This window comes from Ciceribacter ferrooxidans, assembly GCF_004137355.1.
GTDB classification, from domain to species: domain Bacteria; phylum Pseudomonadota; class Alphaproteobacteria; order Rhizobiales; family Rhizobiaceae; genus Allorhizobium; species Allorhizobium ferrooxidans.
This window is the reverse complement of record NZ_SDVB01000106.1, coordinates 110,609-164,219: the sequence shown is the minus strand read 5'-3', so window position 1 is coordinate 164,219 and position 53,611 is coordinate 110,609. Positions and strand designations below refer to the sequence as shown.

The 53,611-nt window shown below is 61.2% G+C and carries 43 protein-coding genes and 3 pseudogenes (1 of these 46 only partly in view); 27 read left to right on the top strand and 19 right to left on the bottom strand.

Annotation, left to right across the window (positions count from 1 at the left end):
• From EUU22_RS03990 to istB, 3 genes and pseudogenes are all read left to right on the top strand, one after another.
• A pseudogene (locus EUU22_RS03990) lies at positions 1-100 on the top strand (AAA family ATPase); the annotation flags it as partial.
• Between the two features lie 234 nt (positions 101-334).
• Positions 335-1,381, top strand: a complete 1,047-nt coding sequence (gene istA, locus EUU22_RS03985) for an IS21 family transposase (RefSeq protein ID WP_245484901.1) — start codon at positions 335-337, stop codon at positions 1,379-1,381.
• A 14-nt stretch (positions 1,382-1,395) separates the two neighbouring features.
• Positions 1,396-2,151 (top strand): IS21-like element helper ATPase IstB, encoded by a 756-nt coding sequence (istB, locus tag EUU22_RS03980; protein WP_129330782.1) that lies wholly within the window; start codon positions 1,396-1,398, stop codon positions 2,149-2,151.
• A 249-nt stretch (positions 2,152-2,400) separates the two neighbouring features.
• Here the strand turns inward: istB and EUU22_RS03975 are convergent.
• Together EUU22_RS03975 and EUU22_RS03970 are read right to left on the bottom strand one after the other, a co-directional pair.
• Positions 2,401-2,670 (bottom strand): annotated as a pseudogene (locus EUU22_RS03975) (helix-turn-helix domain-containing protein); the annotation flags it as partial.
• Between the two features lie 194 nt (positions 2,671-2,864).
• Entirely contained in the window at positions 2,865-3,725 is an 861-nt protein-coding gene (locus tag EUU22_RS03970) for a LysR family transcriptional regulator (protein WP_129330781.1), read from the bottom strand.
• 89 nt (positions 3,726-3,814) lie between these two features.
• On the opposite strand from EUU22_RS03970, the gene EUU22_RS03965 reads away from it, so the two are divergent.
• A complete protein-coding gene (locus EUU22_RS03965) occupies positions 3,815-4,771 on the top strand; it encodes a bile acid:sodium symporter family protein (RefSeq protein WP_129330780.1) in 957 nt (318 codons plus the stop codon).
• A gap of 531 nt (positions 4,772-5,302) precedes the next feature.
• Here the strand turns inward: EUU22_RS03965 and EUU22_RS03960 are convergent.
• On the bottom strand, positions 5,303-6,424 hold the full coding sequence (locus EUU22_RS03960) for a branched-chain amino acid ABC transporter substrate-binding protein (protein WP_112691320.1): 1,122 nt from the start codon (positions 6,422-6,424) through the stop codon (positions 5,303-5,305).
• Between the two features lie 312 nt (positions 6,425-6,736).
• Positions 6,737-8,248 (bottom strand): class I adenylate-forming enzyme family protein, encoded by a 1,512-nt coding sequence (locus EUU22_RS03955; protein WP_129330779.1) that lies wholly within the window; start codon positions 8,246-8,248, stop codon positions 6,737-6,739.
• Positions 8,249-8,365: 117 nt separating this feature from the next.
• Between EUU22_RS03955 and EUU22_RS03950 the strand changes: the two genes are divergently transcribed.
• The gene (locus EUU22_RS03950; RefSeq protein ID WP_245484904.1) at positions 8,366-9,178 is read left to right on the top strand and encodes an alpha/beta fold hydrolase; all 813 of its coding nucleotides are present in this window, start codon (positions 8,366-8,368) and stop codon (positions 9,176-9,178) included.
• A gap of 194 nt (positions 9,179-9,372) precedes the next feature.
• Complete coding sequence (locus EUU22_RS03945; RefSeq protein ID WP_112691317.1) at positions 9,373-10,524, top strand: amidohydrolase; 1,152 nt, start codon at positions 9,373-9,375, stop codon at positions 10,522-10,524.
• Between the two features lie 406 nt (positions 10,525-10,930).
• Here EUU22_RS03945 and EUU22_RS03940 read toward each other — a convergent pair whose 3' ends face one another.
• Together EUU22_RS03940 and EUU22_RS03935 are read right to left on the bottom strand one after the other, a co-directional pair.
• Entirely contained in the window at positions 10,931-12,508 is a 1,578-nt protein-coding gene (locus tag EUU22_RS03940; RefSeq protein WP_112691316.1) for a gamma-glutamyltransferase family protein, read from the bottom strand.
• Positions 12,505-14,133 (bottom strand): class I adenylate-forming enzyme family protein, encoded by a 1,629-nt coding sequence (locus tag EUU22_RS03935; protein ID WP_165351071.1) that lies wholly within the window; start codon positions 14,131-14,133, stop codon positions 12,505-12,507. Before EUU22_RS03935 ends, EUU22_RS03940 begins: the two co-directional genes overlap by 4 nt.
• A gap of 168 nt (positions 14,134-14,301) precedes the next feature.
• On the opposite strand from EUU22_RS03935, the gene EUU22_RS03930 reads away from it, so the two are divergent.
• From EUU22_RS03930 to EUU22_RS03870, 13 genes are all read left to right on the top strand, one after another.
• Positions 14,302-14,964, top strand: a complete 663-nt coding sequence (locus tag EUU22_RS03930) for a TetR/AcrR family transcriptional regulator (RefSeq protein WP_129330776.1) — start codon at positions 14,302-14,304, stop codon at positions 14,962-14,964.
• Positions 14,965-15,032: 68 nt separating this feature from the next.
• Positions 15,033-16,076 carry a TRAP transporter substrate-binding protein gene (locus tag EUU22_RS03925; protein ID WP_112691313.1) on the top strand — a complete coding sequence of 348 codons (1,044 nt, stop codon included), beginning with the start codon at positions 15,033-15,035 and terminating at the stop codon, positions 16,074-16,076.
• A 46-nt stretch (positions 16,077-16,122) separates the two neighbouring features.
• On the top strand, positions 16,123-16,746 hold the full coding sequence (locus EUU22_RS03920; RefSeq protein WP_112691312.1) for a TRAP transporter small permease subunit: 624 nt from the start codon (positions 16,123-16,125) through the stop codon (positions 16,744-16,746).
• Positions 16,743-18,032, top strand: a complete 1,290-nt coding sequence (locus EUU22_RS03915) for a TRAP transporter large permease (RefSeq protein WP_112691311.1) — start codon at positions 16,743-16,745, stop codon at positions 18,030-18,032. The genes EUU22_RS03920 and EUU22_RS03915 overlap by 4 nt, the downstream gene beginning before the upstream one ends.
• Positions 18,033-18,041: 9 nt before the next feature.
• Positions 18,042-18,551: a MaoC/PaaZ C-terminal domain-containing protein gene (locus EUU22_RS03910; RefSeq protein WP_112691310.1), complete on the top strand. Its 510-nt coding sequence runs from the start codon at positions 18,042-18,044 to the stop codon at positions 18,549-18,551.
• The gene (locus EUU22_RS03905; RefSeq protein ID WP_129330775.1) at positions 18,548-19,174 is read left to right on the top strand and encodes a DJ-1/PfpI family protein; all 627 of its coding nucleotides are present in this window, start codon (positions 18,548-18,550) and stop codon (positions 19,172-19,174) included. The genes EUU22_RS03910 and EUU22_RS03905 overlap by 4 nt, the downstream gene beginning before the upstream one ends.
• A gap of 7 nt (positions 19,175-19,181) precedes the next feature.
• Entirely contained in the window at positions 19,182-21,374 is a 2,193-nt protein-coding gene (locus EUU22_RS03900; protein ID WP_129330774.1) for a N,N-dimethylformamidase beta subunit family domain-containing protein, read from the top strand.
• A 74-nt stretch (positions 21,375-21,448) separates the two neighbouring features.
• A complete protein-coding gene (locus EUU22_RS03895; RefSeq protein ID WP_129330773.1) occupies positions 21,449-22,999 on the top strand; it encodes an ABC transporter substrate-binding protein in 1,551 nt (516 codons plus the stop codon).
• Positions 23,000-23,060: 61 nt separating this feature from the next.
• Positions 23,061-24,029: an ABC transporter permease gene (locus tag EUU22_RS03890; protein WP_129330772.1), complete on the top strand. Its 969-nt coding sequence runs from the start codon at positions 23,061-23,063 to the stop codon at positions 24,027-24,029.
• Between the two features lie 11 nt (positions 24,030-24,040).
• Positions 24,041-24,880 (top strand): ABC transporter permease, encoded by an 840-nt coding sequence (locus tag EUU22_RS03885; protein ID WP_129330771.1) that lies wholly within the window; start codon positions 24,041-24,043, stop codon positions 24,878-24,880.
• Positions 24,877-26,496: a dipeptide ABC transporter ATP-binding protein gene (locus EUU22_RS03880; protein WP_112691304.1), complete on the top strand. Its 1,620-nt coding sequence runs from the start codon at positions 24,877-24,879 to the stop codon at positions 26,494-26,496. Before EUU22_RS03885 ends, EUU22_RS03880 begins: the two co-directional genes overlap by 4 nt.
• Before the next feature lie 147 nt (positions 26,497-26,643).
• Positions 26,644-27,831: a M20 aminoacylase family protein gene (locus tag EUU22_RS03875; protein ID WP_112691303.1), complete on the top strand. Its 1,188-nt coding sequence runs from the start codon at positions 26,644-26,646 to the stop codon at positions 27,829-27,831.
• A gap of 249 nt (positions 27,832-28,080) precedes the next feature.
• A complete protein-coding gene (locus tag EUU22_RS03870) occupies positions 28,081-29,301 on the top strand; it encodes an META domain-containing protein (protein ID WP_112691302.1) in 1,221 nt (406 codons plus the stop codon).
• Between the two features lie 166 nt (positions 29,302-29,467).
• Here EUU22_RS03870 and EUU22_RS03865 read toward each other — a convergent pair whose 3' ends face one another.
• The 8 genes from EUU22_RS03865 to lysA all read right to left on the bottom strand — a co-directional run bounded on the left by EUU22_RS03865 (position 29,468) and on the right by lysA (position 38,629).
• The gene (locus EUU22_RS03865; protein WP_129330770.1) at positions 29,468-31,033 is read right to left on the bottom strand and encodes a D-aminopeptidase; all 1,566 of its coding nucleotides are present in this window, start codon (positions 31,031-31,033) and stop codon (positions 29,468-29,470) included.
• A 59-nt stretch (positions 31,034-31,092) separates the two neighbouring features.
• Positions 31,093-31,608: a L,D-transpeptidase family protein gene (locus EUU22_RS03860; RefSeq protein WP_205687842.1), complete on the bottom strand. Its 516-nt coding sequence runs from the start codon at positions 31,606-31,608 to the stop codon at positions 31,093-31,095.
• Positions 31,609-31,645: 37 nt separating this feature from the next.
• The gene (locus EUU22_RS03855; protein ID WP_112691299.1) at positions 31,646-32,620 is read right to left on the bottom strand and encodes an ABC transporter ATP-binding protein; all 975 of its coding nucleotides are present in this window, start codon (positions 32,618-32,620) and stop codon (positions 31,646-31,648) included.
• On the bottom strand, positions 32,617-33,615 hold the full coding sequence (locus EUU22_RS03850) for an ABC transporter ATP-binding protein (protein WP_129330798.1): 999 nt from the start codon (positions 33,613-33,615) through the stop codon (positions 32,617-32,619). The genes EUU22_RS03855 and EUU22_RS03850 overlap by 4 nt, the downstream gene beginning before the upstream one ends.
• 10 nt (positions 33,616-33,625) lie before the next feature.
• Positions 33,626-34,516, bottom strand: coding sequence for an ABC transporter permease (locus tag EUU22_RS03845; protein ID WP_129330769.1), 891 nt, complete (start codon positions 34,514-34,516; stop codon positions 33,626-33,628).
• Positions 34,513-35,451: an ABC transporter permease gene (locus EUU22_RS03840; protein WP_112691297.1), complete on the bottom strand. Its 939-nt coding sequence runs from the start codon at positions 35,449-35,451 to the stop codon at positions 34,513-34,515. The genes EUU22_RS03845 and EUU22_RS03840 overlap by 4 nt, the downstream gene beginning before the upstream one ends.
• A gap of 130 nt (positions 35,452-35,581) precedes the next feature.
• Complete coding sequence (locus EUU22_RS03835) at positions 35,582-37,168, bottom strand: ABC transporter substrate-binding protein (RefSeq protein ID WP_112691296.1); 1,587 nt, start codon at positions 37,166-37,168, stop codon at positions 35,582-35,584.
• A 129-nt stretch (positions 37,169-37,297) separates the two neighbouring features.
• Positions 37,298-38,629 carry a diaminopimelate decarboxylase gene (gene lysA, locus EUU22_RS03830; protein WP_129330768.1) on the bottom strand — a complete coding sequence of 444 codons (1,332 nt, stop codon included), beginning with the start codon at positions 38,627-38,629 and terminating at the stop codon, positions 37,298-37,300.
• A 161-nt stretch (positions 38,630-38,790) separates the two neighbouring features.
• Between lysA and EUU22_RS03825 the strand changes: the two genes are divergently transcribed.
• The 3 genes and pseudogenes from EUU22_RS03825 to EUU22_RS03815 all read left to right on the top strand — a co-directional run bounded on the left by EUU22_RS03825 (position 38,791) and on the right by EUU22_RS03815 (position 41,776).
• The gene (locus EUU22_RS03825; RefSeq protein WP_245484900.1) at positions 38,791-39,765 is read left to right on the top strand and encodes a LysR family transcriptional regulator; all 975 of its coding nucleotides are present in this window, start codon (positions 38,791-38,793) and stop codon (positions 39,763-39,765) included.
• Between the two features lie 57 nt (positions 39,766-39,822).
• Positions 39,823-40,853 (top strand): annotated as a pseudogene (locus tag EUU22_RS03820) (IS481 family transposase).
• A gap of 160 nt (positions 40,854-41,013) precedes the next feature.
• Positions 41,014-41,776 (top strand): IS5 family transposase gene (locus tag EUU22_RS03815; protein WP_129330767.1). Its coding sequence is split into 2 segments (ribosomal slippage): positions 41,014-41,336 and positions 41,335-41,776, totalling 765 coding nucleotides; the frame shifts between segments, so codons are not numbered across the junction.
• A 192-nt stretch (positions 41,777-41,968) separates the two neighbouring features.
• Here EUU22_RS03815 and EUU22_RS03810 read toward each other — a convergent pair.
• Both EUU22_RS03810 and EUU22_RS03800 read right to left on the bottom strand, forming a co-directional pair.
• Complete coding sequence (locus tag EUU22_RS03810) at positions 41,969-43,138, bottom strand: polysaccharide biosynthesis/export family protein (RefSeq protein WP_112691293.1); 1,170 nt, start codon at positions 43,136-43,138, stop codon at positions 41,969-41,971.
• Positions 43,139-43,892: 754 nt separating this feature from the next.
• Complete coding sequence (locus EUU22_RS03800; protein ID WP_129330766.1) at positions 43,893-44,555, bottom strand: GntR family transcriptional regulator; 663 nt, start codon at positions 44,553-44,555, stop codon at positions 43,893-43,895.
• Between the two features lie 371 nt (positions 44,556-44,926).
• Here EUU22_RS03800 and EUU22_RS03795 point away from each other — a divergent pair, with 371 nt between their 5' ends.
• The 5 genes from EUU22_RS03795 to EUU22_RS03775 are packed head-to-tail and all read left to right on the top strand — an operon-like array spanning position 44,927 to position 51,192.
• The gene (locus EUU22_RS03795) at positions 44,927-46,213 is read left to right on the top strand and encodes an NRAMP family divalent metal transporter (RefSeq protein ID WP_129330765.1); all 1,287 of its coding nucleotides are present in this window, start codon (positions 44,927-44,929) and stop codon (positions 46,211-46,213) included.
• Positions 46,214-46,224: 11 nt separating this feature from the next.
• Positions 46,225-46,989 (top strand): LamB/YcsF family protein, encoded by a 765-nt coding sequence (locus tag EUU22_RS03790; RefSeq protein ID WP_129330764.1) that lies wholly within the window; start codon positions 46,225-46,227, stop codon positions 46,987-46,989.
• 15 nt (positions 46,990-47,004) lie between these two features.
• A complete protein-coding gene (locus EUU22_RS03785) occupies positions 47,005-47,811 on the top strand; it encodes a putative hydro-lyase (RefSeq protein WP_129330763.1) in 807 nt (268 codons plus the stop codon).
• A 7-nt stretch (positions 47,812-47,818) separates the two neighbouring features.
• The gene (locus EUU22_RS03780; protein ID WP_129330762.1) at positions 47,819-49,453 is read left to right on the top strand and encodes a 5-oxoprolinase subunit B/C family protein; all 1,635 of its coding nucleotides are present in this window, start codon (positions 47,819-47,821) and stop codon (positions 49,451-49,453) included.
• A gap of 11 nt (positions 49,454-49,464) precedes the next feature.
• Positions 49,465-51,192, top strand: coding sequence for an acetyl/propionyl/methylcrotonyl-CoA carboxylase subunit alpha (locus EUU22_RS03775; protein ID WP_129330761.1), 1,728 nt, complete (start codon positions 49,465-49,467; stop codon positions 51,190-51,192).
• A 340-nt stretch (positions 51,193-51,532) separates the two neighbouring features.
• Here EUU22_RS03775 and EUU22_RS03770 read toward each other — a convergent pair whose 3' ends face one another.
• From EUU22_RS03770 to EUU22_RS03760, 3 genes are all read right to left on the bottom strand, one after another.
• Positions 51,533-52,792: a type II toxin-antitoxin system HipA family toxin gene (locus tag EUU22_RS03770; protein WP_129330760.1), complete on the bottom strand. Its 1,260-nt coding sequence runs from the start codon at positions 52,790-52,792 to the stop codon at positions 51,533-51,535.
• Positions 52,789-53,019 carry a helix-turn-helix transcriptional regulator gene (locus tag EUU22_RS03765; protein WP_129330796.1) on the bottom strand — a complete coding sequence of 77 codons (231 nt, stop codon included), beginning with the start codon at positions 53,017-53,019 and terminating at the stop codon, positions 52,789-52,791. Before EUU22_RS03765 ends, EUU22_RS03770 begins: the two co-directional genes overlap by 4 nt.
• A gap of 496 nt (positions 53,020-53,515) precedes the next feature.
• A protein-coding gene (locus tag EUU22_RS03760) for a fascin domain-containing protein (protein WP_129330759.1) crosses the window boundary here: on the bottom strand, positions 53,516-53,611 show its 3' end. It continues 993 nt past the right edge of the window; only the last 96 of its 1,089 coding nucleotides appear in the window; the start codon falls outside the window, past its right edge; the stop codon is at positions 53,516-53,518.

Genomic DNA, 53,611 nt, shown 5'->3' with positions numbered 1-53,611 from the left:
GTTGAGGCAGCATGCCGAACTCATGCCGGAGCATGTTCGCTCCAAAGCCCTCATCACTCCCCCGGCGTTCGCCCCACCACAAAAGCCGCGCGGGCGGCCTGTAGATTCCGATGATTTACCGGACGGCGTTCCGATCAAGAACCGGACACGATTCCGAGAATTAACCGGACGCGCTTCCGATTTGATACCGGACAGTTTTTCAACGTAAGCAGTGCCCCTGGGTCAGCAACCTTGGCATGCATTTCCTTTTGAACGTGAGGAGATGGCATGTCGAAGAGACGAAGGCTGACCATGAGACAAACTACGACATTTGCTTCGACTGCGATCAGACGGCGTGAGCGTTCGCGATATTGCCGATCTGCTCGGGATTGCCCGCAGCACGGTGCAGGACGGGATTGGGCGAGCTGCGGCGGCAGGGCTGTCCTGGCCTTTGCCTGCCGATCTGACTGACGACGTCCTGGAAGGCAAACTTTTCGCCAGACAAGGCACCAAACAAGGGGTGCGGCGACTACCAGAGCCGGATTGGAGCGTCATTGCGGTTGAGCTGAAGAAGCCCGGCGTGACCCTGACGATCCTGTGGGAGGAATATCGGGCCGTCTATCCTGATGGCTACGGGTTCAGCCGGTTCTGCGACCTGTTCCGCGGCTTTGAGCGGCGTCTGACGCCAACGATGCGGCAGTTCCATATTGCTGGCGACAAGGTGTTCGTCGACTATTCCGGAAAGAAGCTGCCGATCGTCGATCGCAAGACCGGCGAGATCCGCGAGGCGGAGATCTTTGTCGGCGTGCTCGGCGCATCGAGCTATGCCTTTGCCGAAGCCACCTGGACCCAGACCCTACCGGATTGGATCGGCTCGCACGTGCGCATGTTCGCCTTCTTCGGCGGCGTGCCGCGCCTTATCGTTCCGGATAATCTGAAGTCCGGCGTCAACAAGGCGAGCTTCTACGATCCAGAGATCAACCGCAGCTTCGGCAGGATGGCTGCCCATTACGGCGTCGGCGTGCTTCCGGCGCGACCGAAGCGGCCGAAAGACAAGCCAAAAGTCGAGGCCGGCGTACGTTTCGCCCAGAGCTGCATCCTCGGCCGACTGCGCAACCAGACCTTCTTCTCACTGGAGGAAGCTAACGCTGCCATCCGGGATGCCGTCGAGCGGATCAACACACACGTCATGAAGCGGTTGGGCCAAACCCGCCAGGAGATGTTCGAGACCATGGAACGCCCGGCGCTCGCGGCTCTTCCGGCAGAGGACTACGAGTACGCCGAGTGGAAGCTGGCGCGGGTCACCGCGCTCATCAGCACCTACAAGGCGCCACGACATTCCGCCGAACCTGCCGCCGTCGGCGAGCATGCCAATCTTCGCGGCAAAGCCTACTTTCATTAAGGAGACAATCAAGAATGCTGACCAATCCCACTGTAGATACGCTGCGCCAACTCGGCCTTTCCGGCATGGCTTCCGCCTTCCAGGAACTGGAGATGCAACCGGAGGCGAGAAGCCTCCAGCACGGCGAATGGCTCGCGATCCTGCTCGAACGGGAACAGACCTCGCGTCGCCAGAAGCGCTTCGAAGCCAGAGCCCGTGCCGCCAGGCTGCGCCATGACGCCCAGATCGAGAATACCGATTTCCGCGCAGCGCGTGGTCTCGATCGCAACCTCTTCCTCAAGCTTTCCAACTGCGACTGGATCAGACAGCGGCACTCCTTGCTACTGATCGGGCCGGCCGGCGTCGGCAAAAGTTGGTTGGCCTGCGCTCTCGGTCACAAGGCGTGCCGGGAGGATCTTGCCGTCGCCTATCACCGCGTGCCACGGCTCTTTGCCGCGCTCGCCCTGGCACGAGGCGACGGTCGTTACGCAAAGATGCTCAAGAGCCTGGCCAAATCCGATCTCCTCATCCTGGACGATTGGGGGCCGGAGAAGCTCACCGACGAGCAACGACGCGATCTCCTGGAAATTGTCGAGGATCGCTACGAGAAGCGCTCGACCATCGTTACCAGTCAAATCCCCGTGGACCACTGGTACGATATGATTGGAAATCCCACGATCGCCGACGCCGTGCTGGATCGCCTCGTCCACAACGCCTACCGCATCGAACTTTCCGGTGAGAGCCTGCGCAAACATCGAAACCTGTCAGCCGAGGATGCAACTCAGGCTTGACCAGCCCGATATTCGCCGACAATGATCAACTCAGACCCAGAGACGCTCTACATCGTCCGGCTTCACCTCGGAATCGCGTCCGGTAAAACGCTGGAATAAGCGTCCGGTTAAAGATCGGAATTCCTGTCCGGTTTCATTGGAATACACAGGCGGCCGCCGAAAAATCCTCAATTCGCCATGTCGTCGACGTCGGCATAACTGGGGAATTTTACTTCGGAACTTCTGAGGAAAATTCACGCGGCATTGACAAAGCGCATCACGCAGTTCGAACAAGGTTCCATCACGGTGCTCGGCGAGCCATGCCATGATCGCCTCGCCATGGACCTCTGTCTTACGGGAATTTCGATCTCCGCCAAGAGGACCGGGGCGCACGTCGCCCTGGCGAAGTTGCAGATTTCGCCAGCGGCTGACGCTTGCAGCACTCACGCCAAACCGTTCGGCGGCTTCGCGATGGGTAGCACCACCAGAAACGGCAGCAAGAACGCGAACACGCAGATCGACAGAAAGGGCTTTCGACATATCCGCCGACCTCCATCGGCAGATAGTTTGAATCAGAACCCACCTGATTTGCAAAGCCCCACAGATTCAATCAGTCAGGGAACCGCTCTAAAGTACGAAGCAGATTTGTTGGAAATGTGCGTCTCCTTTCCCGCTGACGGGGGCCCTGACAGTGAGCTGCCGCCGATCAAGGAGGAGTGCGCTTGTTCCGTTTTTCAGCTGATTTCGAGGCTGCCGCCGACCTTGGAGAAGATCTCGTCCGACAGGGCGGTGATGAGCGCCTGGTCGGCTCCGTTGCGCGGAACCAGGACGAATTCCACGTCCTCGAGCGGTGGCAGAATATCTCGGGGGATTTCTTTCAGCCCGGCGGGCGCCATGCTGCGAGGCTGCACCAGGACGCCCATGCCCGCGCGCGCTGCAGCCGTCAGTCCGCTGAGGCTGCCGCATGTGCAGACGATGCGCCAGGGGATCCGGCTTGCGTCCAGGGCTTCGAGAGCGAGCTTGCGGGTAATGCTTGGTGGCGGGAAGGCGATCAACGGCAAAGGAGCCGACTGAGCCGTCAGTTGCAGCGGATCGCGTGCCAGCCAGATCAGTGGCTCGCGATAGACGAGACGACCGCGCTGGTCGCCAAGGCGTCGCTTGGCGAAGACGAGGTCGATTTCCCCCAGATCCTGCATCTCGTACAACACGCCGCTCAATGCCACGGTCAATTGCAGATCCACGGAGGGATACGCGCGGGTGAAATCTTCGAGGACCGCCGTCAGGCGGCTGGTTGCGAAGTCTTCGGAGACGCCAAGTCGCAATTGCCCGCGCAGCTTGTTCGCTGCAAACAGGTCGAAGACCTGAGCGTCGATCGCAAGCATTGCGCGGGCGTGGCCGGCCAGGACTTCGCCATCGGGTGTCAAGCCGAGGCGATGGGTGTCGCGAAAGATGAGACGGCGATCAAGGGCGGCTTCCAGCTTCTGGATATGCTGGCTGACCGTTGACTGCCCAAGCCCGAGATTTTCCGCTGCGCGGGTGAAACTGCCCGTCTGCTGGATCGCGAGGAAACTGCGCAACTGGACGAGGTCGAGCATCTGATATCTCGTTTTGTGATGAGTGTTATTTGTTGCATCTTGTATCACAATAATGGAGTGAGCGAGACGACGTCCACCGGAATGAGAAGATGCGCCGTTTCCTCCCTGATACCTTCACAATGCTGCTCTTGGCGGCAGTGCTCCTGGCCTCGGTCCTGCCGGTCACCGGCGGGGCGCAGGTGTGGATGGCGCTTGCGACGAAGCTCGCCATCGCTCTGCTGTTCTTTCTGCACGGCGCGCGCCTCTCGCGCGACGTGGTGATCGCCGGCCTGCTGCACTGGAGGCTGCACGGCGTGATCCTGTTTGTGACCTTCGCCATCTTTCCACTTCTCGGGCTCGCCGCCGGCCTCGTGCTGCCGTCATCGCTTCCCGCGGCGCTCTATACCGGTCTCCTGTTTCTCTGCGTCTTGCCTTCGACGGTGCAGTCATCGATCGCATTTACGTCGATGGCCGGTGGCAACGTGCCGGCCGCCATCTGCGCTGCGTCCGCCTCGAATATCCTTGGCATGTTCCTGACGCCGCTTCTCGTCGGCTTGCTGCTTTCGGCGTCAGGCGGGGGTGGATTTTCGATGACGGCGCTCGAGCAGATCCTGCTGCAGTTGCTGGCGCCCTTCATTCTTGGGCAGATCCTCCAGCCGTGGATCGGCGACTGGATCCGCGCCCGCAAGAAGCTGCTGGCGCCGATTGATCGAGGCTCGATCCTGATGGTGGTCTATCTCGCCTTCAGCTCCGCTGTCGTCGAGGGACTGTGGCGGACGCTTTCGCTTCAAGATCTCGGCATTGTCGCCATTGTCGACGTCGTCCTCCTCGCAACGGTGCTTGCGGTCACCATGTTCGGCAGCCGTTTCCTCGGGTTTTCCAGACAGGACGAAATCACCATCACCTTCTGCGGCTCGAAGAAGAGTCTCGCCAGCGGCGTTCCGATGGCCGGCGCGATCTTCGCCGGCCAGAGCGTCGGCGCCATCGTCCTGCCCCTGATGCTGTTCCACCAGATCCAGTTGATGGTGTGCGCACTGATTGCCCAACGCTACGCGCGAAGTGCCTGACGGCGAATCGTCGTGGCGGTTGCTCGTGCCCACGCCGCATTTAGCTGTGAGACGCCTCTGGTGGAATTCCATCCTTTCTATCCAGGAAGCCATTGTGTTCGCCTTCACCGAGGTTGCCAAACTCGCCAGTGCACGACAGGCCGTGATATGGCCACTTGAGCGGGACTTGGACCTTACCTCCAGATATATCAATGGCGACGTCGTCTGGCGCAGACCGACTTGTGCGACCATACCCCAGATGATCGCGAACCCGATCTACGGCGGAGCGTACGTTTGCGGTAAGAGTGGCTCAGTGCCCCGATACGATGGCGATCTGAAATTCGATGCAGGACGCGTTTATGAACGGTTGGCCTGATCCCGGATGCACATGAAGGTCACCTCAGTTCGAACGGGTGGAGGAGATCGGCGTTGTGTTCAGCGACAACACGCCGGCCAGCCTCCGTTAAGATATGTGAGGGGTCCATCTGCATGGTGGTGAGAGGCCCCTCGATGGGAGGCCTCTCAGTTCTATGCTGAATGTCTATCGGCGACTTAATCGACTTTGGGCACAAAGCTATAGGTACCGTCAGTCCCCTTTTCCCATTCATACATAATGTAGCCTGGTACCTTGGGATCGCCCTTTTGGTCGAAGGACAAGCTGCCAAGCACGGTCGGGAACGGCCCCTTTGCCTTCATTGCTTCCGCGACTTCCTCAGGATTGCTGCTACCTGCCGCCTCAGCGGCGCCCGCTATGACCTGCAGAGCAGCGTACGAATAGAGGGTATAGGCTTCAGGGTTGAAGCCGTTCGCTTTGAACCTCGCAACAAGCTCCTTGTTGGCCGCATCCAGCGTCGGATCGGGCCCGAAGGTATTCAAAGTTCCCGCGACCGCATCACCCGCTATCGAAGCCAGCTCGTTCGATACGAGACCGTCACCCGCGACAAGCGTTGCCTTCAGTCCCTGATCCTTCGCCTGCCGGATGATGAGTCCAGCTTCCGTATGTAGACCACCCCAGAAGATGATCGAAACGCCGGCCTGCTTCATTTTCGCGATAAGTGCAGAAAAATCCTTATCACCGACGTTGATGCCTTCGTACATCACTTCGACGAGGCCCGCGTCATTCATGACCTTCTTGGTTTGGTCAGCGAGACCTTGCCCATAAGGGGTCTTATCATGGACGATGGCGACGTGAGCATCCTTGAAGTGACTGGCAATATACTCGCCAGCGACTGCGCCCTGTTGATCGTCACGACCGCAAACACGAAATGTGTTCCACAAGCCCCGCTCCGTATAAACGGGATTTGAGGCAGCCGGAGTGACTTCGAGGATCCCATTTTCCGCGTAGACTTCGGACGCTGGGATCGACACACCGGAATTCAAATGTCCGATTACAAATTTAACCCCATCGGCGACGAATTTGTTGGCAACTGAGATGCCCTGTTTGGGATCGGCGACGTCATCCCCGAGCACGATCTTGATCTGCTCGCCATTGATGCCGCCGTTCGCGTTGATGTCCGCGGCGGCCTGTTCAGCTCCCCTTTGCATCTGGGCGCCGAAAGCAGCATTCGCACCTGTTATTGGAGCTCCGATGCCCACGAGAATTTCGGCTCGTGCTCCTCCGGCGATCATTATCATCGCCATCAATGACGCTGTCGAAAATAGTCCTCTTTTCATTTCTTCCTCCCATGAAGTGGACGTAGGTCAAAAAAGCGGCGCGCCCACTGTGCCGCCGTATTGGGTTGAGCAATCGTTGGCGCAACCAGGCAACTAGCGAATATTCCCCATGTGAACGGTGGGGTTTGCTGGTGTCGTCAGTAGTAGTTATTGTCCATTTTGCTGGTGCGGCATTAGCGAAGGGCACTTATCGAATCCACGATAGTTCGTGCTGCCCGTCTTCGGCGACGGCCTTACCTCTCCTCCTCCCGGCCCAACGATCACACGTCAGGCCACCAAGCACTCGTGATCGTGTGTCGATGTAGGCCGGCATCACGCCACATGGCTCCGCACCGATGCTCGGTCCACCTTTCCGTTGTTGAGACGCGGCAGCATCGGGACGATGTCGAATGATTTCGGGATCTTGTAGTTGGCGAGCGCCGCCGCGCAATGCTGCCTGAGGACCTCAGCCGTGACCATGACACCCGGCTTGCACTCGATCGCGCAGCGTACCGCCTCCCCATAGATATCGTCAGGTGCGCCAAAGACGACGACCTCGGCGACTGATTCATGCGTCTCGATTACTGCCTCGACTTCGCGCGGGTAGACATTGTAGCCACCAGATTTGATCATTTCACGCAAGCGACCCTTGAGCGAGATATTGCCGTCGGGCCGTCGGGCCGCAAGATCACCCGTCTTGAGCCAGCCGTCGGCCGTGAAGGCCTCGCGGGTTGCTTTCTCATCCCCCCAGTAGGATCGTAGCACGCAGGTGCCGTGTGCCTGGATTTCGCCGGTCTCGCCTATCGTGCAGATCCCGCCGCTCTCGTCGGCGATTCGCGTCTCAAACCGCGGATCGAACTTGCCGATCGTGTTGAGAAGGACTTCATCCGGGTCGCCGTCATGCGAATAGGCAACTGAGCTCATCACCTCAGTCTGCCCATATTCGACGAATATTTTAGCGCCTATCGACCGCAGTGCGGCAAGCGTCGGAGCAGATACCGCGCCCCCGCCGATACAGATCGAGCGCAAGGAGGAAAGGTCGCGGTTGGCGAAATCCGGATGGTTCACTGCCAGCGTGAACATTGCGGGCACCTGCAACCATGTCTGAGCTCGCTCACGCTCGATCAATGCGAGAACGCCTGCGGGATCGAATTTCGCCTGAAATATCAGCGTGCCTCCGCCCACCAGGCATCCCATCGTCGTGTTCATGATGGCACCAACGTGATTGATCGGCAGGTTCGAAATGTATCGTCGCGATTCGCCGTCGAGGTGGTCGTATTGACCAATTGCCGCCCCAATCAGCCCGTCATGATGGAGGGCAGCCCCTTTTGGCTTCCCCGTAGATCCGGATGTAAAGACGATGACGGCGACGTCCATGCGACCGGCAGGACTCTTTCGCGCAGCTGCCGACGCCGGCATGGCGGCGACATCGGGCGCGGAAAGGACCGCTACGCGTCCTGCGGCGGCATGCGCGCGGCCGGCCAGATCGTGTTCGTTGGGTACCTCGGCGTGAAGCAGGACCTTTGGCTCGGTTACCTTGAGAACGTGAGACATCTCATCTGAAGAATAGCGTGGATTGACACCAACGTAAATTGCGCCGAGACGCGAAGCCGCCATCAGCAGCAGGAGATAGTCGATCCCCGGGGCGGCGAGGAGGGCGACGCGGTCGCCTTGTTGAACTCCCTTGCCCTCAAGCCAATCGCAATATCTATCAACAAGCTGATTTGTCTCGATATATGTCAGTCTTCTGTCGCCCTCGACGGCGATTTCGGCCCCGGGATTGGAGGTGGCATAATGATCAAGAACGGCATCAAGTGTGCCGAGGCCGGGAAGAGAAGAGGGCATTGATGATCAACCTTATTGACTACGCTCGATTGGAGTTTCCGATTGACGGCACTCAATAATTAACATAGTTGTAAAATTCATACAAGCAGTATTGTCTGGCTGACTGAGGAGGTGGCGATGTCTCTGATACATATCAATGGCGCGGATCTGTTCGTTGAAGAATTCGGGACCGGCGACCCGGTCATCTTTACACACGCCTTGTTTTTCAGTGGCCGCATGTATGAGCGTCAGATCGAACGCATTGCGGCGCGCTACCGGTGCATAACGGTCGACTGGCGCGGCATGGGCCGCAGCAGCAAGCCGCTCGGCGGCTATGACGTCGACAACCTCTGTCACGACGTGATCGGCGTCGCCGATAGGCTAGGCCTCGATCGCTTCCACTGGGTCGGCATGTCGGTTGGCGGCGTGACGGGCATCAGGATCGCCGCCCAGATGCCGCAGCGGATCAGATCGCTGGCGATCGGCGGCGCGTCCGCTGAGGCCGAGCCGATTGAGAAGGTCGTGAAATACGAGAAGCTGCTCCTCGACGGCTTTGCGCGAGACCCGGCGAGCGTCGTCGATGGGCTCCTCCCCATTCTCTATGGCGAGCCCTTCCGCGCGGATCCGTTGCGCGCCGACTTACTGGCGCGTGAGCGCGAGCTGATCCTGTCGAATGATGGCCCGGCCGTTGCCAGGGCATCCGCACCGATCCTGCGCCGGGTCGATATCCGCCACATGCTTCCGCATGTCCGCAGTCCGACTTATGTCTTCTGTGGCGCGCTCGACGGGGCGAATCCCCCGGAAAAGTCTCGGACCATCGCTGCTGGGATTTCCGGCAGCCTCCTTGAAGTCTTTGACGGTGTCGGTCACCAGCCCAATGTCGAAGCCCCCGGGCTTCTCGCCGATCGTCTGCTTGAGCATTTCGACCGGGCTTCAAGAGCAACGCCCTAGACTGCGTGCGCGTCGCATCGAGGACTACCCGGTGCTTTGTGACGGGCACGACCATCCGTCGACGCGATCGCTCGTCGTCAAGATCGATCCCGAGGTGGAACCCCGGGCCTCTTGGACCTGCCGAAGCGCAGGCGGCCAGCGCGGACTGTCAGATCCAGCACGTTCGTGGGCCGCTTCTTTGACCGGAGAAATCGATGCATTTGACGAACCAAGATCTGATCGAGCTCGTGGAGTGGCGGCGGAAATTGCATATGACGCCGGAAATATCCGGCGAGGAATCCGAGACCGCGCAGGAGGTCGCCTTCGCCCTCGCGGCGACGGGCCCGGATCGCATTGTCACCGATCTGGGCGGACATGGCGTGGCTGCCATCTATGGTGGGTTCGAACCGGGCCCGTCGGTAATGTTCCGGGCCGAACTTGATGGCCTGGCAATCGAGGATATGTCGGATGTCCCTTACCGGTCGCGCATTCCGGGGCGGGGACACCAATGCGGCCATGACGGCCACATGGCGACGCTGATGGCGCTGGCGCGCGGCCTCTCTCGCAAACGCCCGAAGCGAGGCCGCGTAATTCTCATGTTCCAGCCGGCGGAGGAGAACGGCGCCGGCGCCGCTGCCGTCGTCGCGGACCAGCGCTACGCCACGATCAAGCCGGATTTCGCTTTCGCCTATCACAACATGCCGGGAATGACGCTGGGGCGGGTAGCCCTGGTTGATGGTCCCATTACCTGCGCCTCGCGGGGAATGCGTATTGCCTTCACCGGGCGGACCGCGCATGCTTCCATGCCGGAAACAGGACTTTCGCCGGTGCCGTCCTTGCTGCGGTTGTTGCCGGCGCTCGAGGGTCTGTCGTCCGGCGAGCCTCACTCCCCCGATTTCGCCATGACGACGGTCACCCACATCGAGGCCGGCGAACGCGTGTTCGGCATAGCGCCCGGCTCCGGCGAAATCTGGCTGACGCTTCGCACGCTTGCAGATGCCCGCATGGAAAAACTTCGGCTTGACGCCGAAAGGCTTGCGCACGATGTGGCGGCGACCATCGGTCTTGTCGTGGAGATCAACTACGACAACATCTTCGCCGATTGTGTCAACGATCCGGATGCCGTCTACTATCTCGAGCGCGCACTGGACGATGAACACATTGCTTATGATGCAGGCGACCTTCCGCTCAGGGGGTCCGAAGACTTCGGCGGTTTCGGAAAGGACGGAACGAAGATCGCGATGTTTCTTCTCGGCGCCGGAGAGAGCCGCCCCCATCTTCACAATCCAGATTACGACTTCCCCGATGACCTCATTGGCATCGGTGCGCGCATCTTCGACCGGATCGTGCGGGGCATGCTTGGCTGACGAATCGCCCGCCATCCTGCTCACCACTGAACGACAGACACGGGGAATAGAGCAGTCTGTCATCCTAAATCGTCCAACGAGGACAGGATTTCCTGCTGGACCAGGCCTTCGGCGCCGATGCTGTGGTTTACGCTCCTCGGGGTTATGAGGATGTGAAATCGGACGTGGCAACCATCGTTCTCGATAAGGGCGGTAGGGCATGCGCAGGCGCGGTTGCCCCGCTGGACGAACTGCGCAACAGCACCGCCGTGGGCGCACACGGCGGTAACGGCGCCGCATTGGTGATGTAGGTTCAAAACGACGCGCTTTGACTTGCGACTTCGGAAAGCTCAGGCGAGCCGGCAGGGTTCATGATGAAGCGTCGTCCCCGAGGTCTCGCCCGGGGACGAACAAGCTGCCCGCACCGTCAGATTACAGCAGCGCAGCCGTCGCGGCGCGATTCCGTTCCCGCCTCATAACCGTCGTCACGTCGCACGATGACCTGCGCGGCTCCGAACTGATAGTCCCAACGTGGTTGCCGGACGACCTGATGTCCGCGCCGACAGAGGTCCGAGACCAGCGCCTCCGGAAGATCTTCCTCGACCATGAGCGTTCCATCGTCTGCGATGCGCCAGCGCGGCGCGTCGATCGCCGCCTGCACGTTCTCGCCGCGTGCGAGGAGGCGGGCGGCGATCTGGACATGGCCTTGCGGCTGCATTCCGCCTCCCATGACGCCGAAGGTCGCCAGCGGACGACCGTTGCGCGTCATGAACCCCGGAATGATGGTGTTGAACGGCCGCTTGCATGGCTTCGCCTCATTTGGATGACCTTTTTCAAAAACAAAGCAGGAGCCTCGATTGTGTAACGTGATGCCCGTGCCCGGCACGACAAGGCCAGACCCGAAGCCGCGGTAGTTCGACTGGATCAGCGAAACCATCATTCCCTCGGAATCTGCGGCGCAAAGGTAGACAGTACCCCATCCTTCGTTCGCGATGGGTTCGGCCGGCCGTGCCCGTTCCGGATCGATGCCGCCGGCGAGCCTATCGAGGACCGCGCCGTCGAGAAGCGCTGCAGGGGCCATCCGCATCGATTGCGGGTCGCCTACCGTTCGGGCGACAATCTCCCTGGCGCGCCGTGTCGCTTCTATCTCGACATGGAGGTCGGTTGCGGCGTTCCGGCCAAAGCCGACACGCTCGATCAAGGCGAGCGCGATGAGAGCCGTCAGCCCCTGTCCGTTGGGCGGAAGCTCGTGGATCGTGGCGCCCGCGAAATCGACGGACATCGGTTCGACCCACTCGGCAGCGTGGCTCTCCAAGTCACCTTTGTCCATCGATCCGCCGGTTTCTTCGGCAAATGCCACGATTTGGCTGGCGAGACGGCCGCGATAGAACGCATCCGCACCTTCCTGTGCGAGGCACTGGAGCGAAGAGGCGAGATACGGATTGCGGAAACGCGCGCCAGGCTCCGGCGCGAGGCCAGCGGGCAGGAATGTCTCCGCAAATCCCGGCACGTCACGGAACCAGTTGGCTTGCATGGCCCAGTGTAGGGCAACGACATGCGGCACGAGGAATCCATCCGTCGCATAACGGATGGCGGTTTCGAAGAGATCGCCCCAGGCCAGACGCCCGAAACGCGAATGCAACGCCTCCCACCCGCGCACCTGGCCGGGCACGGTGACCGTATCCCATCCCGTCATCGGCATTGTGCCTGCTGCGGCGAGACGCTCGGGCTGCCAGGCCTTCGCCGACCGCCCGGAACTGTTGAGACCGTGGAGATTTGCTCCGTCATGGACGAGAGCGAACAAGTCGCCGCCGAGCCCGTTCATTGTCGGTTCGACCACCGTCAGGGTCATGGCGGTGGCAAGAGCGGCGTCGACGGCGTTACCGCCGGCGGCAAGAGTGGCTATGCCGGCCTGTGCGGCCACCGGCTGGCTGGTGGCCACGGAGGCGGTGCCGAACTGGGCTACCCGCCGGGAAGTGTAAGGGAAACGCGTGTCGAGGCTCATCGCCAGGTTCCTTCCTCGGCGTCGTAGGCGCCGCTGCGCAAGTCGCCGACGCCGGTGATCAGTGTCTTCTTCTCGATCTTGTTGGACGCGGTGCGGGGGAAGCTGTCGACATAGCTGACATATCGCGGAACCTTGAATTTCGCCAGGTATTTGCGTGCGTGCTCGAGGATTGTTTCCACTGGCAGCGTGTCGCGGCAGACACCGTTCTTGAGCTGGACGTAAATCTTCACTTCCTCGCCGCGCACCGGATCCGGAACCGGGACTGCGGCAGCGTCTTCGACCTCCGGCAGCATGCAGATCGCGGCTTCGACTTCGCGCGCTGCAATATTTTCCTGCGAGCGGCGGATCATGTCTTTCAGCCGCCCGACGACATAGAGAAACCCCTCATCGTCCTCACGAAACAGATCGCCGGTGCGGAACCACCCGCCGCTACGGAAGACCTCGCCATTCGCGTCCGGCCTGTTCCAATATCCCTTGAAGATCGAGCGTCCCCGGACCCAAAGTTCGCCGAGCTCCCCCCGCGCGACCGGCTGGCCTTCCGCGTCGCGGATCGATGTTTCACGACACGGTGCCGCAATGCCGACGCTTCCTGAATCATACATCTCGTCAAGCTCCGGCGGCGTCCAGGTTCCGAGTCCGATTTCGGTCATTCCAAACCCTTCGCGCGCTATCACTCCGAAGCGCTTGTGGAATTCGCGGCAGGTCTCCGGCGGCCAGCCGAAGGTTGCTACCTGTTTCAACTTCGTTTCTGAATCCCTTGGAGCCGGCTGCTGCCGCGTCATCAGTAGCGGAAACATGCACCATTCGATCGAATGATCGTGGATCCAGCCCAGGAAGCGCGAGGACGAAAGACCTGGTGCGATAACCAGCGTCGCGCCCGTGATCAACGCCTTCAGCGTGATCCATTGCGGATCCATGTAGAAGTAGGGCTGGGCGGACAGGATGCGGCGGGCAGGTTCCAAGTCCCATGCGATGGCCGCATTGGCGAGAACCAGCCAATAGTCATGCGTCAACATACAACCCTTCGGGAAGCCGGTCGTCCCCGACGTATACTGGATATTCGCGAGACTGTCGGGGCCGACTTCATCGCCCGAGACGGGCTCTGTCGAGCATAGGGCAACGACACGCTCGAATTCACCTTCCCCGGTTCCGAGATCGACGATCCTTGTCGGCCCATCCAGTTCGACTGACAGACCATCGATTGTCTTACTGAAGATGGTGTCGTGAAGAAGGACGCGTGCGCCGGCATCATTGACGACATAGGCGATCTCATGGGCCGTGTAGCGCGTATTGACCGGCACATGGATCGCGCCGATGCGGGCGAGGGCGACAAAGAGCGCTGGATAGGCAAGTCGATTGGGGAGCATGACAGCCACGCGATCGCCTGGACCTACGCCCATCTCAAGAAGAGCCCGGGCATATTGGTGGGTCAGTGCCTCAAACTGTGCGAAGGTTATCCGCTCCTGTCGATCGAAGACCTCAATCGCCACGCGGTCGGCAAAACGAGCACATGCATTTGTTACCGCACCTCCGATAGTCGTGCGCGGAATGGCTTCGCCGGTTTCACGCGTTCGGCGTGTCGCCTCGGCAATTCGGGTCATCGGAATTGAGCTGCTGTGGGTCATTGGGGGCCGCCTGTCATCTGTTCGCACAACGCGCCACGCACTATCGACCAAAATTGACATATTTGTCAAATATATGGGATTGCCTTATCACTAAGGGTACACGTATTGCGTTTTCCAGTGTGTGTCGCGATAACCAGACCATGGAAGCCGAGGGCTAGGAGCAACATCATGTCGACAGAAGTGAACCAGTCCAAACGCTATTCAAAGCGACGCGAGCATATATTGACCGAGGCGCTTCGTGTCTTTTCGGAACGCGGGCTGGAATCCACCGGGATCAAGGAAATCGCGACGAATCTGGGTCTGACACACCCGGCGCTCTACCACTATTTCACGTCCAAGGAACAGCTTGTCTACGAGGCGGTGGAAAAAGCAATTCTCGATGAGATTGCCGCGATGGAGAAGGCGGTAGAGAGCCTCCCGCCACATCCCGCATTACAGCTCTATTCCCTTGCTCGTGCACAGGTTTTCCATGAATTGGACGACCGTGCCTATATTCCCTTCGTGAATGCTTTCCTCTATGGCCCGCTCCGCAATGCCGCAAAACTGAGTGAGGAGCAGCGCAATGATATCCTCAGGTTGCAACGCCGCATCGTCGGTCTTTACCGGGATGTGGTCGTAGCGGGACAGAAGTCCGGTGAATTCGCACCCGGTTCGCCGACCATGGCGGCGTTCGGCATCCTCGGCATCTTGTCCTACACTGTCTTCTGGTTCCAGCCCGATGGCCAGATGAGCGCCGAGGCGGTCGCCGAGGTTGTTGCAGCCCAGGCCGTACGTTCAGTCAGCCGGCTTGTCGACGCGGAAGCGCAGGTCAGTTCCAAGCCCCCAAGATAGATATTGACAACCGTGTAAAAAATGAGAAACTGATCACATCGTGGGAACAAAAAGGGGGGAACCTTACCATGAAGCGACTGATCATCACTGCTACCGCATTTAGCCTCTTTGCGAGCACGGTGCTTGCGGAGGTCGAGGAAGGAAAGTTCAAAGTCGTGGGTACTTGGGGCACAGGCGCCATGTATCCGGAGCACGAGGCGCCGTTGTGGAGCAAGGCGTTGCCCGACGCCTCGGGTGGCAAGCTTACCGCCGAGATCCAGCCCATGACCGATCTCGGTCTCAAGGGTTTCGAGACGGTCAAACTGCTGCAGACCGGTGTCTATGACGCTGGTTTTGGCGCCTATTCCTACATTGCCTCGGGAAATCCCGTATTCGAGGGTATCGACCTCGCTCTGGCGTCCGGAAGCGGCGAGGAGAACCGCCGGCTTGTCGAGGCTTATGAACCGGTCGTCGCCGAGGCATTCGAGCGCATCCATGGCGTGAAACTTCTGGCGAGCTATCCGTTTCCTGCGCAGATCCTGGTTTGCCGCGGCGCCTTTAACGGCCTGGCGGATCTGAAGGGGCGCAAGATCCGCGTCTACTCTACGACGCTGGGCGACATGGCCGAAGGACTGGGCGGTGTGAGTGTCACGATCCCGCTTGGTGATGTCGTGCCTGCGCTCCAGCGCGGGGTGGTCGATTGCGGCATTTCCAGCGGTATCAGCATGTACACCGCGAAATGGCAGGACGTCGTGAAGTACGTGTACGAGACGCCCGTCTCCGCCGGCATCGCGTTCCTTGCCATGAACAAGGACAGATGGAGCAACCTTAATCCCGAAACGCAGGCGCTGATTGAGGCGGAAGTCGCCAAATTCGTGGATGGCGCCTGGGCCGCTCTTGCGGACTCACAGATCCAGGGGGTGGCCTGCCTCACAGGTCAGGGCGAGAAATGCCGCTACGGCGAACCTGCGAAGATGCAGCTCGTGAAGGCGACGGACGCGGACGAAACGATCAGGAAGCAACTGCTCGCGGAGTTCGTTCTGAAACGGTACGCCGAACGCTGCGGTGACGAATGCACCGCACGCTGGAACGAAACCGCCGGTGCGGTGGTCGGCGTTGACGCGAAACCGTAATCGCGTCGGACACAATCTGAAAACCACATCTTGGGGAACATCAGCGATGTTGGACCGAATCCTGCTTCGCGGGCATGGCACGCTTGAGCGCGGCGCCCGCATTCTTGTCTGGGCGTGCGGGGGCGCCCTCATCGTGATGTCGTTCGTCATCACTGTCGAAGCCCTTATGCGCAAGTTTCTTAGCCACTCGTTTGGCGGCGTGGACGAAATCACGGCCTATGTCTTCGCCGTCACAACGACTCTCGCGTTCCCATTCGCGATCCTGCAGCGCGCAAATATCCGGATCGATGTACTGCGCAATTTCTTTCCCACCCCCTTACGCGCTGCAATGGATGTTCTTTCCTGGGCTTCGTTCACCTTCGTCTTTGGTCTGATCGCCTATCGCGCCTGCGGCCTTGCATGGGAATCCTGGCAGGAGGGCGCCCGGTCAATCACACCTTTGCGCAGTTACCTGGCCATTCCCCAGGGATTTTGGGCTCTGGGGTTGGTCGCCGCACTGATCGCGTCGCTTTCAGTGGCAGTTCGCTCCATCGGGCTGGTTCGGGCCGGACGGACGCAAGACGCAGCCGCGCTGCTGTCGCCCGCCGACGAAGTTGAGCAGGAGCTTTCCCACATTTCCACATCTGCCGTGACTTCATCCGGCAGCCACACGATCGGAGAGTTGTCATGATCACGGCCACTATCTCCATTTTGCTAGGCGCGCTCGCCCTGTCGATCTCGGTCGCGGCATCGCTGGGCATCGTGGCCTTCGCGCTGACGTGGTTCTTTACCTCCGCGCCACTCGACAGGATGGTCGGCGAGGTCGCGTGGCAATCCATGTCCTCCGACACGCTTGTCGCCATCCCTTTCTTCATCCTGCTCGGCGAGATCCTGCTGCGGGCGGGCATTGCCGAACGGATGTATGGCGCCCTGGTCGAATGGTTGTCCTGGCTTCCGGGCGGCACGATGCATGCCAATATCGGAGCCTGCGCCCTCTTTGCCGCATCGTCAGGCTCGAGCGTCGCAACCGCCGCGACGATTGGGACGGTGTCGATTCCGGAAATTGAAAAGCACGGATACAGCCAACGCCTCTTCCTTGGCTCGCTGACGGCCGGCGGGACGCTCGGGATACTTATCCCTCCCTCCGTATCGCTCATCGTCTACGGGGCGCTCACAGAGACCTCGATTCCCAGACTCTACATGGCAAGCATGCTTCCCGGAGTCGTTCTGGCTGGACTATTCATGTTTCTGATCGCCGGCATTTGCATCATACGCCCCGCGGCGGGTGGAAGGCCGGTCAGGACCTCATGGAAGAGCCGCATCCGTGCTATCCCTGACTTGTTCCCGCCGCTTTTCATTTTTGCGCTTGTCGTCATCACGATCTATGTCGGAATCGCAACGCCGACGGAGGCCGCCGCCTTCGGTGTCGTGGGGGCCATAGGGCTTGCCGCCATGCATGGTCGGGCGACGGTTGCAATGCTGACCGAGGCGATCGAGGGCACCATGCGCACGACTGCCATGGTCACCGCCATCATCATGACTGCGCTATTGCTGAATTTTGTCATGACCTTTCTCGGCATCTCCCGGCAGATTGTCGATGTCGTGGTCGCCCTCGATCTCAGCCCGACGATGCTGATGCTCGCGATCGTCGCCTTCTACCTCGTGCTCGGTTGTTTCATGGAGGGCTTCTCAATCCTCCTGGTGACGGTTCCGATCATCGTCCCGATCGTTGTCTCGCTCGGCTATGACTCGATCTGGTTCGGCGTCGTCCTGACGCTGCTGCTGGAGGCCGCGCTGATCACGCCTCCGATCGGCATGAACCTCTACGTTGTGCAGGGCGTGCGCAAGGGCGGGCCGCTCAGCGACGTCATCATGGGATCGCTGCCGTTCGTTGTCATCATCTTTCTGATGATCCTGATCCTGATGGCTTTTCCCAACCTGGCCCTGTGGCTGCCGTCAATTGCCTTTGATTCCTAGGAGAAATACATGCGTATCGATCTATCCGACCGGACATCCCTCCAACAGCACCTCGGCAAGGAAATCGGCCGATCCGGCTGGCACGTCATCAGCCAGGTGGACATTGACGCATTCGGCCGGCTTACCAAAGACGTTGATGCGATGCACATGGATCCCGTATGGGCGCGCGATCACAGCCCTTACGGCGTCACGATCGTCTACGGCTTTCAGACCATTTCCATGATGACCGCGATGATCAACGAGATCCTGAAGCGGGGTTCTACCGAGGCCTACAAGCTCAACTACGGCTTCGACCGGGTGAGGCTCATGGCGCCAGTCCCCGTCGGAGCGTCGATCCGTGGCATTGCGAAGCTTAAGAAGATCGACGATCGCGGGGAGAGCCGATTCCTGGTCACGATCGAGATGACGGTGGAGGTCGAGGGCAAGGAAAAGCCTGCCGCAGTCGCTGATTGGCTGTTCATGGTGGTCAACGGCGGCGAGTCCGAACGTCGCCCTGAAATGGCTGACGGTGAGAGATGATAAAACGGATCGGCTTTCTGGCCTATCCGGGCGTAGAGGAGCTCGACCTGGCGGGGCCGTGGGAAATGGCCACGATGTGGCAGGTTTATGCCGACGGCCCCGATTGCCTGGTTGTCGCTGCGGAAAAAGGTTCGGTGCGGTGTGCGAAAGGCCTCCTGATTGCTGCGGAACACGATTTCGGGACCTGTCCATCGCTTGATGCGCTGGTGGTTCCCGGAGGGTTTTCGGCCTTTGACGAGATGCGCAACGAACGCCTCGTCGGGTTCATTCGGGATAGCGGCGGCGAGGACAAGAACATCCTGTCTGTCTGTTCCGGTGCCTTCCTCTTGCTCGCAGCCGGTCTCCTCAAAAACCGCAGGGCGACGACCCACTGGAAGGTCCTCGACCGGTTGCGCGAGGCAGGCGTCGACGTGGTCGAGGAACGTTTCGTCCGTGACGGCAACGTCTGGTCCAGCGGCGGAGTGTCTGCCGGAATGGATCTGATGCTGCATTTCATCGCCGAGACAGCCGGCGCGGATACTGCCGCAGAAGTCCAGCATAACGCCGAATATTACCCCACGCGCAGGCTCTATGGGTCGGCGCACCTTTCTTCGGGCATGCCCGCCTATATGAAAAACCTGTGAGGTCGTCATGAGTACGTCGCCTACCAAGAATGTCGTCGGTTACACGGACCCGATCGCCGTGATGGCAGGAGAGACACTACGGATCAAGGTTTCTACGACCGCCAAGCAGGTGCGTCTCGGTGTCCGCAGGATCGAAGGCGCCTTCTGGTCGTCCGAGGCCGGGCCGAAGGTGAGCCTCGGGAATGCCGAAGGTTTTGAAGGCACGGTCTTGGCGGGGAAGCATCACAAGGCGCCACTCGGGTCCTATGCGACGGCTCCGGTGGCGGAGGCCATGCGCGTTTCCGCGACCAAGACATTCGGCCTCCTGTTCATGCCGACCCTCATGGGGCGGCGGCAGACAATTGCGCGGTTCTATGACGCGGATGGAGCCGATCTCGGCGGCGTGAGCGTCGAGGAGGATGGACATGTCGCCGTCGTCGATGCGACGGACGCGGCACTGTTGCGCGGTGGGTCTGCGCTTGAACGCGGTCGCTGGACGGCAATTGCCGTCACGCTCGCACAGCCGGCAGGAGGGGTCGTTCTGGCAATTGCCCCGCTTTTCGGGAATGTCAGCATGACCGGTGCAGAACGTCAGGTTGAAGGGCTGGAAACGGCACATTCCCTGTCGCTGGGCGCGCGCATCTCCGGCAGTCTGCCGTGCGAGGTCGTTGACGGGCGTGTCGCCGACCCAGTGCTCGCGTCCGCGAACGCCCGGGATATCGCATCGGCACTGGCCAATGGCCCGGAGGGGTGGCGGCGTTTGACACGTGCCCATGGCGCGGCGACGATCCATTCGCGATGGGACTTCTCGCTGTTCCCGGAAAGTGACCGCGTCGTCGACGTCGGGCCTGCGCGCTGTGACGCCGTCCTGGTCAACACGCCGACCCGTGCGATCACGGGCCCATTTTGGGATGGCAGCGTCTTTGACTGGCGTCAGCGGCCGGGGCACTACAACGCGGTTCACTTCCATTCCGACGACCTCGCCGATTGCGGGTGGCCGGACGCGTTGGCGCTGGAGATCCCTCAGGGTTGTGCCTCCGGGCTCTATGGTATCTCGCTCGAGACCGAGAACGGGTCGGACGTGGTTCCCTTCGTGGTTCGCGCGCGTCGGGCTTCCAGGGCGCCAGTCGCTCTCCTCCTTCCCACGTTCACCTATCTGTCCTACGGCAATGCGCCGACGGCGATGCGGGGACCGAACCACGGGATCACCTTCTATCCCGACGAATCCCCTGTCGATGGACATTCGGGGTTTGGGAGGTCGCATTACGACCGGCATAAGGACGGTTCGCCCGTCATGCTGTCCTCTCGCCTGCGGCCTGTACTGTCAATGCGCTTTGCAAGCTTGCCGTGGGGGATCGTCCCTGACACATGGCTGCTTACTTGGCTCAGGCAGCAGTTCGGCCAGGTCGACGTGCTTACTGACGAAGACCTGCATCGCGAAGGGACCGACGCCCTGGCCGGACATCGGGTTGTCGTCACCGGGAACCACCCCGAGTACTATTCAGCGGAAATGCTGAATGCGCTCGACGCCTATTGTGACGGCGGTGGCCGCTTGCTCTATCTCGGCGGCAACGGCTTTTACTGGCGTGTGAGCGTTTCGGACCGTGTCCCCGGCCAGATCGAGGTGCGCCGCACCGAAGACGGCACCCGTGCATGGATCGCCGAGCCGGGCGAGGGCCACCATATGATGGACGGAGGCTATGGCGGGCTCTGGAGGCGACTTGGCCGGCCGCCGAACCGGCTGGCCGGAGTAGGCTTTGCCGCGCAAGGGTTCGACGAGAGCGGGTATTACAAGGTCAATCCGGATGCCCGTTCCGGGCCGGCCGCCTTTGCACTCGACGGAGTGGGCGACACGTTCGGACATCACGGTTGGCTCGGCAACGGTGCGGCCGGACAGGAGGTCGACCGGGTGGAGCGCCGCCTTGCACCCGACGCAGATGTTCACCTCATCGCGAGCAGTTTGGGCCATCCTCAGTCTATGCTTCGTACCAAGGAAGAAATGCTGTCGACCGTACTTCCCTTTACCGATCCGAAAGCGCGGTCGGACATCGCGATCAGGTTTGCCGGCCGATCCGGCGCGGTCTTTTCCGTCGGATCCATGACCTGGGTTGGCGCATTGCTCGATGGCGGTGACCCGGCTGGCCGCAACGACGTCGTCCGGATGACGGCGAATGTCATCAACCGATTTCTCGATCCGGCGCCGTTTCGCGCAGACCGGTAGGCAAGAGCCAATTGATTGAACCATCGGGCTCTCGGAGTGGGAGCCAGAAGACAAACCGTTGGAAGAGAAGACAAATGAAACTCGGATCATTGGTTGCCATTACCGTCGCAGTGGTCTTGGCATTTGCCGCGCCGCTTGCAGCACAGGAAAGAGGCGGTGCGCTGAAAGTCGCGCTTTTTCCCGAACCGCCGATGGCCGTGGCCGGTCTGTCCGGCCTTGGCTCCGCCAGCATTGTTTCCAGCAAGATCTATGAGGCGCTCGTCAAGTTCGATTTCGAGCTGAGGCCGCAGCCCTGGCTTGCGAGTTCCTGGGAGAAGTCCGACGACGGGCTGATCTGGACCTTCGACCTCGTGGAAAACGCCAAATGGCATGACGGCAAACCGTTCACGGCCGCTGACGTCGTGGCCTCGTACCAGGTGTTCTCGGTGGAGAATGATCGCCTGAAACTGGTCGCTGACAAGGTGAAGAAGGTCGAGGCGACTTCGGAACACCAAGTGCGGTTTACGCTCAAGGAGAGCATCCCATCCTTCATCTACATGCTGAACTACGGCAGCCTGCCGATCATACCTGCTCACCTTTATACGGGCGGAAATTTCCGGGAAAATCCGGCCAATTCCACCCCGATCGGAACGGGGGCGTTCTACATCAAGGAATGGAAGAAGGGCAGCTTCATCCATCTGGCCCGCTTCAACGAATACCGAGACGGAACAAAACCCTATCTCGACGACCTCTACTTCGTGATTATTCCCGATGCACAAGGCTGCGCGGTCGCATTTGAGGAAGGCAGCGTGGATGTCGTCTCGGCCTCCAATCTCGAAGGGTTCGACGTTTCGCGGCTCGCAAGCCTGGATGGTGTCAAATCGACCACAAAGGGCTGGGAGATGCTGGCTCCGCACGCCTTCTTGTGGATCAACACGCAAAAGGCGCCTCTCGACGATGTCAAATTGCGTCAGGCGTTGAACTATGGGTTGGACAAGAACTTCATCCGCGACGTGGTTTTCGCCGGCCTTGCGACGCCGCCACGCGGTGCATTCGATTCGAGGACGCTTTTCTTCGACCCGTCCGTCAACGCCTACGAATTCGACGTCGAGAAAGCGAAAGCCCTCGTTGCCGCTTCGACCTACAAGGGCGAACTGCTGAAGCTCAGCACCGCACCAGTCGGATCCGCCTGGGCGCGCCTTGCGGAATATGAAGTGCAGGCCTGGAAGGAAATCGGCCTCAATGTCGAAATCGACACCAATGACGTGGGCGGCTATCTGAAAAAGCTCGGCGAGCGCAATTACGACCTCGGCAATATCTACCTCTACCAGTATGGTGACCCTGCAGTCGGTGTGACGCGAAACTTCTACTCGCGCAACGACGTTATCGGTTCGCCGTGGAACAATGTTGGCCGCTATTCCAACCCCCGACTGGATGAGTTGCTTGCGAAGGCCGATGCCGTGGGTGATGCCGGCGATCGCGCCGCACTCTACGCCCAGGCTCAGAAGATCATCGCCGACGATGCCGTCCAGGGTTGGACGGCGGAACTCCAGTTCCCCACGCTATACCGTGCGAAAGTCAGGGACCTGATCACGACGGCACTCGGTCTCAGCGACAGCTTCGAAAACGTTTGGATCGAAAAATAGGTGCCAATTCGGCCGACCGGCACGTCAGCCGGCCGGCAGGATTGCGCACGGAGTTGACGCCATGCTCAAGACCGTCCTGTCCGAATTCGCCAAGCGCATTGTCGTGATTCTGGTCGTGATCACCGGAACGTTCCTGCTCGTCAGGGCGGCGCCGGGTGATCCAGCGGCTTTCATCGCCGGCGAGGCAGCGTCGGGTGATCCTGAGTACATCGAATACCTGCGTGCGCAGATGGGCCTTGGTCAGCCGTTGCCTGTTCAGCTCGGCTATTATCTGAGGGACGTCGCGAGCCTCGACTTGGGCAAGTCCTATCGCGAGGGCCGGCCCGTATTCGACATGATCGTCGAACGCCTTCCCAATACGCTCATCCTGGCGGGGGCGGCATTTATCCTTGCGCTGGTGATGGGCACAGCGGCGGGTTTTGTCGCCGCCATCTACCGCGGCCGGTGGACCGACCGGTTGATCAGCCTCGGCTCCGTCCTGTTCTTTTCCTCGCCCTATTACTGGGTCGCCCTCATGGCTATCCTCCTTTTTTCAGGCAGGCTGGGATGGTTCCCGTCGCATGGCACCGAGACGATCGGGGCGGGCTATACCGGGATTGACGCAATACTCGACTATCTGCACCACCTCGCCATGCCGGCCATGGCGTCGGCGCTGTTCACCATGGCGATCTATGCGCGTCTCGTGCGGGCATCGATGATCGAGACTGCCAATGCCCTCTTCGTCAAGGCGGCGCATGCCAAGGGCATGGCGCCGGCAAGAATCTGGTTTAGTCATGTGCTGCGCACCTCATTGCTGCCGATTACGACGATGGCGGGCGTTCAGGCCGGGCAGCTTGTGGCTGGAACGATCCTGACCGAGACCGTTTTTGCGTGGCCCGGCATCGGCCGTCTGATGTACGACGCATTGGGTTCACGGGACTACAATGTCGTGATCGGGATCTTCATCGCCACCTCGATAATCGTGATCTTGGCCAATCTTCTGGTCGATCTCCTTTACCGGTTCGTCGACCCGCGAACCCGCACCGCTTGAGGACAGAGCCGATGCCGATCTGGAAATCACTGCTTTCGCGGCTCGACGCCGTGCTTGCGCTCGCGATTTTGGGTGCAATCGCTCTGGCGGCGCTGTCGGCGCCGGCCGTTTTTCCCGACGGACCGTGGCGCATGGTCGCGCGTCCCCTGCTTACACCATTCACGGACATAACGCACCCGCTCGGAACCGACGCGCTCGGGCGAGATCTGATGGCATCGCTCATGTTCGGGGCGAGGACGTCACTGGCGATTGGCCTCGTTTCGACTTGCGTGGCAATCGTCGTCGGCACCAGCATCGGGGCTGTTGCCGGTTTCGTCGGCGGCCGCGTCGACAGCGCGCTGATGCGCAGCACGGAAATGTTTCAGACCGTGCCCAGCTTTGCACTCGCAATCCTGCTGGTTGCCATCTATGCGCCGTCAACCGTCTCCATCATGATTGCGATCAGCGTCGTCAGTTGGCCGCCCGTCGCTCGGCTGACGCGTGCCGAGTTTCTCTCGATGCGCAAACGGGAGTTCGTTCAGGCGGCCATGCTCTCCGGTCAGTCAAGCCTCCGCGTCGCGTGGTCTCAGATATTCCCCAACATCCTGTCTCCGCTCACCGTCATGGCAGCTCTGATGGTGTCGATGGCAATACTGTTCGAAAGCGCGCTGAGCTTCGTAGGTCTCGGGGACCCGAAGGTCGTCAGTTGGGGATACCTGATCAGCGCCGGGCGTGGTGTCATGTCGCAGAGCTGGTGGCTCACCTTCCTGCCTGGACTTGCGATCATGTCGACGATCGTCTCGATCACTATTCTGGGCGATGCGATTGGCGACAGCCAGGATCCGTATTTCGAGCGGAGGGAATCCAAATGATGCCTGGTCCCGTTCTTGACGTTCGCGAACTCTTCGTGAGCCTAAGGCAAGAGACGCCCATTGTCGAAAATGTCAGCTTCTCGGTGGAGGAGGGGAAGACGGTCTGCATCGTGGGTGAGAGTGGCTCCGGCAAATCGATCATCGCCAATGCGGTGCTCGGTCTCCTTCCGAGTACGCAACTGGCGATCACCGGCGGTGATATCAGATTCCGGGGCGATAGCCTACGTGGTCAGTCCAAGACCACGATGCGCGACCTGCGCGGGAAGCGGATCAGCATGATCTTCCAGGATCCGATGTCCGCGCTCAATCCGGTTAGAAAGATCCGGACGCAGTTCGACGAGGTGTTCTCTGCCCATCGCGTCGAGCCGCCGGGAGGACGCGACCTGCGCATGCGCGAGCTACTCGACATGGCGCATCTGCCGGACCCCCGCCGGATCCTCGATTCCTACCCCTTCGAACTCTCGGGAGGCCAGCGCCAGCGCATCATGATCTCAATGGCAATGGCGCTTAATCCTGATCTCCTGATCGCAGACGAGCCGACGACCGCGCTCGACGTTACGACGCAAGCGCAAATCCTTCACTTGGTCGAAGAATTGCAGAGGAGTTTCGCAACGGCGGTCCTCTTCATCACCCATGATTTCGGTGTCGTCGCCGAAATTGCCGATGATGTGGTGGTCCTGCGTCATGGGCGTATTGTCGAACAGGGCGGGCTCGGGGATGTGCTCAAGAATCCCCGCAACGACTACACGAGGACGCTCATCGGCGCGGTTCCGGAGTGGAGGCCGCGGTTCGGTGGGCTGAAAGCCGTACCGATCGTGTCCGCGCGATCTCTGCGCAAGACGTTCAAAGGGCGTTTCACTGCGCTCGACGATGTAGCGATCGATCTGGCAGCCGGGGAGACGCTTGGTATCGTCGGCGAAAGCGGGTCGGGAAAATCGACCTTCGCGAAGTGCCTGGTCGGTATGGAGGAGCCCGATGCCGGTGTGATCGCCGTCCACGGGACAGATATCGTGCCGCTTCCGCAATTCCTGAAGCGCCGGCATCGACATTGCATGCAGATGGTGTTTCAGGACCCGACGGCGGCGCTCAATCCGCGCCACACGGTCGGTCGGACGCTCATGGATGTCGCCCGTGTGAACGGTGCCGCGCGAGGTGCCGAAACGGATAGGGCTCTTTCCCTTCTCGATGACGTGAAGCTCGACCGCAAGTTTCTCGACCGGTTTCCCCACGAGCTTTCGGGAGGCCAGCGCCAACGCGTCTGCATCGCCCGCGCCCTCGCCGCCAACCCAGAAGTATTGATCGCCGACGAGGCTTTGTCCGCGCTGGATGTTTCCATGCAGCGGGAGATTCTGGATCTGTTCGACGACCTGAAGAAGAAGCGCGGTCTGGCGATCCTTTTCATAACGCACGACCTCAGGGTCGCTGCCGGGATATGCGACAACATCGTCGTGATGCGGCATGGGAAAACCGTGGCTAAGGGTACACCGGCGGAGGTCATGGCGACCAGCCGGCATCCGTATGTCGATGAGCTCCTGGCGGCGATACCGGGCCAGGAATGGTTTCCGATCGGGGCGCATCCGTCAGGATATCCGCTTCCGGACTTCGCGCGCACGTGACCGTAGGCATCGATCGGAGGGTTGCCTCCCACCGACAATCGGCACTGTCATTTGGCACTCCGCTTCGCGCCGGAGGCCCATTGGCAAACAATGCTGCTCCGCCACCCAGGCAGGGCAAGGCTGCAACTGACATAGGAACTGGATGAAATGCGCACCTCGTTGAAGAACTCGATCGCCGCGATGCTTCCTGACCTGATCGAGTGGCGACAAGATTTTCACCGCCATCCCGAGCTGATGTACGATCTGCCGCGCACCGCAGGGCTTGTGGCCGAGCGCCTTCGCTCGTTCGGCTTCGACGAGGTGATCGAGGGGATCGGCAAGACCGGTATTCTCGGCGTATTGCATGGCTCCAGCGGGCCGGCAGCTTCGAAGGAGAAGCGCGTCCTGTTCAGGGCGGACATGGACGCTCTTCCGATCGAGGAAGCCTCGGGCGTGGCGTATTCTTCAACTGCTCCGGGACGAATGCATGCTTGTGGCCATGACGGGCACACCGTCATGCTATTGGGCGCGGCGCGGCATCTCGCTGACACACGAACATTCGATGGGACGCTCATTTTCTGTTTCCAGCCGGCGGAGGAAGGTCAGGCGGGCGCGCAAGCCATGATCGATGACGGCATGCTCGAGCGTTTCCCGGTCAAGGGTGCTTACGCGCTCCATAACTGGCCGGGGATGCCGGTCGGTGAATTCGGTGTCATGCGCGGCCCGGCGATGGCGTCGGCCGATGGCGTCTTCATCACCGTTCAGGGCGAGGGCGGACATGCTGCGCAGCCGCACACGACGCGCGACCCGATCGTGGCTGCCGGCCACATCATCAGTTCCGTACAGACGATCGTCAGTCGCGTGGTGAATCCATTCGAGCAAGCTGTAGTTTCCATCACTGCGATCAATGGTGGGGACGCGTTCAACGTCATTCCCGACAAGGTGGAGTTGAAGTGTGGCTTCCGGTGCTTCTCGGAGAAAGTTGCTGTCACGATCGAAGAAGAGCTTTGGCGGATTTGCGAGAAGACCGGCGAAGCGCTAGGCGTTAAAGTGACAGTCTCGAGACCGCCCCTCACGCCCTATCCGCCAACAATCAATCACCCGACGGAGACCGAGATCGCGCTCGACGCGATGCGCGCAGTGGCCGGTGCCGACAAGGTGAGAGACGATCTGAAGCCAGTTATGGGCTCCGAAGATTTCGCCTTCATCCTGCGGCGGGTACCGGGTGCCTATGTTCTTCTCGGTAACGGAGACTCCGCTGCTCTTCACAACCCCGGATACGACTTCGACGATGATGCCATTGGCCATGGGGTCGCGTACTGGAGCGAACTTGCCGCACGGATCTTGCCGAAATAGTCCATGTCGACTGTTGTCTCGCATAAAACGAGGCTAGGCCGTGGTGGCATGAAGAGAACGGTTAGCAATTACTCCCGGCGCGCCATATCGCTTGCGTAAGGTAGCAGCCGTCGCTCATAGTAATCGTCGGCGACAACAGTGCAAACCATGCTTCTCGATCGAAACGTAGGATAATCCGACCGAATCCGGACATGCCGACTTTACTCAGCCCCTTTTCAGCCGAAACGCTCTATAAGCAAAGGATTGTTTATGTCACGCAATGTTCTGCCCGCCTTTATTCTTGCTCTGGCCCCAAGCGTTACCACTGCACAAGAACTGCGCGAAATAACTGGTTCAGTTTACCTTCGTGAAAGCATTGCTCTGCCTTCTCGATCCGAGCTCGTGGTTGAGGCCACTGGATTCCAGGGGACAAGTCTCGGAGTGACAACAGAAGTGGCTCTCGGACAGCAGGGCCCTTGGAACTTCGATCTCGAAATTCCCGCCGGAGTAGGCGGCGAACTCCGCGCCACGATTAAGCTCGCTAACAGGATTCAGTGGGTCAGCGAGCCAATTGTAATCGCCGCAGGAAGCGAAGACGTACCTCTTGGCCAGGTCCTGCTGAGCGAGTTCGAACCATCCGAACTGCAGACTACGTTTCTGTGCGGCGACAGCCGGCTCCGCGTTAGCTTTCGCGATGGTAATGCCAAAGTGGAAACGGATGGCCGGATATTTGAACTGAAAGCTGCGATCTCGGCCGATGGCGCGAAGTACGCAGATGAAACCGGAGAAACGATATTCTGGAGCAAAAATGGAGGAGGTCTGGCGACCATTGAAGGCAAGGAGCTTCCTGAATGTGCCGAGATATCCGCCCCTGATGAAAACCGCTGGTCGGCGCAGGGCAACGAACCCGGCTGGCGCGCTGTGATCGAGCAGGCGCGCCTATCGCTGGAACTGAACTATGGCGAAGACCGCCTCGACCTCAGCCTACCTCCGCCTGGGATCGTCGACAGTGCGTATCACTACAACATCGCGCAGTTCGGAATTGGTTTTGTTATTCAGGATAAGATGTGTCGAGATGACATGAGCGGACGTCTCTTCCCGCAGACCGTAGAAATGAAGTCGGTGACGGGCACCTTCGCAGGCTGTGGTGGCGATTCTCTAGATCTCCTGGTTGGCAACTGGGTAGTCGACGAAATCAAAGGTCAGCCGACAGCTAGCGCTTCTGCGCCGAACATTTCCATTGACAACAGGGGACAGATTTCGGGCTCAACAGGCTGCAATCGATTTACAGGTTCGATCTCGATCAATGGTGAAGGTGGACTGGAGATCGGCCCTCCAATGACGACAAGGATGGCGTGTGATACAGCCGTGATGAAAGTTGAGCGTGAGTTTCTCGAGGCGCTCATCTCGGTACAGCGTTTTGACCTCAACGAGGAAGGAGGGCTGTTGTTGATCTCCGGCGATCAGACAGTTCTAAAGGCGAGCAGGTGACGAAGGCCCTCAGGCTCTCTCGTCGAACACCCCATGGAGAGCAAATGGGATCGTGTCCCAGGAGATGGTGTAGCAGGGCAGCGGTGAGAGCACCAGTGTTCTCCGGCGGGATCGGGTTGTTCAAGGCCAATTTTGTGGAAGACCACCTAGCGAAATTTACTCCGATCTATCTGACGCGGCAATAGTCGATGACGCGCGCCAGCCAGCAGCCAATAGTGAGGCCGGCGACTGTTCCCTCTGCCGTCCGGCGAACCTTGACCGTCCAGTCTCCGGGCGGGGAGGCGTCGATGGAGCGGCGGGTGGTGACGATCCAGATGTCCTGGGCGAGCGGATACATCCGTTCCATTGGACCCGTTCCGAGCAAGCCCCTGAAGAGGGCATGCGCCGCTCCGTCCCTGACCTCGATCTCAAGCTCCGCATCCAGTTCTTCGGAGTGATAGTGGCCGGCGATTTCGCGGGCGTCGGCATAGTCGATACGGGCCAGCGGGTGTGCTCTCACATCCAGGTTCTCGTGGCTGCGGTGCATGGCAAGCGCCTGGCCATCCCTTTCCAGCCGCAATCCCTGGCCGCGGGCGATACCATCGGTGCCGACCGTGAGGCGCGACGGCGACGGGCTGTAGTAGAGCTTGACGCCGGTCGCGTCCTGAACGGTGCGCAGGATCAGCCCGCGCGCATCATCCAGCCACAGCCCGTCCCAACCTTCCGGCCTCACCGTCTCATTCGCACGGGACGTCATGCCGAGGGCCGCTTCCATCAGCGAAATCGCGGAGGTGAAGGTGGCGGTGTCGTGGTTGAACATCACCACCATCGAAAGCCGTTCCTCGGCGGCATGCAGCCGGTAGGAACTGAAGCCGCGAAGGCCGCCGCCGTGAGCGGTAAACTTCACGCCCGACCAGCTGTCGCGGCGCAGGCCGTAGCCGTATTCCGCAGGAGAACCATCGGCATAGGTCACGGGCGCCGTCAGGCGATTATAGAGGCTTTGAGGATCGTTGCGCGTCGCGTCGATATGGACTTCCCAGGCCAGCATGTCGTCCAGCGCAGCCGAGATGCCGGCATCGCCGAACCAATAGACGCCGTTGTCGGCCGGCAGGAAGCCGATCTCGTCATTGCCCTCATAACCGACGACGCCATCGAGCGGATGGCGCGCATCCGGCGAAAGAACCGCCGTCTTCATGCCGGCCGGTGCAAACAGCCGCTCCGATAGAAGCGCGCCGAAGTCGCGGCCGGTTCTCCGTTCGATCAGTTCCGCCAGGATGCGGAAATTGGCGTTGTTGTAGGAATAGAGCGTGCCAGCCCTAAAATGCGCGGTCTTCGACCGGGCGATCAGCGGCAGCGCATCCTCCCGGCGAAAACGCGTCTCCGGCCGTGCGCCCTGCAGGACGGTCAGCGCCCAATAGTCGCGCAGGCCCGACTGGTTGTGGCAGAGCTGCTCCACCGTCGGCAGCGGGTCGCGATAGGCCGGCAGGAAATCCGCGACCTGCGCGTCGAGCACGGAGGGGTCGTCAAACAGGTCAAGCAGCAGTGCACAGGTGAAGTGCTTGGAGATCGAGCAGATCGGCAGGCGTGTCTGCGCCGTCATCGGCAGCCGGCGATAGATGTCTGCAAAACCCCATGCGCGCCGCGCGACGATCTGGCCATCCTTCACCACGCCCGCCACGCCTCCGGGACCCTTGCAGCGGGAGGGAAGGAGGTTCAGCGCCCTTTCGAGCGCGGCACTATCGATCATCGCCATGACGCGGGTTCCGGATCATCTGTCAAGGAAGGGCAGCGGAGAGTAAATGCGACGCGGGATCAGGCCGCGTCGCTGAAGCAAAGGCGGACGGAAGGATCGGCCCGGGCCAGAAATTCCAGAAGGTCTTCGCGGGAAAGCGCTGCACATCCGGCCGTCGGGGAATAATTGGGGCGGGCAAGGTGCAGGAAGATTGCGCTGCCGGCGCCCGGCACCACTGGATCGTCATTGTGGCCGAGCACCACGACGATGTCGTAGAGCTCGTCTTCCCGCCAGAGTTCCTCATGGCTTGCCGCATAGGGAAGCCGGACCTTGCGGTTGTACTGAGGATCGGACGGCTCGTCGCACCAGCCGTCGAGACGGTCGATCGCCTGGCGGGGCAAGGCGGTCACGGGCTTTTCCATCCGGTCGGCGCGGTAATACACTTGCCGGATGGGCCAGCAGCCGACGGGACTGACGCCATCACCCTCGGCTTTCTGCAAACGAATGCCGCCGCGGCCGACGGCGCAGCGCCAGCTCCGGTCCCCATGACGGGCTTCCCAAAGCGCCTCGCCGGTCTTCTTCACGATCAGATCCACGTACTTTTCTTCCCTCACTTTTCGGAGCCGCCGGGGGTCAATCGCCCAGCGGGAAATGACAGGCGACGCCGCGACCGTTCGCAGCCACCAGCGCCGTATCCTGGACCCGGCAGATATCCCTGGCATAGGGGCAACGCGTGTGGAAACGGCAGCCTGACGGCAGGTTGACGGGGCTCGGAATGTCGCCGACCAGCACCGGCCGCTCGCGGTTGCGCTGATGCGGATCGGCGCGCGGCACGGCCGAAATCAGGAACATGGTATAGGGATGACGCGGATTTGAGAAAATCTCCTCCGTGGTCCCCACCTCCACCAGCCTCCCGAGAAACATCACGCCGATGCGGTCGGCAAACTGCCGGACCACGCTCAAGTCATGGGTGATGAACAGGTAGGTCAGCTTCAGCTGTTCCTGCAGGTCTCGCAGAAGGTTCAGCACCTGCGCCTGGATCGACACGTCGAGCGCCGAGACGGCCTCATCGCAGACGACGAATTCCGGATTGTTGGCCAGCGCGCGGGCAATGCCGATGCGTTGCCGCTGGCCGCCGCTGAACTGATGCGGATAGTGCCGCATGAGATGCGGTCTCAAACCAACCACTTCCAGCAGTTCCCGGCACCGTTCCTCGATCTCGGCCTCGGTTCCGTAGGAATGGGCCCTCAGCGGTTCGGCCAGAATGTCTTTGACCCGCATGCGGGGATTGAGCGAGGCGAACGGATCCTGGAAGACGATCTGCAGCTTCTTGCGCAGCGCCCGCATCGAGCCTTCATTGAGCGAATGCAGATCCTGGCCGCGATAGTTGATGCTGCCCGATGTGCGCTCGACCAACCGGAGCATGGCGCGACCGAGCGTGGTCTTGCCGCAGCCGGATTCGCCCACCAGCGCGAAGGTCTCCCGTTCGTTGATCTCAAAGCTGACGTCATCCACGGCCCGGATCACCTTGTCGTTCGAACCAAAGAAGCTGGCCCCCAGGCGGTAATGCTTGGTCAGCTTGTCCGTGGAAATGAGGACTTCGCTCATGACGCGGCTCCCTGTTTGTCGTGGAGCCAGCAGCGGGCCTTGTGGCCTCTCCCGAGATCGGTGAGGTCCGGCGACTTCACGCGGCAAATCGGCATGGCGTCGCCGCAGCGGGGATGGAATCGACAGCCTTGCGGGAGCTTGACCAGATTGGGAACCACACCCTTGATGCTGCTCATGCGGTCGCCGCTACGCTTCTCGGTCGCCTTGGGGATCGAGGCGAGCAGGGCGCGGGTATAGGGGTGCGACGGCCGGTCGAAGAGGTCGAACACATCGGCCTGTTCGACGATCTGGCCCGCATACATCACGTTCACCTCATCGCACATCTCGGCGATGATGCCGAGATCGTGGGTGATCATGATGATCGCGGTACCGATCCGGTCGCGCAGCGCCACCATCAACCGCAGGATCTGCGCCTGCGTGGTCACGTCGAGCGCCGTCGTCGGCTCGTCGGCGATCAACAGCTTGGGCTCGCAGATGAGACCCATGGCGATCATCGCCCGCTGCCTGAGGCCGCCCGAAAGCTCATGCGGATAGGCGTCGAGACGCGCGGCGGGCTCGGGGATGCCCACCGTCTCGAACATGTGCAGCACCTTTTCTTGAATGGCCCGCCGGCTGAGGTTGGTGTGAATCGACAGGGGTTCGCCGACCTGCTGCACCATGGTGCGCACAGGGTTGAGAGAGGTCATCGGCTCCTGAAAGACCATGGACATGTCGCGGCCGCGTTTGTGGCGCAGCTGGTCGGGCGTGAGCTTCGTCAGATCGCTGCCGTCGAACAGGATGCTGTCAGCACTGACCCGGCCCGAGGGCGACGCCACGAGGCCCATCAGCGAGAGCGAGGTGACGCTCTTGCCGGAGCCGGATTCTCCGACGAGACCGACGATCCGGCCACGTCCGACATCGAAGGACACATTGTCCACCACCCGCACGGCGCCGCGATGGCCGCTAAAATCGGTGCGCAGATTGCGCACGCTCAGCAACTGGTTTTGATCCGTCATCGTCACGGCCTCAGTCCTTCATGTAGGGGTCGAGCGCGTCGCGCAGACCGTCGCCAATGAAATTGAATGCGAGCACAGTGATCAGGATCGCAACGCCGGGCATGATGGCGACGAGCGGCGAGGCGAACAGGTATTCCTTGCCCTTGGCCACCAAGAGACCCCAGCTCGCCTCCGGCGGCTGGACGCCGACGCCGAGGAAGGAGAGGCTCGATTCCCACATGATTGCCTCGGGAATGCTGAGCGAGAAGAGCACGATCAGCGTCGGCACGATGTTCGGGAAGATATGGCGGACCATGATCTTCGCGCGCGTGGTGCCGACCGCGCGGGCAGCCTCGATGAACTCCTTCTCCTTCAGCGCCAGCGTCTGCGAGCGCACCACGCGCGCAACCCCTGCCCAGCCGACGAGGCTGAGTGCGATGAAGATGTTGAAGAGGTTCGCACCCAGCGTGTACATCACCACCATGGCCAGCAGCAGCGAGGGAAAGGCGATCATCGTGTCGGCGAGCCGCATGATGATGAAATCGATCCTGCCGCCGTAATAGCCGCTGATGATGCCCATCACCGCCCCGATCATCAGCGAGATGAAGCTCGGCACGATGCCGACCAGAAGCGAGATGCGCGCGCCATAGAGAATGCGGCTCAAGAGATCACGGCCGAAATTGTCGGTACCGAGCCAGTAGGTGGACGATGGCGGCAGGAACTGCTCGCCGAGCGCCACGCGGTAGGGATCGTGCGGGCTGATGATCGGGATGAAGAAGGCGACGAAGAAAAGCAGGCTGACGAGGATCAGACCCAGCATCGCCATCTTGTTCTTGCGGAAGACCCGGATGGTGTCACGCAGGAAGCTGTCGCTCTCCAGAGTCTCGACCATTTCCTCCGGCGCTGCGGTCATATCAGTCATTTCACGCCTCCCTTCATCTGGTGACGGATGCGGGGATCAAGCACGGAATAGAGGATGTCAGCCACCAGATTGCCGAGAATGACCAGTGCGGTTGCAAACAGAACCGACCCTTGAAGGAGCGGCATGTCGCGGGCCTGGATGGCGTTGACCGAGATGCGACCGACGCCGGGAATGCCGAAGATCGCCTCGGTGATGACCGCACCGGACAGCAGGCTCGCCACCTGGATCGCCATGATCGTCACCACCGGAATGAGCGAGTTCTTCAAGGCGTGGCGCATGATGACCTTGATCTCGCGCAGGCCCTTGGCGCGGGCGGTGCGGATATAGTCGTGCCGCATGACTTCCAGAAGGCTCGAGCGGGTCAGGCGCGCAATCACGCCCGCCGAGCTCCAGCCGAGCACGATGGCCGGCATGATGACATATTCGAAGCCGTAGAAACCGGAGACGGGCAGCCACTTCAGCTTGAGCGCGAAGATGTACTGCATCAGGAGGGCCGACCAGAAGATCGGCATGGAAACGCCGAGCAGCGAGAAGCCCATGAAGAAATGGTCGAGCGCGGAATCGCGCCTGACGGCCGAGAGAACCCCTACCGGGATGCCGATCACCCATGAGACGATCGCCGCGCAGACGGCGAGATAAAGGGTGTTGGGGAAGGCGTTGAGGATCAGCGTCGTCACGCTGCGGTTCAGCTTGATCGACATGCCGAGATCGCCCTGCACCGCGCCCGCGAGGAAACGGAAGTAGCGGGTGATGAGCGGATCGTCGAGATGCATCTGGGCGCGCACGCGCTCGATAACCTCGGGGCTCGCGTGCTCCTTCATCAGGAGCGCGATCGGATCGCCCGGAATGACGTTCAGCATGACGAACAGCAGCGCCGTGATGCCGATCAGAACAGGGATCGAGGCCGCGATGCGCTTTGTAGCAAACATCAGCATCGGTTGATTTCTTTCATGGTCGGTCGCCGGATCGAAGGCCGCACCGGGACGGGCCTTGAGGAACCGGGAGGGATGGATGAGAGCATAGAGACGCGGCGGGTCCCGAACGAGACCCGCCGCGCAACAGGTCTTACTCGACTTCCATCTGGTAGTAGCTCATGTCGCTCCAGCCGTTCCACGGAACGGTGAAGTTCTTCACGCGCGGCTGAACGATGTAGGTGTGATCAAGGCTGAACAGCGGAACCCAGGCCGCGTCTTCCTGCACGATCTTCTCATTCATCTTCTGGTAGAGGGCGCAACGCTCCTCGGGATTGGTCATCGTGCGCGCCTTGTCGAGCGCTGCGAAAACCTCCGGATCGTTGTTGTTGTAGCCGCGGACGGCCGTGCCGCTCTTGGAGAAGAAGGTATAGAAGAAGTTGTCCGGGTCATTGAAGTCGGCCGACCAGGTCTGCGTATAGTTGTCGACGGTGCCGGCCTTGCGGGCGTCGAAATAGGCAGACTCGTCCATCATCTTGATCTGGGCGTTGAAGCCGGACGCCTTGATCTGAGCCTGGATGATCTGGTTCATGTCAGACCACTTCGACGACCAGCTGCTGACCTGGGTCAGGTTGATGTCGACACCGTCCGGATAGCCGGCTTCGGTGAGAAGCTGCTTGGCCTTTTCCGGGTTGTATTCGATCGGCGTCGCTGAAGCGTAGCAGACCACACCGCGCGGAATGACGCCGTTTTCGAGCATGCCCTTGCCGTAGAAGTTCTTCTCGAGGATTTCCTTGCGGTTGATCGCCATCTGGAAGGCCTTGCGGACGCGCACGTCGTCGAAGGGCTTCAGTGCCTGGTTGATGTGGTAGTAGTAGATGCCGACGCGCGGGCCTGAGCGAATCTGATCCTTCCACTTGTCGCTAGCGAGGAAGTAGGGCAGCTGCGTCATGGCGTAGTCGACGTCGAAAACGTCAAGCTCGTCGGATTCGAACAGCATGCGCAGGGTTTCGGCGTCAGCCACGACGCGAACAACGATCCGGTCCAGCTTCGACCGGCCCTTGTAGTAGTTCTCGTTGGCTTCCATGACCTGGCTGTCGTTCAGGTTGTATTCCGTGAGAATGAACGGACCGGTACCGTTGGTGGTCTCCGGCGAAAGGCCGAACTGGTCGCCGAGCGGTTCGGTGAACTTGCGATTGAAGATCGAGGCCTGCGGGCTCGCCATCAGCGCGATGAACGCGGCATAGGGCTCCTTGAGGACGATCTTCACAGTGTAATCGTCGACAGCCTGCAGACCGCGGACGGTCGCTGCGGTTCCGTCCAGACGCTCGCTTGCGCCATCGACGAAATCGAGAATATCGGTGCCGAGCGCCTTGGTCTTCGGGTCCAGCATGCGGTCGAAGGTGAAGACGACGTCATCGGCCTTCAGCTCTTCGCCGCTGTGGAACAGGACGCCCTTGCGCAGGTGGAAGGTATAGGTCTTGCCATCTTCGGATATGTCCCAGCTTTCGGCGAGGCCGGGCGTGAGCTTCGACTGGCCGGGGCCGCTGGTTTCGGCCTCGACAAGCCGGTCGAAGATATTGAGCGGCAGCGTGTAGGCGTCCGAGGTCTTCTGGACGTCGGCCGTCTTCGGATCTTCGGTATAGGCGATCCGCAGCGTGTGATCGGCGGCGAGTGTCGGCGACATCAATGTCAGGCCGAGGAGGCCGGTCGTTACCAAGAGTCTGAGTTTATCAAGCATTCGATTCTCCTTCTTCTTTGTTAGTTCCCCAATCCGCAGATGCGGGCGACCCTCGCCCGGCTCTGCGTCCGTTCCGTAGCGGAACGGCTCACGGCCCGCCCCTTCAAGGGGGCAGGCCGAGCAAGATGTTCAGCCGGCAGCCTTCCGCGCCGGGGCAGAGCCGCTCTGCCAATCACCGGCGTCTTCCAGCTCCAGCATTTCGCGAATGCTCTGCCGGCGGCGGATGGTGCGGAAGTGATCGCCATCCACCAGAATCTCGGCCACGAGATCGCGCGAATTGTAGGTCGATGCCATCGAGGCGCCGTAAGCACCGGCACAGTCGAAAGCGAGGAGAGTGCCTGCCTTCAGCTCGCCAAGCCCCTCATAGGCGCCGAAATCATCCGAGCTTTCGCAGATCGGCCCGACGATCCTGTAGCGGGGCGATGCGGCCGCCCCTTTCGCCTGATGGAACGGCAGGGCAGGATGCTTGGCATCGTAGAGCGCGGGGCGCACGAGGTCGTTCATGCCCGCGTCGACGATGGCGATAGGACCGTCCTGGCCGTCCTTGAGATAAAGCAGTTCGGTGACCAGGAGACCGGCACGGCCGACCAGCCAGCGGCCCGGCTCAACGGTTAGATGGCAGCCGAGATTTCCGACGGTCTCGGCGATGATCGCGGCATATTCGGCGATATCTGGCCCCGGATTGTCACCGACGGCGATGCCGATGCCGCCGCCAAGATCGAGACGCGGAACCTCGAGGCCCTTTTCGCGCAAGGCCGTCACCAGCGCTGCCATGGCGGCGAAGGCGCGGCGGAAGGGAGAAAGATCCTGCACTTGCGAGCCGATATGAACGGCCAGCCCTTGCACATTGAGCTCCGGCCGTGCGGCGGCCCTGGCGTAGAGTTCGGGAATGTCGTCGATGGCGATGCCGAACTTGCTGCCCCTTGTCGCCGTGGTGATCTTGGCGTGGGTCTTGGCGTCGACATCCGGGTTGACGCGTAGCGCGATCGTGGCGCGAAGGCCGAGAGACCGGGCGACCTCCGCGACAACCTCGATTTCAGCAGCCGATTCGACATTGATCTGGTGGATGCCAGCCTCGAGGGCGCGGGCAATTTCGGCCCGAGTCTTGCCGACACCGGAAAAGATGATTTGCGAGGCCGGCGCGCCTGCGGTCAGTGCCCGCTCCAGTTCACCGGCGGAAACGATGTCCATGCCGCAACCGCATTCGGACAGAAGCCGGAGCACCGCGATATTGCTGTTCGCCTTAACCGCAAAACAGATCGAAACGCCGATGGGGCTCAATGCGTCGGAAAGAATCGAATAAGCCCAGCGCATCGCCTCTGCCGAGTAGCAGTAGAACGGCGTGGGAACCTCTCTTGCGATGTCGTTGAGACAGAGGTTTTCCACATGTAGTTCACCGGTGCGATAGTGAAACCACTCCTGCTGGTTTGACTTAAGCTTCCTGGGGTTTGTTATTGCCATGTTGTCGTGTCATCCCATCACGAATGTCGGCCTGTCTGACCGTCGAACGTGTGAGTGATTTCAGATATTGTCATGCTTGAGAAATAAATACTAAAGCCGTTTTATGCAGATTCGATATATGAACAACCGCTTTTATTGATTTTTGTCATGCCCAGAGGGGCGTGACCGATGCGGGCAATCCCCCGCTCCAGGCTTTGAATAGGGGGCCGTATATGCGTCTCAACCAGCGTCAGATCGAGGTTTTCAACGCGGTGATGGTCAACAAGAGCGTCACGGCCGCTGCCGCCGCACTCGGGACCTCGCAACCGACGATTAGTCGCGAATTGCGCGAAATGGAGCAGCGGATCGGCTTCGATCTGTTCCTGCGATTCGGCAAGCGACTCACCCCCACCAACCAGGCATTGCTGTTGCATGAAGTGGTGCGCCGGTCCTTCGTCGGCATGGACGAAATCAGCCGCGCGGCCTCCGCGATCCGCACTTACAGCGCCGCGAATTTCCGTATCGCCACAATTCCGGCCTTCGCCGAATCTGTCATGCCCCGCGTCGCTCAGCGGCTGCAAGAGAGCCGTACGGCCGTGCATCTCTCCCTCCACTCGCTGGAAGAGCTTTCCCTCCAGCACGAGGTGTCGACCACCGTCTTCGATCTCGGCGTCACCGAGGGACGGTTTGAGCAGCAGGGCGTCGTCAGCCAAGTTATCGAGGTTGGCGAACTGGTCTGCGTGCTACCGATCGGCCACCCTTTTGCCGGAAAAAAGGTCCTTCAGCCGGAGGATTTCAACAACGAACCCTTCGTCTATTTTTCCCAGGACGACCCCTATAGGCGAAAGCTGGACGATATCTTCTTCGAGGCCGGGATTACCCGCAGCTATGCCGTCGAAACCACGACGGCGGCCAGCGTCTGTTCCATGGTTTCCGCCGGGCTTGGCGTCTCGATCATCAATCCGCTGACCGCCGAAAACCACATCGGCAAGGGCGTCGTGCTGCGTCGCCTCGGCGTCAGCGTTCCCTATGCGCTCGTGGTATGGCGCCCGGCCAAGAGCAGCCGCTCGCGGCTGGCGGAGCGTGTCATAGCCACACTTGGCGACGTGACAGCCGCAATGCGCCGGAATTTGCAGGCAGAACTGAACAGAGACTAGGTGTTTAGTCCCGGCATTTGATGGTGCATTATTCGGCCAGGAATGGAAGGATGCGCTATGGGTCAGATTTTACACGGGAGCGCCCGCACGACAGAGGCAGTCTGTCGAGCGATACAACATAGTCAAGAGAGCCTGAGGGTTCTGGCGAAGCGTTATGGGATCAACCAAAAGACGGTAGCGAAGTGGAAGCGGCGGACAGCGGTCAAGGATCTGCCAACCGGTCCGAAAGACGTGCACTCGACGACGCTTTCAATCGAAGACGAGGCGATCATCGTTGCCTTCCGCCGGCACACACTGCTACCGCTTGATGACTGCCTCTATGCTCTGCAGGCCACGATCCCGCATCTGACGCGCTCGTCCCTGCATCGCTGCCTACAACGGCATGCGATCAGCCGATTGCCAGAGGTGGCGGGCGGCAAGGAACCAAAGAGGAAGTTCAAGACCTACCCGATCGGTTACTTCCACATCGACATCGCCGAAGTGCGTACGCCGAAGGCAAACTTTATCTTTACGTGGCGATCGACCGGACCAGCAAGTTCGCCTTCGTCCAGCTGGTGACCAAAACGGGCAGGACATCAGCGTCCGCCTTTCTGGTCGCGCTGATCGCGGCCGTACCCTACAAAATCCATACCGTCCTGACGGATAATGGCATCCAGTTCACCTTCCCGCCGCGCTACGCCGACGGACCCACGGCCACCTACATGACGCACATGTTCGACGTGCGTTGTCGTGAGAACGGGATCGAGCACAGGCTCACCAAAATCAAGCATCCCTGGACCAACGGCCAGGTCGAGCGGATGAACCGAACGATCAAGGAAGCGACTGTCAAACGTTACCATTACGACAGCCATGCCCAGCTAATCGCGCACCTCCACGACTTTGTCGATGCCTACAATTACGGCCGTCGGCTCAAGACGCTGCGAGGCCTCACTCCCTACGAATACATCTGCAAAATCTGGGCAAGCGAGCCAGAACGGTTTACACTCAATCCGCACCATCAAATGCCGGGACTAAACAGGCACAACAGTCGGCGAGACGGGGTCGGAAAAACCAGGTTGAATCAGGGTGTCATGAGCACGCCGTTGTGATGTGGATCCGATCTGCGAACTCCCATACGGGCCAGCAGCGCTATTGCTGCACCAAAGGCCGGACAGATGGCAGCATCCGACTACGTGCAAGCCCATTTTACCACTTGCGTCTGCTGGGGCGTCCACAGATGATTCAAGGCTTCCGAACAAGGGAGCCTTCATGACGCGTCGCCGCTACGAACTTACGGACCACGAATGGTCAATCCTTTCGCCACTTCTGCCCAACAAGCCTCGCGGCGTTCCTCGGGTCGATGACCGCAGAGTGCTGAACGGCATCCTTTGGCGGTTCCGGACAGGTTCGCCCTGGGCGGAAATCCCGGAGCGCTACGGTCCGCCGACCACCTGCTACAATCGCTTCGTCCGCTGGCGGAAGGCCGGTGTCTGGGATCGGCTTCTTGAGGCGGTTTCCAAGGCTTACGATGGCGATATCGTCATGATCGACTCGACCTGTGTCCGTGTTCACCAGCATGCGGCCACGGGAAAAAGGGGATGGAGATGATGGAGGCATGGGACGTTCCCGTGGCGGGCTCACGAGCAAAATCCACGCGCTCGTTGACGCCGAAGGACGTCCCGTCAACCTCCGCCTGACTGGTGGCCAGGTCGCCGACTGCACAGAGGCCGACACGCTGATGGACGAGCTTGGCGAAGGAGATATCCTGCTGGCTGACAAGGGCTATGACACCAACGCCATTCGGGCCAAGGCTGCCGGGCGAAAAGCCTGGGCCAATATCCCGCCGAAGACAACCCGCAAGGGCTCTTTTGTCTTCTCGCGCTGGGTTTACCGGCAGCGCAATCTCGTGGAGCGCTTCTTCAACAAGATCAAACAGTTCCGGGGCATCGCAACCCGATACGACAAGCGTCCCGAAAACTATCTCGCCGCTGTGAAGCTCGTCGCAACAAGAATTTGGTGTCAAAGTCTATGAGTCGACTGCCTAGAACGCAAATTTCCCCGGCGTGCTCGTCACCCGCGCCGCAGACTGCGATCGTCTGGCGGGTCGACGACCACAGGCGGTCACGGCATTGTGCAGCAGAGAAGCGGGTCGTAAGGATGACGTCTTTGAGACCTCTCACCATGCCGCTGCGACCCGCCTCCGGAATGAGGAAGATGTGTGCCGTCACTGGTTCGCTATGAGCTGAGCCGTTCGCGCTGTGGCAACCGGTGTCGACACAAGCCTCATGAACTTCTGGAAATCGACGGTCGGATGGCGGGATGCGTAGACGACGTCGCGGCTCTTGATCGGGAAATTCTGCCCGATGATGAGGCTGTCGGCAACCGACATGTCGAAACGATAGACGATCGGGTATTTGCCTTCCTTGTTCGGCGCCATGCCCTTCGAGAGAAGGTCATGGAACCGTTCAGGACCCAGTAGGTCCGAAACAATCTCGGGCTCTTCGTAACGGAAGACAAAATAGCCTTTCGCGTCGATACGTTCGTCGCTTCCGCCTCCAGCCAGCGCGATGGCCTCGAGGAGGTTGACGTCGTTGGCGCCGAACGGAATACGTCCGTTCTTCCAGACTTCTCCGAGAGCAGTGAACGTGCGCGGGTCCTGAGTGACGAATATCTGGTCCTTCGGCTGTACGTAGATGTTTTCCGATGGATTATCGATGATCGATTGGAGCAAGGCGGTGCCGGTCTTGTTGCCGCGTGTAAGCGTCACATAAGATTCGTAGGGCTGCGTGGCTGGACCGCCTGCCTTAGCGATCACCTCCATGATCGTTTCGCCGGAGAGCCCGAGCGGTACCATCGAGGGCTTGCCCACAGCGCCGGAGACCGTCACGTTTCGAGATGCGGTGCCGGCACTCGTTACGATCACGTCAGGCTCAACAGCTTTGTTGACCAGAGAACTGAGGACGGCCTGGCGAGCCTGCTCCAGTGTGCGACCGGCAAAGACCACCTGTCCAACATAAGGGATGGCGGCTTTGCCGTCCGGCTGGACGACGATGTCGATGTTCGTCTGCTTGGAGTCCGACGTCGAAAAGAGGCCGTCGGAGCCTGCCTCGAAGATGGTTACGCGCAACTGGTCGCCTACGCCGATCACCGCGCTCTTCGCGCCGCCGCCGATGCCGAAACGCCGTTTGAGGAGGCCGACGGAAAAGTTCGCAACGGTCCTCGCCGTGCGTGCGTCCACGTCGACAACTTCGAATACCGCGGCATTGGCTCGGTGCGACTCGGCGATGGATCGACCGGATTGGGCATTGATATCCGCTGCCAAAGGACCTGCGCCGGGAAGAGCCTGGCAACCTGCCAAGCCAGCACAAACAACCGCCACAACAATACGTTTCAAACTAGGTCTCCCGACAAAGACGGCCCGAAGGCAGACTGCGTTCCCATAGCATAGGAAAATTCGCCATTTCCAGCCGGCAGGCACAAATAAGAATGCACAACCAACAATTTGTGAGCGGACGTATCCTCAAAGCCTCTTGTCATTAGCGCATTTGCCGATGAGTCGAAAATGCCTGATCGCCGACGCAACGATGAATGCGCCAGGTCCAGGTACCCCACCAACATCAAAGGCCGGTTTTGCGTGCTCCCCTCGCGCCCGATGTTGTAGAGGTTTCCAGACTGGGATGTAGCAGCCGAAGCTGTTACGAAACCGTGAAGACGGTGTGCATCAATGTACCAAGACGGGATGCGACGCAGCGATCCTCTCAGATAATCGCGCTGTCCGTCGAGGCGACCACGCTTGAGCATCGTGCGGCGACGTATCTTGCCGTTCCCCATCTCGCTACGGCCGAACCCGATGGCTGCGGAACCGCGGCGGTCTGACGGCGGTCCCGCCCGGCCCACCAGGTCCCGAGTGCATCGAGGAACGGCACGAGGGCCAGCCCGGCGGGCGTCAAGTCGCATTCAACGCCCAGTGGATAACCATCGAAAGCCGTTCGCTCGACGATACCGGCATCTGCGATGCTTTCTCAGTTCCAATGTGAGAATGCGGTGCGCGACAGTCGGATTGTCGCGCCCAAGATCGCTATTCACCCATCCCGTGGTTTGCACCACTCTCGCGCCGAGGACGCCAAATCAGGCGCCCAGGTGCGGGCCTACCCCACCTCCTCGAGCCTTGCAAATGCTGCCAGCACCGTGCGTTCGGACCGTTCGAGATAGGCTTCGAGCGCGCGTGCCGCCTCAACGGATTTGCCCGCTTTCAGCTGCTCCAGGATCGCCGCGTTGAGGTCGACGTAAGGCGCGTGGAGGAACTCCGGATCCTCGAGAAGGCCGAAGCTCAGGCGCAGTTCGGCGGCGATCTGGCCATAGAAGGCGTTGAGCCTCGTGCTGTCGGCGAGGTCGACGATTGCCGCATGAAACGCCATGTTGGCGCTGCCGACGCCGACCCAGTCCTTTGCCTCGCGGCATTTCAGGGCCGTCTCGACGGCCTCATGCATGCGCTGGACGGCCGGATGCTGCGGGTAGGCCTGTTCGAGCGCCCGGCACTCGATCAGACGGCGGACCCGGTAGATGTCGATGATCGAGGCCATGCTCGGCGTGGCGACGAAGACGCCGCGGTTCGGCTCGTGCCGCAGGAGACCTTCCTTGGTGAGCAGGCGAAAGGCTTCCCGAAGCGAATTGCGCGAGACGTCTAGATTGTCGCTCAGCGCTGCTTCCGAGAGCCGCTGGCCGGGCTTCAGTTCGCCGGCGATCAGCCGCGCGCGGATCTGTTCGGCAAGCCGCTGTGCCAGGGTCAGTGCTGGATCGTGATGTGTCATTAGCCCCTTTCAGCGCGAACGCCGTGCCCTTCCGGCTCCTCCGGTGATCCCTGCTTGTCCCCGGGGCGCCCCCCGCACCTTGCTTCTGCTGGTTTCCGAAACTGGGAGAAACCCTATGGGGCAATATCCCCGAAGCGGGAGGGGAGGCAAGGTCCGCGGGGCGGTCGCGGCGAATATGCGCAGAAGGAAGGCAGTTTCTGCACATATCCACACCGCTACGCTCAACAGAATGGCAGAATGATGGATCCAGAAAAGAAAATTGTTGAACAATCTTGACAGAATTGTGAAACGCGGCGACGCTATCTCCGTCGAATACAGCAGACCTGCCCGGCCTCCGCGCACGGGCGGCGATAATCATAAGGAGAGGGTTCATGGAACAGCATTCGATATCCCAAAGTGCCGGCCCGATGGCCGATGCTCCGCTCGCCACGCCGGGCAGCCAGTCGGCCAAGTCGCGTCGCGCGTCGCTCACCGCCGCCATCTTCCTGATGGCGACTTCGGCGATCGGTCCGGGCTTCATCACCCAGACCGCTACCTTCACGACCAAGCTCGGCGCCGCCTTTGCTTTTGCAATCCTCGCCTCGATCGTCATCGATTTCGTGGTCCAGCTCAACGTCTGGCGCATCGTGACGCTGACGCGCATGCGCGCCTCCGACATCGCCAATGCCGCCATTCCGGGAACCGGCTACGTTCTCGCTGTGCTGGTCATCGTCGGCGGTCTCTTCTTCAATATCGGCAATATCGGCGGATCCGGCCTCGGCCTCAATGCCATGCTCGGCCTCGACCCCAAATGGGGTGGCGCGATCAGCGCCCTGATCGCAATCGGCATCTTTCTTTCCAAGCGTGCCGGCGTCGCCATCGACCGGCTGATCATCGTCGCCGGCGTCATGATGATCCTGCTGACGCTCTACGTCGCCGTCGTCTCCGGGCCACCGGTCGGTGACGCGCTCTATCAGACCATCCTGCCCGCCACGATCGATTTCGCGACGATCACGACAATCGTCGGCGGAACGGTCGGTGGCTACATTACGTATTCCGGCGCACACCGCCTGCTCGACAAGGGAACGGTCGGCATCGAAAACCTCGGTGCCGTCAACCGTGCCGCACTTTCCGGCATCGCGGTGACAGGCCTCATGCGCTACGTGCTCTTCCTCGCAATCCTCGGCGTCGTCGCAAGCGGTGTCGTCATCGATATCTCCGGCAAGGGCGCCAACCCGGCGGCCCAGGCCTTCGAGGCAGCCGCCGGCAATGTCGGTCTGCGCATCTTCGGTGCCGTCCTGTGGTTCGCCGCCATCACCTCCGTCATCGGCGCGGCCTATACCTCGGTTTCCTTCCTCACCGCCTTCAAGCCCGACATCAGCGAGCGTGCCCGCAATCTCGCAACCGTCGTCTTCATCGCCGTCTCGCTCTTCTTCTACGTCGTGATCACCACGCCGCCGGCGCAGATGCTGGTCTTCGTCGGTGGCCTCAACGGGCTCATCCTGCCGATCGGTCTTTCGATCTTCGTCTATGCGGCCTGGGCCCGTTCCGACCTCATGGGCGGATACCGCTACCCGCGCTGGCTGCTCGTCCTCGGTGCGGCGGTCTGTGCGCTCACCTGGTACATGGGCTACAAGTCGATCGGTCCGATCTTCGCACTGCTGACGGCAACCGCATAAGGAGGCTTTCAATGACCGCCATCGACCTCAACAGTGATCTCGGCGAGGGCTACGGCGCCTGGAAGGTGGGCGACGACGAGGCGATGCTCGCGATCGTCTCCAGCGCCAACGTCGCTTGCGGCTTCCATGCCGGCGACCCCGCCGGGATCCTGAAGACGGTGAAAGCGGCGGCCGAGAAAGGTGTTTCGATCGGGGCGCACGTCTCCTATCCCGATCGCGTCGGCTTCGGCCGGCGCGACATGGATGTGACGAGCGGCGAGCTCACCGCGGACGTCATCTACCAGATCGGCGCCCTCAAGGGGATTGCCGCCGTCGCCGGAACGACCGTCGGCTACGTCAAGCCGCACGGCGCGCTCTACAACCGCATCGCCCATGATCCGAAGCAGGGACAGGCCGTGATCGACGCCATCATGGCGGTCGATCCCTCGCTGGTCCTGATGGGGCTTGCGGGCTCTCCGATCCTCGACCTCGCCCGCAAGGCGGGGCTTCAGGTGGTGGCGGAAGCCTTCGCCGACCGCGCCTACCAACCGGACGGCCAACTCGTCTCGCGCCGTGAGCCCGGCGCCGTGCTGCACGACGCGCAGCTGATCGCCCGGCGCATGCTGCGGCTCGCCTATCAGGGAACGCTGGAGGCGATCGACGGCTCGACGGTCACGATCGATGCGCAATCGATCTGCGTCCACGGCGACAGCCCCGGCGCCGTCGCCATCGCCCGGGAAATCCGTCGCGCCTTCGAGGCCGATGGCGTCCGTGTCCGTTCCTTCCTTGCAGACTGACCGGAGGAGACGGGCATGATCGCTCCTGAATACCTTCGCCACGTCGATGCAAGTCCCGCCCGCGCCGCGCGCGAACGCTATCGTGCCGGCGCCGTTGAGCCGACGTCCGGTGTGGCACCCGGCTTCACCCAGGCGAACATGATCGTGCTGCCGCGCGACTGGGCCTTCGATTTCCTGCTCTACGCGCAGCGCAACCCGAAGGCCTGCCCGGTTCTCGACGTTTCCGATCCGGGTTCGCATGCGACCGTGCTTGCGCCCGGTGCCGACCTGCGCACGGATATTCCGCTCTACCGCGTCTGGCGCGACGGCAGGCTCGCCGAAGAGACGCCCGATGCAACGGCGGCCTGGGCCGAGCATCCCGATCTCGTCAGTTTTCTGATTGGCTGCAGCTTCACCTTTGAAACGCCGATGATCGAGGCCGGTATCGAGATCCGCCATATCACCGACGGCTCCAATGTGCCCATGTATCTGACCGACCAGCCTTGCCGGCCCGCCGGACGGCTCAAGGGCAATATGGTCGTCTCCATGCGACCGATCCCCGCCTCCCGTGTGGCCGATGCCGCCACGATCTCCGGCCGCTTTCCCGCCGTTCATGGCGCTCCGGTGCATGTCGGTGCGCCGGAATTGATCGGCATCCGTGATCTCTCGAAACCGGATTTCGGCGACCCGGTGCGTATCGAGCCGGGCGAAGTACCGGTGTTCTGGGCCTGCGGGGTGACGCCGCAGGCAGCCGTCATGGCGTCCGGCGTACCGTTTGCCATCACGCATGCGCCGGGGCACATGTTCATCACCGATATTCCCGATTCCGCTTATCACGCCTGAGGTCCGCATGCGCTTTCTGCCTGTCAGCCTGACGACGATCCTCGTCGAGCTTGCCGATCTCGACGAGACGCTGGCGCTTTTCGCCTCGCTTCAGGCCGATCCAATCCCCGGCATCGAAGACCTAGTACCGGCCGCACGCACGCTGATGATCCGGTTCCGGCCGGAGCGGTTGAACGCGGCGACGCTCGCCGCGGCGATTGCGGACCGCGATCTTTCGGATCGTGCCGCGCCTTCCGAACACCTTGTTGAAATCCCGGTGCGGTATGATGGTGAGGATCTGGACGAGGTCGCGCGGTTGACCGGGCTCTCCGTCGAGGAGGTGATCCGCCGACACACGGAAAGCGAATTCACGGTCGCCTTCTGCGGCTTTGCGCCGGGCTTCGGCTATCTGGTCGGCGGTGACCCGGCGCTCGAAGTGCCGCGGCGGCAAAGTCCGCGCACCCGCATTCCGGCGGGCTCGGTCGCGCTCGCCGGCGCCTTTTCAGGCGTCTATCCGCAGGCGAGCCCCGGCGGCTGGCAGATCATCGGCACGACGCCCGAAAAGATGTGGGACCTTTCCCGTGATCCTCCGGCACTCTTCCAGCCCGGCTACCGCGTGCGCTTCTTCGACCTCGAAAAGCGCCGGAGCTCGACTGAAACGGTAACATCGGCCGCGACGACCGTGGAGAAGGCGGCAGACGAGACTGGGAGCGGACCCGCGGCGCCTGTGTTCAAGGTTCTCGCCGCGCCGATCCCCGCGCTTTTCCAGGATCTCGGACGTTTCGGCCAGACGGGGCAGGGGGTCTCGGCATCGGGCGCTCTCGACGAGGGCGCATTGAAAGCCGCGAACCGCGCCGTCGGAAATCCGCCCAACTGGCCCTGCCTCGAAATCACGCTCGGCGGCTTCTCCTTCGAGGCGACTGGCCGCGCTACCATCGCCTTTGCCGGTGCGCCCTGCCCGATCCTTGTCCGCGATGCTGCGGGCCGGGAGATCGAGGCGTGCGGTTACCGGTCGATCGCGCTCGAAGCCGGTGACGTCGTGACCCTCGGCCATCCGCCGGCCGGCATGCGCAGCTATCTCGCGGTGCGCGGCGGCTTCGGCGTGAAACCGGTGCTCGGCAGCGCCTCGACCGATACGCTCGCCGTGGTCGGACCCGAGCCGGTCGGCGCTGACGCAGTGCTTGCGCTTGCCGACGAGCGCGAGGGGCTGACGAGTGTGTCACTCACCGAGACGCCGGCTTTCCCGGCACCGAAGGCGGGCGATGTGGTGACGCTCGACGTCGTTCTCGGGCCGCGGACCGACTGGTTCACCGAAGCCGGCTTCGCGAGCCTCACCGATCAGCTCTGGACGGTGACGCCGCAGTCGAGCCGCGTCGGCATCCGGCTTTCGGGCAACCAGCCGATCGAGCGCCGGGACAATGCCGAACTGCCGAGCGAGGGAACGGCGACCGGGGCGATCCAGGTGCCGCACAGCGGCCAGCCTGTGCTCTTCCTCGCCGACCATCCGCTGACCGGCGGTTATCCGGTGATCGGCGCGGTTGCCGAATACCATCTCGATCTCGCCGGACAGATACCGGCCAATGCGAAAATAAGATTCCGGCCGGTCTCGCAATTTGCCGAGATCACGCCGACGGCCGGCCGTGCCGCCGCGGAAAGACAGTGAGGAGACACTCGATGAGAAAAGTCCTGATCGCCAATCGCGGTGAGATCGCCGTGCGGATCATCCGCGCCTGTCGCGACTACGGCCTCCAATCGGTTGCCGTCTATGCCGACCCTGACATGGACGCGCTCTTCGTGCGGCTGGCAGACGAGGCCTACGGCCTTTCCGGCACCCGGCCGGCGGAGACCTATCTCGACATCGAAAAATTGATCGTGGTCGCCCGCCGCTCCGGCGCCGATGCGGTCCATCCTGGCTACGGCTTCCTCTCGGAGCGTGCAGAGTTCGCCTGCGCGGTGATCGAGGCCGGCCTCACCTGGATCGGCCCCGATCCGCAGGTGATCGAGGCGCTCGGCGACAAGGTCGAGGCCCGGCGGATCGCAACCAGCGTCGGCGCACCCCTCGTCGCCGGCAGCGACGGCCCCGTCTCGTCGGCGGGCGAAGTGCTCGCCTTTGCCGAGGCGCACGGCCTGCCGGTCGCGATCAAGGCCGCCCATGGCGGCGGCGGCCGCGGCATGAAGGTCGCCTGGAAGATGGAAGAGATCCCCGAGCTCTACGAATCCGCCGTGCGCGAGGCGACCGCCGCCTTCGGCCGCGGCGAGTGCTTCCTCGAACGCTTCCTCGATCGCCCGCGCCACGTTGAGGCGCAGGTGATCGCCGACAGGCACGGCAATGTCGTCGTGCTCGGCACCCGCGACTGCTCGCTGCAACGGCGCAACCAGAAGCTCGTCGAGGAGGCGCCGGCTCCGTTCCTCACCGACGCCCAGCGCGAGACGATCCACGACGCATCGCGCAGGATCTGTGCCGCGGCCGGCTATTCCGGCGCCGGCACGGTCGAGTTCCTCCTCGGTGTCGACGGCACCATTTCCTTCCTGGAGGTGAACACCCGCCTGCAGGTTGAGCATCCGGTGACGGAGGAGACGACCGGCCTCGACCTCGTCGTGGAACAGTTCCGCATCGCCGAAGGTCTGCCGCTCCGTGTCACCGAGACGCCGGCGTCGCGCGGTCATGCGATCGAATTCCGCATCAATGCCGAGGATCCCGGCCGCGGCTTCCTGCCGACGCCCGGCCGCATCGGCGCCTTCGTGCCGCCGTCAGGTCCCGGCATTCGCCTCGACAGCGGCGTCGAGACTGGATCCTCGATCTCCGGCGTCTTCGATTCGCTGGTGGCGAAGCTCATCGTCACCGGCGCGACGCGGGAAGAGGCGCTCAAACGCGCCCGCCGCGCGCTCGCCGAGTTCCGGATCGAAGGGGTGACGACGGTGCTCCCCTTCCACCGCGCGGCGATCGAGGCGGAGGATTTCGTCGGTGCAGACGGCTTCAAGGTCCATACCCGCTGGATCGAGAACGAGTTCGCCGGACGGCTGGAGGCGGAAGCGCGGCCGGAGCCGGTCGCCGAGCCCGCGCTTGTCCGTACCCATGTCGAGATCGACGGACGCCGGCACGAGCTTGCGCTTCCGGCACTACTCTTCCAGGGCTTTGCTGCGGCGCCCGCCGGCGGAAACGCACCTCAGGTTACGCCCGCCGCCGACCCGGCCATCCTCTCGGCGCCGATCGCCGGGACGCTACAGGCCTGGAAGGTCGCCGACGGCGACAAGGTGGAAAAGGGTGACCTGCTCGCCGTGATGGAAGCGATGAAAATGGAGACGCAGGTGACGGCAACCCGCAGCGGCATCTTCCGACTTGTCGCGGGAACCGGCAGCTATCTGGAAGCAGGCGCCACCCTCGGCCGCTACGAGGAGTAGAAGGCGGACACTGGTCAAGGTGGGGCCGCTCCGATCTGCGTCGTCCTCAAAAGCAGTCTACGTGATCGGGACTCCATTTCCCAAGACAGCCGATCGGATTGTCCCGGGGCACAAACCGAGGTCGCAATGATCTTGGATTATAACTGTGACAATTCAGTATGATACGGAAAGATCCCTCGCGCTCGTCAAGGGCCTTTCCGATTGAACATTGGCTGCAGACCTCATCTTTGCGCGTCCGTGCTGTAGCAAAATGTCTTGATTGCAGGAAAAAAATTACACGCAAAGATAGCTCTGGACAGCTTGCGCCTTTGCCTCAGAGAGATATACCTTACGGGGCAATTCAGCGCAGCGTCAGCGAAACCATTTGCGCTCGGCCTTCGATCATCTCGCGTAAATCTGTCAGATCTTGGCCACTTATGGTACTGCCGAAGGTGTCCACAACGCGACCACTCTCACTGAAAACAGCGTCGCACAGCTCCGCAACCCGACGACGGAGGAGCGGCAAACCGATGCCAGCGTCGTTGGCAAAAGCCTCCCACCCATCGGCGTCCAATTCCGCAAGGGTGGCGCGCCTTCCGATCCTCATGGCCATTTTCGGTGAGAGATCCGGATAGGTCACAGTGGAAATGAGATCGTACAACGGAGCCATCCTCGGCCCCTGATCGTCATAGAGGATCGAGAAATTCTTGCCGTGAGCATCGGCATTGCCGACAATAAGATTGAAGATTGCGGCATCCAGCAACTTCAGAACATCCGTAGCCGGGCGAATTGATACGCGTCGCAATAGCTCGAAACAGTCCGTGAAGGTCGGTCCGCCTTCGCTCGCATACTTGGTTTCCGGTGGCACGCCGAGGGCTTGGCAAAAATCTTCCTGGTGAATACGGCGCACGACGCCGCTGTCATCGCGGAAGCGGTCATATCTTTCGACCAGGAGAAACGGGCGCCCCTCCGCAGACCTCGGTTCGACGGGTGCAACGTCTAAGCCAATTGCAGCGGCGAGCCTCATTACAAAAGCTTCGTTTTCGGTCGTTCCATTGAAGCGTGCGATCGGCGGCTTCAGGATATGGGTGGTCGCCCGGCCGGGAAGTGGAAGGGCAACCTGGCCGTTGATCAGTACAACAGGGACCTTGGATTGCGCACCAGCCAGCGATAGTCTCAAACCTTCTTGACCCGCCAATAACGGCCGCGTCGGAAGTGCATCCAGCACGCGAGCGATGCCCGCCTCGTTCAAAGGCGTTGGCTGGCCTTTAATCGGTCCCGTGTTTGTGGGGTCCTGGCCTGCCGGTAACAGCTGAAGAGCGCCGGCAACGTCACCGCCCAGGCGATCGAGAAGCGCAAAGTCGTTCGCGGGGGAAACGCCCAACGCCTGCGCTGCAATAAGGCGTTGGCTTTCCTCGGGCAGGAGGCCGCCGAAGAAGGGTCGACATTCTCGACGTGAAAAGCGGTCCGATCGCTTCGGCAGAGAAGCGGAAAGCGGGAGTGTCTCACCGTCATCAAGCCAAGCCTGAGCATAGGCAAAGGCGATATCGCCATGCCTGTCCTGCGTGAATTGACCGACAAGGCGACCATCCCACCAGACATTCAGAACCTTGTCAGTCATGGTCTGCGCTCGCCAGGAACCAGAATGTCGATGGAACACCCGAGCGTTTGGAGAACCTGCAGGACCTTCCCGATCTGCGCCGTTGGCTTGCCTGCTTCGAGATCGACGATGAACCGGAGCCCGACGCCGGCAACGCCGGCAAGTTCGTCCTGCCGCAGGTTTTGCTCCTTACGTGCGCTTCGTACCAAAGTGCCGATATCGGCTGGAGTTCTTACCCGTTTTGCCATAATCGCTTTCCCGCTCAGGAAAATATCAGCGCCTTGGCGCCTTGTCGAGGTCAATTTTCCCGATCGGTAAAATTGTTGATGCTGGATGATGTCTGGCGGGATAAATTTCCCGATCGGGTAACTCTCCGCTACACCCTTACCGCTGCAGGCGTGTTCCGGAATCGCTGCTCACGGGACGGAGGTTGGAACTGATTGGAACGCTCGCCCAATCGAGAAACCTGAACCCGCAGGTCACACCAGCGGATTCTCCTCAGGGGTTTCATCGTATAATGGATGATGCGTGTTGCGCCTCCCTGTCAGGCGTTTGAGGCGTGACTCGAAGGCGGCTCGAGTATGCAGTTTCGCCAGTGGTGCCGGGCGAGCTGGTACTGCCTCAGCGCGTGCATCACTGCCCCCCTTCGGCGCACAGGGTTTGACTTGCGGCCGTGAATGACAAGGAAGACCGTCGCCGAAGCCGCCCAAGCCTGCCGCCGCATCTGGGAAGCCGTGGTGGATGTCACCGCGGCTCCACGCAGACGTAATGACCGGTGACGAAGGTCCTGAGCGCAAATTTGCTGCCGGCGAGGGGTTCGATATGGAACTTCTCCCAGGG

Bases quoted from the DNA above. Each gene is read 5' to 3' on its own strand.
- EUU22_RS03885 (WP_129330771.1), top strand. From the start codon at position 24,041: ATGCCGATCTGGAAATCACTGCTTTCGCGGCTCGACGCCGTGCTTGCG.
- EUU22_RS03905 (WP_129330775.1), top strand. From the start codon at position 18,548: ATGATAAAACGGATCGGCTTTCTGGCCTATCCGGGCGTAGAGGAGCTC.
- EUU22_RS03840 (WP_112691297.1), bottom strand. From the start codon at position 35,451: ATGCTGATGTTTGCTACAAAGCGCATCGCGGCCTCGATCCCTGTTCTG.
- EUU22_RS03775 (WP_129330761.1), top strand. From the start codon at position 49,465: ATGAGAAAAGTCCTGATCGCCAATCGCGGTGAGATCGCCGTGCGGATC.
- EUU22_RS03845 (WP_129330769.1), bottom strand. From the start codon at position 34,516: ATGACTGATATGACCGCAGCGCCGGAGGAAATGGTCGAGACTCTGGAG.
- EUU22_RS03945 (WP_112691317.1), top strand. From the start codon at position 9,373: ATGCATTTGACGAACCAAGATCTGATCGAGCTCGTGGAGTGGCGGCGG.
- EUU22_RS03780 (WP_129330762.1), top strand. From the start codon at position 47,819: ATGCGCTTTCTGCCTGTCAGCCTGACGACGATCCTCGTCGAGCTTGCC.
- EUU22_RS03930 (WP_129330776.1), top strand. From the start codon at position 14,302: ATGTCGACAGAAGTGAACCAGTCCAAACGCTATTCAAAGCGACGCGAG.
- EUU22_RS03770 (WP_129330760.1), bottom strand. From the start codon at position 52,792: ATGACTGACAAGGTTCTGAATGTCTGGTGGGATGGTCGCCTTGTCGGT.
- EUU22_RS03915 (WP_112691311.1), top strand. From the start codon at position 16,743: ATGATCACGGCCACTATCTCCATTTTGCTAGGCGCGCTCGCCCTGTCG.
- EUU22_RS03970 (WP_129330781.1), bottom strand. From the start codon at position 3,725: ATGCTCGACCTCGTCCAGTTGCGCAGTTTCCTCGCGATCCAGCAGACG.
- EUU22_RS03890 (WP_129330772.1), top strand. From the start codon at position 23,061: ATGCTCAAGACCGTCCTGTCCGAATTCGCCAAGCGCATTGTCGTGATT.
- EUU22_RS03790 (WP_129330764.1), top strand. From the start codon at position 46,225: ATGACCGCCATCGACCTCAACAGTGATCTCGGCGAGGGCTACGGCGCC.
- EUU22_RS03880 (WP_112691304.1), top strand. From the start codon at position 24,877: ATGATGCCTGGTCCCGTTCTTGACGTTCGCGAACTCTTCGTGAGCCTA.
- EUU22_RS03800 (WP_129330766.1), bottom strand. From the start codon at position 44,555: ATGACACATCACGATCCAGCACTGACCCTGGCACAGCGGCTTGCCGAA.
- lysA (WP_129330768.1), bottom strand. From the start codon at position 38,629: ATGGCAATAACAAACCCCAGGAAGCTTAAGTCAAACCAGCAGGAGTGG.
- EUU22_RS03865 (WP_129330770.1), bottom strand. From the start codon at position 31,033: ATGGCGATGATCGATAGTGCCGCGCTCGAAAGGGCGCTGAACCTCCTT.
- EUU22_RS03795 (WP_129330765.1), top strand. From the start codon at position 44,927: ATGGAACAGCATTCGATATCCCAAAGTGCCGGCCCGATGGCCGATGCT.
- EUU22_RS03940 (WP_112691316.1), bottom strand. From the start codon at position 12,508: ATGAGCCTCGACACGCGTTTCCCTTACACTTCCCGGCGGGTAGCCCAG.
- EUU22_RS03920 (WP_112691312.1), top strand. From the start codon at position 16,123: ATGTTGGACCGAATCCTGCTTCGCGGGCATGGCACGCTTGAGCGCGGC.
- EUU22_RS03895 (WP_129330773.1), top strand. From the start codon at position 21,449: ATGAAACTCGGATCATTGGTTGCCATTACCGTCGCAGTGGTCTTGGCA.
- EUU22_RS03785 (WP_129330763.1), top strand. From the start codon at position 47,005: ATGATCGCTCCTGAATACCTTCGCCACGTCGATGCAAGTCCCGCCCGC.
- EUU22_RS03965 (WP_129330780.1), top strand. From the start codon at position 3,815: ATGCGCCGTTTCCTCCCTGATACCTTCACAATGCTGCTCTTGGCGGCA.
- EUU22_RS03855 (WP_112691299.1), bottom strand. From the start codon at position 32,620: ATGAGCGAAGTCCTCATTTCCACGGACAAGCTGACCAAGCATTACCGC.
- EUU22_RS03910 (WP_112691310.1), top strand. From the start codon at position 18,042: ATGCGTATCGATCTATCCGACCGGACATCCCTCCAACAGCACCTCGGC.
- EUU22_RS03925 (WP_112691313.1), top strand. From the start codon at position 15,033: ATGAAGCGACTGATCATCACTGCTACCGCATTTAGCCTCTTTGCGAGC.
- istB (WP_129330782.1), top strand. From the start codon at position 1,396: ATGCTGACCAATCCCACTGTAGATACGCTGCGCCAACTCGGCCTTTCC.
- EUU22_RS03960 (WP_112691320.1), bottom strand. From the start codon at position 6,424: ATGAAAAGAGGACTATTTTCGACAGCGTCATTGATGGCGATGATAATG.
- EUU22_RS03955 (WP_129330779.1), bottom strand. From the start codon at position 8,248: ATGCCCTCTTCTCTTCCCGGCCTCGGCACACTTGATGCCGTTCTTGAT.
- EUU22_RS03900 (WP_129330774.1), top strand. From the start codon at position 19,182: ATGAGTACGTCGCCTACCAAGAATGTCGTCGGTTACACGGACCCGATC.
- EUU22_RS03765 (WP_129330796.1), bottom strand. From the start codon at position 53,019: ATGGCAAAACGGGTAAGAACTCCAGCCGATATCGGCACTTTGGTACGA.
- EUU22_RS03870 (WP_112691302.1), top strand. From the start codon at position 28,081: ATGTCACGCAATGTTCTGCCCGCCTTTATTCTTGCTCTGGCCCCAAGC.
- EUU22_RS03935 (WP_165351071.1), bottom strand. From the start codon at position 14,133: ATGACCCACAGCAGCTCAATTCCGATGACCCGAATTGCCGAGGCGACA.
- EUU22_RS03850 (WP_129330798.1), bottom strand. From the start codon at position 33,615: ATGACGGATCAAAACCAGTTGCTGAGCGTGCGCAATCTGCGCACCGAT.
- EUU22_RS03835 (WP_112691296.1), bottom strand. From the start codon at position 37,168: ATGCTTGATAAACTCAGACTCTTGGTAACGACCGGCCTCCTCGGCCTG.
- EUU22_RS03875 (WP_112691303.1), top strand. From the start codon at position 26,644: ATGCGCACCTCGTTGAAGAACTCGATCGCCGCGATGCTTCCTGACCTG.
- EUU22_RS03950 (WP_245484904.1), top strand. From the start codon at position 8,366: ATGTCTCTGATACATATCAATGGCGCGGATCTGTTCGTTGAAGAATTC.